Below are 57,671 nucleotides of genomic sequence, written 5' to 3'. Positions count from 1 at the left end.
TTTCTTTTAATGGTGTATATGTTTCATATAATGTCGCAACTTCCTTTTTCTTTTGGTCTACAATTTTGTCTAAAATCGTCCCCACTTTAATTCACCCTTTCTAATTTTTCATGACTTGCTGCAATTAATAAGTTTAGTTTGGCTAATGCTTTTCCAGAGTCAATACTATGTGCCGCTAGTATAATTCCTTCTTCAATCGTTTCTGCTTTTCCATTTGCGAAAAGAGCTAGACCTGCATTTAATAAAACAGTATCGCGGTAAACACTCTTTTCTCCGCTTAATACTCCGAGCGTAATCTTTGCATTTTCTTTCGAATCTCCACCTCTAATCTCTTCGTTTTTCACTACTGAGAAACCATATTTCTCAGGTTCAATACTCGTTTCTACTATTTCATTATCTTTTAAAATGACAACACGATTTTCTCCTTGCAATGATGCTTCATCTAAAAAACCACTTCCGTTTACGACAAGCGCTTGTTTTCTGCCTAATTTCTGCAATACTTGCGCAACTGGTAGCAACATATCTCGTTTATAAATGCCGACAAATTGTGTTTCTAAATTCACTGGATTTGTTAAAGGACCAATTAAGTTAAAGATCGTTGGCACATTTAATTCTTTTCTTATTTTCATAATGCGCCTTAATGCTGGATGCATCGCTGGTGCAAATAAAAATGCAATGCCGACATGCTCTAATAAATAATCAATTTCGTTTGGCGTACTGCTAATATTTACACCGAGTTCTTCTAATAAATCTGCACTTCCTGTTTTACTAGAAACAGCTCGGTTACCGTGTTTTGCAACCTTTACACCAGCTCCTGCCAGTACAAATGCCGATGTTGTACTAATATTAAACGTTTGGGCACCGTCACCACCTGTCCCGCAATTGTCCATTGCTCCTTGTATATGGTTCGAAAACGGTAATGCCTTTTCACGAAGAGCTCGAACGAGGCCGTATATTTCTTCTGCCGTTTCACCTTTCGCTTTCAGTAAGACTAAGAAGGCTGCAATTTCACTTTCCAATATGTTTTCATTTAATAAAAGAAGCCCGGCTCTATACATTTCCTCTTCTGTTAAATGTTGTCCCTCCACTAATTTACGAAGATAGTTATTCATACTCTTTCCTCCTCCTTCACTTCGCCTAAAAAAGCACGTATTAACTTTCCGCCTTCTTCTGTTGCGATTGATTCCGGATGAAACTGTAATCCGAATAGCGGATAATAATTGTGACGAACTGCCATAATTTCTCCATCGTCCATCGCAGTCGCTAGTATGTCAAAACACTCTGGCAAACTCGTTTGCGCTGCAACAAGGGAATGGTAGCGCATCGCCGTTAATGGCTGGGTAACGTATGAAAAAATTGACGTTCCGTTATGTTTCACACGGGATGTTTTTCCGTGTTTAATACGTTCTGCTCTTACAATGTCTCCTCCAAATGCTGATATAATCGCCTGATGGCCAAGACAAATACCTAATATGGGAACGTTCTTATAAAAATGACGAATCACTTCGATACAAATACCAGCATCCTCTGGTTTTCCTGGTCCTGGTGAAAGCACAATTCCTGTTGGATTCATCCCTTCTAACTGTTCTATCGTTATTTGATCATTCCTTACGACAACAATATCTTCTTCGTATTCACCTAATAATTGATACAAGTTATATGTGAATGAATCATAATTATCAATCAGTACAATCATTTCATTACCTCCAATAGTGCTCTCGCTTTATTTAACGTTTCTTCATATTCAGCTACTGGGTCTGAATCATAAACAATTCCCGCTCCTGCCTGAACGTATGCTTTTTCATCCTTGACGACCATCGTTCGAATCGCAAGCGCCATATCAAGATTCCCTGAAAAACTAACGTATCCAACTGCACCCGCGTATACATTTCTTTTTTCATTCTCTAGCTCATTTATAATTTCCATTGCTCTAATTTTCGGAGCGCCTGACACTGTTCCTGCTGGCAGGCAATACGCTAATGCATCAAATCCGTTCATTTGTTTTCGCAATGTTCCGTAAACTTCAGATACAATGTGCATAACGTGAGAGTATTTTTCTACTTTCATATATTTATCTATCGTAACTGAGCCAATTTCACTCACTCTACCTATATCATTTCTTCCAAGATCCACAAGCATCATATGCTCCGCTCGTTCTTTCTCATCTTCTAACAATTCTTTTTCAATTTCCGCATCTTCCTGCTTCGTTTTCCCTCTCGGCCTCGTACCAGCAATTGGATTCGTCATCACTTTACCCTCTCTTACCGATAACAAACTTTCTGGCGAAGAACCGAGTACAACATAATCTTGAAAATCGATATAGAACATATATGGTGACGGATTTGCAATTCGAAGTTTTCGATATAAAGCGAATGGATCACCAATACATTCACTTTGCAAACGCTGGGATAATACGACTTGGAATATGTCCCCGGCCCGAGTGTATTCTTTCGCCGTTTCTACCATCGCACAAAATTCTTTTTCTGTTATAGAAGAAGTGAATGATAATGTTGATTTTATTTCAGTTACTTCCACTTCTTCTCCCCTCAGCACTTCCTCTTTGTATACTTGCAATCTTTCATATACTTCTTCATAAGAAGCTGCATCTTCTTCCCTGCATACATATACAAAAGATAATTTTTGGCGTAAGTGGTCATACACGATAAACTCACGGTACAGTAAAAGGTGTACTTCTGGAATATTTAATGGATCGTGTAAATCTACGCCAATGTTTTCATATTGCCGGATGACGTCATAGCCAATATAACCAACTGCTCCTCCGCAAAACGGGAATGGACTGTCTACTTGAGCTGACGCGATTTCTTCCTCTAACACTTGTAGTACGTTACCTTGCAGCTTTTCTGTTTGGCCGTAAATCGTTCGTTCCACTTCCGTACCAACGCTTTTCACTTCGCCATATGGATTACATCCTAAGTAAGAATAGCGTCCTTTATCTTGATGAAGCTGTGAGCTTTCTAATAAAAACTTTTTCTTTCCCTTCATACGTCTATATAAAGAAATTGGCGTAATGCTATCTCCTTCTTCTTCGGTAATTACTAAAAATGTTTTTTCTTCTCTTTTTCGTTTCATAAATTCTTCTTTCGTCATCATGTCCTTCACCTCACCCTGAAAAATAAAAAAGTCCTCTACATATCGAAAATATGTAGAGGACGATAAATTTACCGTGGTACCACCTCATGTTGGACGCAAAAGCATCCCGCTTTGTTCAGGTACAAAATATATACCTTATCCTTGTAACGGCGGAACCCGGGTTGCCTACTGAAAATAATTGTTCAGCATACCTCTCGTAAGCCCATTCCGTATATGGCACCGCACCGGGCTCCCACCTATCCCCGGCTCTCTGTAACGTCTCCAATATACGTACTCTTCTTACTTCAACGATTTCATTTATTTAATTTTTTGTACACAAAAAGGGAGTACTCATCCTATAGAAAGGACGGGTACTCCCGTGGTGCCACCTTAATTCGTTACGAATGTAACGCACTTTACCGTATCAAAAATAATACGTGTCTCTTGTATCGATGAGATCATGTCGCCAAAGCCTACTTCTTTCGTTTCGGTTTGGAAGCTCCGAAGCCCATTCCACATCAATCCCATACTGATTCGCACCAACCATCAGCTCTCTGACATGTTCATCATGTGTACTCTTCTTCATCAACGCTTGCATTTTTTTTAAGTTGCACTCATTATAGACCTAACTTTTTTCATAAGTCAATACTTTTAAAAAAATTTTATTTTTCTCTCCTTTCAATATTATATTGACAAAACAACCTCTTTTTATGTAAATATAATAAATACTCTATTAAAAATAAGGTTTTTTGCATGAATATTATATATTAAAAAAGTAAAACGATGTCAAAAAACGCTTACATTTCTGAAAATTCGTATTTCTGTATGGATTTTTCAGAATAATCATGATAGATTATAAATATGCATAACGCATCAAAAGACATGACAAAAGGAAGGGGAACTACATGAGTACGCAGATGTTAACTTTAACTTCTATCTCTATTTACATGCTCGGGATGTTAGTAATTGGCTATTTCGCCTATAAACGAACGTCCAACTTAACAGATTATATGCTTGGCGGGCGTACACTAGGCCCCGCAGTAACAGCATTAAGTGCTGGAGCAGCTGATATGAGTGGTTGGCTTTTAATGGGCTTACCCGGTGCAATGTTTAGCGTTGGATTAAGTAGTAGTTGGATTGCGATCGGCCTAACATTAGGCGCATACGCAAACTGGATCTATGTCGCTCCTCGCTTACGTACCTACTCTGAAATTGCAAACAACTCTATTACTATCCCAGAATTTTTGGAACATCGTTTCCACGACAAATCCCATATGCTACGCCTAGTATCTGGACTTGTTATTATGATATTTTTCACGTTTTATGTAGCTTCAGGATTTGTCTCTGGCGCTGTATTATTTGAAAATTCATTTGGACTCAATTACCATGTTGGTCTTCTTATCGTTGGTGGAGTTGTCGTAGCTTACACATTATTTGGTGGATTTTTAGCTGTAAGTTGGACAGACTTCGTGCAAGGAATCATTATGGTAGTCGCTCTTATTCTTGTTCCAGTCGTAACAATTATGCACGTAAATGGACTGGGTCCAGCATTTGAAACAATTAGATCTATCGATCCGGCCTTATTAGATATTTTTAAAGGTACTTCTGTATTAGGAATTATTTCATTATTCGCATGGGGCCTTGGTTATGTTGGACAACCACATATTATCGTACGCTTTATGGCGATTTCTTCTGTAAAAGAAATTAAAAGCGCACGACGTATTGGTATGAGCTGGATGATTTTCTCTGTTGTCGGAGCTATGTTTACTGGCCTTATCGGTATTGCATACTATTCAAAAGCAGGTTTAAAACTTTCTGATCCAGAAACGATTTTCGTTGAACTTGGCACTATTTTATTCCATCCACTTATTACTGGATTTTTATTAGCAGCTATTTTAGCAGCGGTTATGAGTACAATTTCATCTCAGTTACTCGTTACTTCTAGTGCTATAACAGAAGATTTATATCGTACCTTCTTTAAACGTTCTGCTTCTGATAAAGAACTTGTATTTGTCGGTCGTATGGCTGTACTTGTTATCGCATTAGTTGGGGGCGCATTAGCATTTAAACAAAATGATACGATTTTAGCTCTTGTTGGATACGCTTGGGCTGGGTTCGGTTCTTCATTCGGACCTGCTATTTTATTAAGCTTATATTGGAAACGTATGACGAAATGGGGCGCGCTTGCTGGTATGATTTCTGGTGCCGCTACTGTTATTATATGGACTCAATTCAAATTCTTAAAAGAATTCTTATATGAAATGATTCCAGGTTTCACTATTAGTTTACTAGTAATCGTAATTGTTAGTTTACTAACGCAGCCTTCAAAAAAAGTTGAAGAGCAATTTGAGAATTTTGAAAAACAACATAACCATAATCTATAAAGGAAAAGCTCTGCTGTTACGATAACAGCAGAGCTTTTCTTTTTATCAAGTTTCGACAATCTTCTGCTCGAATTTAACAAATTCTTTATGTTGCGTTAAATTAAACATAACACTACTCCTTTATAGTAGTACTATCAGCACTTATACAGAAAGGGGACTCCAACATGTTAGCAGCTTTCCAGCAACAACAAACACGAAAATTTTCACCTATCACAAATACTTCTGCGTCTTGTTTGAACATACAACCTAATCCACCCAAAATTACAATTGCTCCTTCTGTTATTTCAGTCATTGGTGTTCATATGGAAAAAAATAAGTTAAAAGTAAGAACTGGACAAAGCACTGAGTTATCAGCTTCTGTTTTGCCAGTGCAAGCAACGAATACAGAACTTATTTGGACAAATATGAATGCTGATGTTATCACAATGTATCCAAAAGGTGATACGGTAACGATTACTGGAAAAAGTGCCGGAAGAGCAGTCGTAATTGTCACAACTGCTGAAGGAAAGTTCCGTGACCTATGCATGATTCATGTACAACCTTATATGACAAATCCAAAGTAAAAGAGTGGCTTCGTAGCCACTCTTTTACTTTGTTTCAATATGTGAATTTTTACTTGTAACGAGATTGATGGATTGCTCTTTATCTTTAGGAGAAATAATTTCTGTTTGATGTGATCCATAAATAATTTCAAGTCGATCAAATGATAAGGCATGAGCTGCTACTGGATTTTTCGTATTTGAAATTTGTTTTATATCTCGTATAAATATGCGCTTTTTAACGAAACCAGATTTAATAGTAATTGTTTCTTCTCCGACGATATATTTTGTCGAAAACCAACTCCAAATAAATAATATCGCTAATGGAATTGTAAAAAATAAAAGAAAATACTCTCTCCCTGCAAACAAGGGAGCAAAACACGCTCCAATGACAACGAAAAAAATCGGATATAACCATATATCTTTTTTTGATGGAAATTCCATTAAACTTCCCCCTTCCACACCCGTATTTCTATAAAACAAAAAGAGAAGTATCACAACTTCTCTTTTCTCCTCTAATATTATAATTCCTGTGTATACGCCGGCTCGTTTACTACATTTTTTGCTGTTCGTTTTTGTTGCTGTAGTAAGAAAACAGATACACCAAACAATACGAGCATGCTACCGATAATTTGCATTACATTTAGTCTTTCACCGAGTAAGAAGAAGGCTAGTATAGATGCTCCAACGGGTTCTCCTAAAATACTCATTGAAATTGTTGTTGCATTTACGTAGTTTAATAACCAATTATTAATGACGTGTGACACTGTCGGGACAACCGCAAGTAAAAGAAAAACGGTCCAATCCCACTTCGTATAACCTGTAAAAGGCACTTGCAACACTATATTATAAATCCCCATAAAAATACCTGCGAATGCAAAAACTGTAAAGCTGTAAATCCAGTGTGATACTTTCTTTACTGTCGTTTGCCCGATAAATAAATAACCGACAACCGCAATTACACTTAAAAAGGATAATATATCTCCATAAATGGCTTGTTCACTTAGCCCTAAATCTCCCCACCCAATACACATTACGCCTAATATCGCAATTCCCATTGTCGCAATGGCTGAGTATGTAGTTCTTTCTTTAAATAAGAAAAAACCTCCAACTAAAGATACGATTGGTTGAAGCGCTAAAATAATTGTCGAACTAGCAACTGTCGTATGCTTTAAAGATTCAAACCATAAAAGAAAATGAAGTGCTAAAAAGAAACCAGATCCAATTAAAAATCCCCAATCTTTTATTTGAATCTTACTAAACTCTTCCCTCTTTTTCCAAACGATAGGCAGCATAATAAGTACGATAATCCATAATCGATACATACTTAATATGGAAGATGGTGCTGAGGACATCTTTACAAAAACTGCTGCGAATGAAATGGCTATAATGGAAATGGCTAATGGTAGTGCGATTGATCTTTCTTGTTTCAAATTCCGTCTCCCCTCTCACCTGTCAAAAATCCCACTTCATTATATCCGTTTTCTTTCATAACTTAAATACTAATTTTTTAGATTCTTCGTACCATTATGGTAAAATAGAAATGAAGGCACCTATTAGTGGATATTTCTTTCTTTTTCACTACAAGCGTCGCTCTTACAATCATCACAGTAAATTTTTTATTTAGGGGGATCTACATGAATCAAACAATCGGGAGAATTGAAGAGATTTCATTTTATAGCGCATCACTTCAGGAAGATGTTACACTTCTCGTTTACTTACCAGTAAATTACACACCACTGCACAAACATACAGTTGTAATTGCACAAGATGGTAGAGATTATTTTCAGCTTGGTAAAGCGCACCGTGTAATTGAGCGCCTTCGTGAAACTGAAGAAATTGACCGTACAATTATTGTCGGTATTCCATATAAAAATGTACACGATCGTAAAGAAAAATATTTCCCAAATGAAGTAAAAAACGCTGCTTATATTCGTTTCCTTGCTCATGAACTTGCACCATATATCGATGAAAATTATCCAACGTACCAAATGGGAAAAGGTCGTGTGTTAATTGGTGATTCTCTTGGCGGAACAGTTTCCTTCATGACTGCACTTATGTATCCGCATACATTCGGTAAAGTCGTTATGCAATCACCATTTGTGGATGAAACAGTGATGAACTTAGCAAAAGACTTCAAAAATCCGGAGGCGCTAGACCTTTATCACGTCATTGGGACAGAAGAAACAGCTGTAAAGCGTACGGATGGACAAGTATCCGATTTCGTAGGGCCGAACCGTGAGCTCAATACGCTTCTGACAGATAGAAATTTCATCACGCATTACGAGGAGTTTGAAGGTAACCATACGTGGAAATATTGGCAAACTGATTTACCAAAAGCTTTCTCTCATATTCTATCAATGAAATAATAGGGAGCAGTATTCAGAATAATTTGATATAATAGATTAAGAGAGTTATTTTCTCAAAATCTAACTAGACTTACAAAGGGAGGAATTGGAACATGAAATTAGGCATTGTAATTTTTCCATCTAAAATGATTCAAGATAAAGCGAACGGATTGCGTAAACGTTATGATCCGCACTACGCATTAGTTCCGCCACACATTACATTGAAAACACCCTTTGAGACGCAAGATGAACAATTAGAATCGATTGTAAACGAGTTACATACAATCGCAAGTAAAACGAACCCTTTCACCCTTCATGTCGGAAAAGTTGGTTCATTCGCACCTGTTAATAATGTTCTTTATTTTAAAGTAGAAAAAACACCTGAACTTACTTTCTTAAATGAAGAAATGCATAGTGAATTCTTTACACAAGAACGCGAATATGCTTTCGTACCTCATTTAACAATCGGACAAGGCTTATCAGATGCAGAGCATGCTGATGTATTAGGTCGATTACGTATGAAAGATTTCTATTATGAACAACCAATTGATCGCTTCCATCTTCTATATCAATTAGAAAATGGAACATGGACTGTACACGAAACATTCCACCTTGGAAAGGGGCACAACTAATTTGCACGCACAGATCGTACAAACGGACGAACAACTAAGAGACGCATTCTCTGTACGTAAGCAAGTATTTGTGAATGAACAACAAGTTTCTGCTGAAGAAGAGTATGATGAATTTGAAGAAACTTCAACACACGTTGTTATATATGATAATGATGTTCCAGTTGGTGCTGGTCGTTTTCGCATACTGGATGGAATAGGAAAAATGGAACGCATTTGCGTACTAGCTTCCCATCGGAAAAAAGGAATCGGAAAAATCGTTATGGATGCACTTGAAGCGTATGCAAAGGAAAACTCGCTACCAAAATTAAAGCTGCATGCCCAAACACATGCTGAAGATTTCTATAAGAAACTTGGATATGTAACGAATTCTAATGTATTCATGGAAGCAAATATTCCTCACATCGTTATGATAAAAGAATTGTAATTTGAAAACAGGAGGTATCCCCTCCTGTTTTTTACATTGCTATTTTCTTTTTCTTCCGCTAAAGTTAAATGTTGATGCTATAGTTTTGAAGGTGAATATATGACACAAGAAAAATTTTCACAAAAATCATTAACGCACGCTGATATTCCGCGTGCAACATACCATATTCCGAAAACATCTACCCATTTAATTATGGAAGAAGATGCGGATGCAGCGTATTTCCGCGCTCTCGAGCAACAAAATGTATTTTTAAATGAAAAACAATTAGAAGCCGTGCGAACGACAGAAGGCCCTGTCCTTACATTAGCTGGTGCTGGAAGCGGGAAAACGTCTGTTTTAACAACTCGCGTAGGTTATTTAGTAAATGTAAAACAAGTTCATCCGCGCAATATTTTATTACTTACATTTACACAAAAAGCAGCTGAAGAAATCCGAAACCGTGTAGCAAATTTACCAGGTATGAATCGTGCAGCAAGTAGCTACGTTGTTGCTGGTACGTTCCACTCTGTCTTTTTAAAATTGCTTCGTAGTCAAGGATATAATCAGCAAATTTTAGCAAATGAAAAACATAAACAAATTATGATAAAGAAAATTTTAAAAGAGTTACGCTTAAAAGACGATTATGATGCTGAAACGATGCTCGCTATGATTTCACTTGAGAAAAACAAATTGAATCGTCCGAAAGATGTAAAAGCAAAAACACCCGTTGAACAAGAGTTTAAAGAAGTATACGAGCGTTTTGAAGAAGTGAAACAACGATATAATTATATTGATTTCGATGACATCCTATTAGAAACATATTATATGTTAGAAAATAACGCTCCTTTGCTTACCCAATTACAACAACGTTTCCACTATATTGAAGTAGATGAGTTCCAAGATACATCGTATGCACAATATGAAATCGTAAAATTGTTAGCCACGCCAAGAAATAATTTATTTATCGCAGGTGATGATGACCAAGCGATATACGGCTGGCGAGGAGCAAGTCACCAAATTATTTTATCTTTTCCAAAAGAATTTGATAACACTACGATTATCGCACTGAATACGAATTATCGATCCAATCCTTTTATCGTCGGGCTTGGAAATGAAGTTATCAAACTAAATCAAGAACGTTTTGATAAAGAGCTATATTCTGTGCGCGAAGAAGGTGTACAACCTTTTTACGCAAGACCTGCTACAACTCTTGATGAAGCAAATCAAATTTTGCAGCTCATTCAAGAAAAAGTAGATAGCGGCGAACGTAACTTTAAAGATTTTTGTTTATTGTATCGCACACATTCTGTAAGCCGTTCGTTACTTGATCAGCTTACCATTCACAAAATCCCGTTTATTAAGCACGGGGCGAGTCAATCATTTTATGAACATTCTTTAATTAAGCCTGTATTAGATCATTTAAGGCTGGTGATTGAACCGTTTCGACTAGAATCACTTTCAAATATATTACCAACGATGTATATTGGGCGTGATGATTGTATTTCATTTATTGAACGTGAACAATGGAAATATGGTGAGGGCCGCTTCCCTTCTCTTCTTCATTTCTTATTATTAAATCCGAGCTTAAAACCTTTTCAAGTGAAAAAGGTAAATGAGCGTATCGATTTTATTAAATTTATAAAAGAATTAGAACCGAAAAAAGCATTAAAAGAAATTATTCATGGTAAAGGAAAGTATTTAGAGTACTTACAAAGTAATGATCGCTCTTCCTTTACGATGCATAAAGATATACAAGAAGAAATGTTAGAAGAATTAATGGAGTCTGCAACTCGTTTCACCGACATTCCAGCATATTTACAATTTATTGATGAAGCAATTCAAGGCCAAAAAGAAATGGAAGCATTAAAAACAATGCCTGAAAAAAATGCTGTTTCGCTTATGTCTATTCATAACGCAAAAGGTCTTGAATTTCCATGCGTCTTTTTACTTGGAGCAAGCGATGGTATTCTTCCCCATACTTCTTCTTTAAAAGATGCAAATGATCGTGTTACAGAGACTTCTGAAGCTTTAGAAGAAGAACGTCGACTACTTTATGTCGCCATTACACGTGCGAAAGAAGAACTTTATATTTCCTCTCCGCAATTTTTTAGAGGAAAAAAATTAGATATCTCTCGTTTTTTATATACTGCGCGAAAAAATTTACCTGAAAAGACATCCACTAAATAAGGATGTCTTTTTTTCATATTGCATTATGTACATCCCTACTATATAAATTCCTTGTTTTTATCATACGAATTAACGTAATATCAACCATATCCCGTTCATATTGTAATAGTGTATGTCAGAACTCACGATAAGGAGTGAACATAATGAGCTGCAATTGTAACGAAGACCATCATCATCATCATCATCACGATTGTGATTTCAACTGTGTATCAAATGTCGTTCGTTTTATACATGAATTACAAGAATGTGCAACCACAACCTGTGGATCTGGTTGCGAAGTTCCATTTTTAGGAGCACATAATAGTGCATCTGTAGCAAATACACGCCCGTTTATTTTATACACAAAAAGTGGAGAACCTTTTGAAGCATTTGCACCAACTGCAAGCCTTTCTAGCTGCCGATCTCCAATTTTCCGTGTCGAGAGCATAGATGATGATGATTGCGCTGTATTGCGTGTATTAACTGTAGTATTAGGTGATACTTCTCCTGTACCACCTGATAATGATCCAATTTGTACGTTTTTAGCTGTACCAAATGCAAGATTAATATCGACCAATACTTGTCTTACTGTTGATTTAAGTTGCTTCTGCGCGATTCAATGCTTACGTGATGTTACGATTTAAAACTAAATAATGAGTTAAGCATGGATTGGGTGGCAGAATTTTCTGCCACCCAATCCATGCTTAAAAGGTATTATTATGTATTTTTTATAAAATTGGGAACTTGTCTAGAACATAGAACCTGTCCTTTTCATTAACTGAAAGTAGAAACAGATAAAGGAGTGAAAAACATGTTCTCTTCTGATTGCGAATTTACTAAAATCGATTGTGAGGCGAAACCAGCTAGTACACTACCTGCCTTCGGTTTTGCTTTCAACGCTTCTGCCCCTCAGTTCGCTTCATTATTCACACCATTACTATTACCTAGCGTAAGTCCAAACCCAAATATTACTGTTCCTGTAATAAATGATACAGTAAGTGTCGGAGATGGCATTCGAATTCTACGAGCTGGTATTTATCAAATCAGTTATACATTAACAATTAGTCTTGATAACGCACCTGTTGCACCAGAAGCTGGTCGTTTCTTCTTATCATTAGGTACGCCGGCTAACATTATTCCTGGATCAGGTACAGCGGTTCGATCTAACGTTATTGGTACTGGTGAAGTAGATGTATCCAGTGGTGTTATTCTGATTAACTTAAATCCTGGCGACTTAATTCAAATTGTACCAGTTGAGTTAATTGGAACTGTAGACGTCCGTGCTGCAGCATTAACAGTTGCACAAATTAGCTAGTAAAAAGCGGTATTTCTTCACTAGAAATACCGCTTTTTATATGTATAATAAAAAACACTCACAGTACTATGAGTGTTTCATTCTTCATAATGTTTTATTGTATTCTTCTTTTTCCCACAATTACATCCTTTTTTCTTTACAAATCCTTGTTGTTGTAACTGTTCTTGATATGCCTGTTGTTGTGCTTGGTGCTGTTGCTGCATGTAATACCATTGCTGCAGGTCATATGAATTTTGCCTTGGATTATTGCTCACAGCAAACATCTCCTCTACTATCAATTCTGTCTATTTACTATATGAACAACTCTTTATTTCCGTTCCCTCATTCTTTTAAACTCCGCTTTCTCTCATATTATAAAAATATATTATTCTCCCATAAAATATCCTGTAATCGTTTCAATAATTGCTGCTGCACCTGCAATAGCTAATAATGCAAGTAACGGCTCTGCAACGATAGGGATCCAATTATATAAAACTAATAAAAAAGCACTAACCCATACACCTGTACACCAATAACAGCTTAATAATTCGCCAATCCACTTTCTCAATCCTTTACCTTTGACTTTTGTAAAAGTTGATATACTTCCATCCGGCTCTGCAATCTCTAATTCGTCAATAAACGGTCTTCGCAAAAAAGCTGTAATTTTATCATATACAATTAAACGGGTGAGCCTAAAAGCAGCTAAAGCGAAAATAAAAAATAAAAGCCAACTTGTAAACAGCATGATTCCACCTTCCCTTATCTTCTTTCGCCTATTTAAAAAAAAAGCTCTTGAGATTGTGACCAAATCTCCTCGACTCCAATATCTTATTAATGTAAATACAAACAAGAAGATAAGGAGTGACATTAATGAGTTGTAACGAAAATAAACACCATGGCTCTTCTCATTGTGTAGTTGACGTTGTAAAATTCATCAATGAATTACAAGATTGTTCTACAACAACGTGTGGATCTGGTTGTGAAATCCCATTTTTAGGAGCACACAATAGTGCTTCAGTAGCAAATACACGCCCTTTTATTTTATACACAAAAACTGGAGAACCTTTTGAAGCATTTGCACCAACTGCAAGCCTTTCAAGCTGCCGATCTCCAATTTTCCGTGTGGAAAGTGTAGATGATGATAGCTGTGCTGTATTACGTGTATTAACTGTAGTATTAGGTGATACTTCTCCTGTACCACCTGATAATGATCCAATTTGTACGTTTTTAGCTGTACCAAATGCAAGATTAGTATCGACTAACACTTGTCTTACTGTTGATTTAAGCTGCTTCTGTGCGATTCAGTGCTTACGCGACGTTTCTATCTAATAAGTGAAGTAAACTAAAAAACTATTGGGGTGGTAGAAGATTTTCTACCACCTTTACATATTTAAAAGCCGGCCATACTAATTGATTGGATATCATCTATAGACAACCTAATATCTCTCATACTATTTTGCGGCATAATGGATACAATGCCATTACGATACGATATGATTGATCCAATATAAGAAACTGTAGCCGTTTTTATTCTGCACCTTACTTTCGGAATGTAATGAGGGCGATTTAATAAAAAATGAATTTTCTCATCATTATTCATATCCTTAAATGATTTATTATACGGAACAGTTCTCACTGGCTCTTGCTGTTCTTGTACTTGTTCCTCTTCTTCTATTTCTTCTATTTGCTGCTCTTGTTGTTCTTGCTGTTCTATTACCTCTTCCACAGCACTACTTACAGCATTTTCATTTTCATTTTCATTTCTATTACTTTCTTCTCTTCGATCCTCATTTTCAAAGTTTGTTAAGATAATCCTTTTTATTTTTGGTGCAGCAAGTTCCAAACTTACTTGCGCAATATATAACAACGGTTTTCCAACTGTTGAACTTTTATTTTTATTCTTCACACTCGTCCCTCCCACTTCCATACGTAGCTGAATAAATCGTGTACTATTATAGTTATATTCATAACGTGGTAAGAACTTTCGTTAAAATCGTTCTTTCTAAGAACAAATAAAAAGGACAATCTCAACATATAGAGATTGTCCTTTAAAAATTACCATTATATTTATCCTAGGATATGATATCCTGAATCAACGTGAATGTTTTCTCCTGTTACGCCGCGTGCCAAATCACTGAATAAGAATACTGCTGTATCCCCTACTTCTTCTGGAGTTGTTGTACGACGAAGTGGTGCGCGCTCCTCAATTTCTCTTAAGATTGAGTTAAAGTCGCCTACACCTTTTGCAGATAACGTACGAATTGGTCCTGCAGAAATAGCGTTAACGCGAATGCCGTGTTGGCCTAAATCGTTAGCTAAATATTTCACGCTCGCTTCTAATGAAGCTTTCGCAACACCCATAACGTTATAGTTTTTCACAACGCGCTCGCCGCCAAGGTATGTTAACGTTAAAATATTTCCGCCTTCTGTCATTACTTTCTTCGCTTCTCTTGCTACAGCTGTTAAAGAGAATGCACTAATATTTTGTGCAAGTAAAAATCCATCGCGAGAAGTATCTACAAATTCACCTTTTAAATCATCACGATTTGCAAAAGCAATACAGTGTGCAACGCCGTGAATTGTACCAACCTCTTGCTTGATTGTTTCAAAGCAAGCTGTAAGTTCTTCATCATTTGTTACATCACAAGGTAGTACAAGTGATTCTTGACCTTCTAATGTGTCCGCTAATTCACGAACGTTTCTCTCTAAACGTTCTCCTGCATATGTGAATATTAATTTTGCACCTGCATTATGCAAAGAGCGAGCAATTCCCCACGCAATACTTCTTTGGTTCGCAACGCCCATAACAACAAATGTTTTCCCTTGTAATAGTTCCATGATATATCCTCCCAGAATTACTTATACTTGTTATTAGTACCTGATACTATAATTATAGTACCATAAAACCTCTTAAAGGCAAACAAAAAAGTCATTAACTTAAATTTTGTTAATGACTTTTTGTTTCTATAAAAAAACGCTCTAATCCTTCTTCCCAAGAAGGCATTTGTGAAAAACCATTTAGTCGTAGCATGTTATGTTGGAAAATAGAATATTGCGGTCTCGCTGCCGCTGATCCGAATTCTTCGGTTGAAACAGGTAATACATTCACTTGCATATTTGCATCCAAAAATATTTTTTTTGCAAATTCAAACCAAGAACATGAACCTCTATTTGACACATGATACGTACCGTATAAAGAAGTATGAATGAGCTTATTAATCATTACATTTAAATCCGCCACATAAGTAGGAGAACCGATTTGATCTGCTACAACAGATACTTCTTCTCTTTCTTTACCTAATCGCATCATCGTTTTCACAAAATTATTTCCATACTTACCATATAGCCACGATGTACGAACGATAAAATATTTATTATGTAACTCTTTGACAAACTGTTCTCCCGCATACTTAGAAGCTCCGTATATATTTATCGGCACCGGATTATGAAATTCATCGTACCCCTCCGGTCTGTCGCCCTGAAATACATAATCGGTACTAATATAAACTAATTTCGCCCCTACTATTTGTGAAGCAACCGCTACATTTCGAGCTCCTATTGCATTTATTACATAAGCAAGATCTTGTTCTTTCTCAGCATGATCAACTTTCGTATACGCTGCACAATGAATAATGATATGTGGCCTAATTTCTTGTACCACTTGCTGCACTTGCGCTATATTTGTAATATCTAGTAACTTTTTATCAAATGGATATATGTCATATTCTTCAGGATTTAACTCTTCTTGTAGTTGCTTTCCCAATTGACCATTTGCTCCTGTTATGATAATCCGTTCTTTCATTTATATACCCCTTACTTTTCCTTTAGTGGTTTCCACCATTCTATATGATGTTCATACCATTCCACTGTTTCTTTCAACCCCTGTTCAAACGTATATTGCGGTTCCCACCCGAGCTCATTCTTCATCTTTTGTGCATCAATTGCATAACGACGATCATGACCTAAACGATCTGTAACATACGCAATATCTTTTTTTGTTTTTCCTAAGAGAGTCATGATTTGTTCCACAACATCTATATTGGTTTTTTCATTATTTCCACCTATGTTATATACTTCACCTATACGCCCCTTATGCAAAATAACGTCAATCGCACTACAATGATCCGTTACATGTAACCAATCTCTTACATTTAATCCATCGCCGTATAACGGTAGCTTTTTTCCTTCTAGCGCATTCGTAACCATTAATGGAATTAACTTTTCAGGATATTGATACGGCCCATAGTTATTGGAGCAACGCGTTACTATAACTGGTAATTGATATGTTTTATAATAAGATAAAGCTATCATGTCGGCGCTCGCCTTACTTGAAGAATATGGGCTATTTGGAGCTAACGGGGTTACCTCGGTAAATCGCCCTGTTTTCCCTAAAGAGCCGTACACCTCATCTGTTGATACCTGCACGAGTTTAATATGTGGATATTTTTTTACTAATTCTAATAAGGTGACTGTCCCAATTACATTTGTATCATAAAAAGGAATCGGATTTTCAATGCTACGGTCCACATGTGATTCAGCTGCGAAATTGACAATTACTTGTACGTCACGCTCCTTAATAACATGATCCAGCAGCTCTCCATTTTGAATTTCCCCTTTTACAAAAGAGTAATTCGGATGATTTTGAATAGACTTTACATTATTTAAATTCCCACTATATGTTAATGCATCGAAATTAATAATTCTATATGTTTCATAGCTTTGTAACATGTAATGAACAAAATTACTTCCAATAAATCCGGCCCCACCTGTTACTAATATATTCATATAACAACTCTCCTACTCAAAAGCTATCTTCACATTCCTTAAGTAACGGTAACATTCGATCTTTATCAGACAAAATAGGACTTGTTACCGGCCATGGAATTGCTAATTCTTTATCTTCCCAAAGTAACCCTGAGTCATGCTCGGCGCTATAATACTCATCTACTTTATACATAACAATCGTATGCGGGACAAGTGTACAAAAACCATGTGCAAATCCTTTTGGCACTAATAATTGCCGGTGATTATCCGCGCTTAAAATATATCCTCTCCACTGTTTAAACGTTGGTGAATCTTTTCGCAAATCAACGATAACGTCATAGATTGCCCCTTGCATCACTTGAATAAGTTTCGTTTGTGCTTTCGGATTTTTTTGAAAGTGTAATCCTCGAATCGTTCCGGCTTCTGCTGAATAAGAAACATTATCCTGTACAAATGAATACGTAACCCCTAATGTTTCTAGCACCTTCTTATTATAACTTTCTGTAAAAAAGCCACGATCATCTCCAAATAACCTCGGTTCTAACAATTTTGCGTCGGTAAAGTTTGTTTCTACAACTTTCATATTCTCACCTATTCTCCGTTAAACTGTTTACCAAAGTTTATATCCTGTGCTAACGTATTCGCCCTTTGAAGAGAAACATGAGTTCCCGCATCAGTCCACCAACCGCTCATTTCATTATAAGTAAGTACCTCTCGTTTTAAATACCAATTATTGATATCTGTAATTTCAAGTTCTCCCCTTGCGGAAGGTTTTAATTCTTTTATATAAGAAAAGACTTTCGAATCATACAAATAAATTCCTGTAACTGCATAGGAGCTTTTCGGCTCTTTCGGCTTTTCTTCAATTTCAATTATTTTTCTGTTTTGAATGTGTGCTACGCCAAATCTCTCCGGATCATCTACAGATTGCAGCAGTACTTTCGCGCCTTCTTTTTGATTTGCAAACTCTTCAACGTACGGACGAATGTCATCTGAAAAGATATTATCCCCTAATATAACTACCATGCGATCGTTCCCGACGAAATCCTCACAAAGCCCTAATGCTTGTGCAATTCCGCCAGCCTTATCTTGCACACGATACGTGAAGGACACGCCAAATTCTTGACCGCTTCCTAAGAAACTAACAACATCTCCCATATGCTCTTTCCCTGTAATAATCATAATATCTGTAATATCGCATTGTTTCAGCTTATATACCGCATGATAAATCATTGGGTAACGTCCAACAGGAAGCAAATGCTTATTCGTTACTTTCGTTATTGGATATAATCTCGATCCAGTTCCACCTGCTAAAATAATTCCTTTCACCCTGCATCTCTCCCTTATGATGGAGATAGTATATCTTTGTAATGCTCTACAAACACTTTCCGATACTTCTCATATGTATCCGCATCAAACTCATCCCCGTTGTAGTGAATACACCATAAATTTGCTTGATTAGGGATACCAATTAAATAACCAGCCTTTTGAAACTCTAAAGACTGCGACACATCATAAAAGTGGAACCCTTGAAACAAGTCTTCTCGCCACGGAATATCATACTGTGTGGCCATTAATAATCCATCAATTGCCTGAACTGAAATAAATGATTGATTCCCATAAAACAGCTGATCTAAATTTAATAATTGATAATTCTGTCTTCTATACTCAATCACTTTCCCTACTAAATTTTTCCCTTCCCACCATATCCCGTTGCTCGGTAAAAACTGAGCACCAGCTACTCCAATTAAACCAAGTTTTTCATTATCTTTAAAAAGAGAAATGAGTGTATAAAACATCTCACGATTAATAAGATAAGTATCTTGATGTATATAAACCTTATACTTCGCGGGATAAGAAAGCGCTCGGTTATATGCACTTGCCATACTTTTCGCATCTCGTATCGGAAAAATTTGTACAACATAACCAGGGGGAACAAAAAGGTTTCTTATTTGTCTCTCGCATTGTTCAAATAGCTCTTCATTATTTATACAAACAACGACTAATATTGTATGATCTTTCATTTTGTAGCCCCTCTATTCGTCTTGATTTACATCTGACATATAGTGCTCCACAAATATTTTTCTATACTTTTCATAGTTGGTCATATCCACATCGATATGATAGTGAATGCACCACGCATCACGCTGTACAGGAACCCCAACTGTATAGCCTGCTTTTCTAAATTCAAATGATTGAGACACATCATAATAGTCAAATCCATCAAACAAGTCTTCCCGCCACGGAATATCGTATTGCGTTGCCATTAATAATCCGTCAATACATTCAACTGGCATAAATGTTTTTGAGTCATGATACGGCTTTTCCTGACTGGCCATATAAAATAAATCATTCATATAACCAATGACTTTTCCAACAACTCCTCTACCTACATTCCATACTCCATTTGGAGGAACATATTGGGCTCCAACCATACCAATCATTCCAAGATGTTCATGTTCCTGAAACAATTGAAGTAATCCATATAAAAATCCTACATTTACAATAAAAACATCTTGATGTATATACACTTTATATTTTGCTGGATGCGAAATTGCTTGATTATATCCGCTCGTCATACTTTTCGCATTTCGAATCGGCATAAACTGTATCGTATATCCTGGAGGAACTGGCAATTGTAATATATGTCGCGCACATTGTGCATACATTTTCCGATCATTTATACACGTAACAAATAATATTGTTTTATCTGCCGCACTCATAATTGTGATTTTTCTGCTTCAATAATGTATTGAAATACAACCGTCTCAGCCATGAAGCCACTTCCAAGACGATATTTTTTACAAATTCCATATAATTCCTCAATAAGCGGTTCATACATTTTATGGTCAACATATACACGATCTACTTTACTAATTGAATAGCCTGCTTTTAAAAACATTCGTAGCATTTCATTAAATGTAAAGAAGCGAATATGTGTTTTATCTAATAAACCATATTCTGTATACGTCCAATTTCCAGCAAGTAAAGGAGCTAATACTGAAATGTGTGAAACGTTCGGTATACTAGCCAAAATTACACCATTTTGCTTTATATATGGTTTTACCTTTTCTATTACAGCCCACGGATCAAATAAATGCTCTAATACGTCTCCAAATATAACGCAATCAAATTGCTCTTCCTCATACGGCATATCCATTGTTTCTATATCACCTAAAACAACATGATCTAGTTTTTCTTTTGCTTGTTCTGCCGCCTCTGGGAATGCCTCAATTCCTGATACACGTGTGCCATTTTCTTTTATGGCAGCTCCCAGTGCACCACTCGAGCAACCGATATCAAGAACTTCTTTCCATTCCTTTTTTATATGCTTTAATAAATTCGGATTCACTGCATTGTAATAATGCCCGGACTTTTCTTCATATAAAGAATTTTTTGGGGAATTCATTTTACACACTCCTTATGCAAATTAAATTTGAAATATAAACCTCATATGAAGTCTATACGTGTAACCAGTACAGCGATACTTTACTATATAGCCAATCTATTAGAGTTAGAATCGTAATAAGGCCATTTCTAAAAAACGCAACCTATAACGATTTATATTGTTCATCAAAAACACTCCGAAAATATTTGCGGTTATATTCAATTGCAGCATTATTTGGAACATAAGAAGCTGCTAATTCATTGTAATAATAAGCTTTATCTTGCTCGCCTAACTTGCTATAACAAATACACATTTGTAAATAAGGAATCCACGTGTAGCTAGCTGGACTGTGAAAAGGACTGTCTGTTGCCATTGTCACTTCTGTTGCAAGTTTAAACCAAAAAATTGCTTCATTATATTTTTGTTGATCCATATATATATATCCTATTCTTGTACAATTCTCTCCTCTAGGAACATCATACCGAAATGACTTTACACAAGATTCAACTGCCTTCTCCCACATTCCAAGCTTTGCATAGCAATCTCCTAATTTACCACATGCATAAATTTTCTCTTCATACCAACCTTCGTCTTGACTAAGAAATGTTTCATATAGCAACACTGCATCATCATATTTTTGATTATCCATAGATTCATTCGCGTAATAAAACAAATCTCTTGAACTTAATTCTTCTCCTGCTGCTACAGTATCTTGAAAAATTTTCAAATTACGGTTCGTTACTTTCTTTTCTTTTTTATGTGTAATCGCAACATTACTATTAAAAATCTCACCAAAAATAGCTAAATACTCATGCACCTTTCCAAACCATTGAAATTCTTTTTCACGCTTTACAAGTCGATATCTTTTTGTACAATATAAAGGTTTCCCATTAGAATCCATTACAAGATGATACGGCATCGAAACAGCATCAACATTAGGATCTAACTCTCTTTTTAATAGCCTCAATGCCTCTTGAGCATCTTCTAATAACACATCATCAGCATCTAGCCATAATATATATTCTTGCGTTGCTTTCGAAAAAGAAAAATTTCTAGCTGCCGCAAAATCATTAATCCATGGAAAGTCATATATGTTAGAGGTATATTGAGCTACAATTTCTTTCGTTCGATCAATGGAACCTGTATCAACTATAATAATTTCATCAACGATTTTTTCTACTGCGTCTAAACATCGACCTATTGTATCTTCCTCATCTCGAACAATCATACATAAACTAATTGTAATTCCTTGCTTGTTCAACATAATCACCCTCTTCCAAATCAATCATATGTTATACATACAATAAACTTTCCACTTTTTTAACTTGCACAAGCAGTTTAAGATTTCTTTTCAATAATTCAAATGTCCGTGTCATTTTCTTCCGGTTTTGCATCTACTATATAATGAACGCTTTATGGAGGTGAATTTATGTCAAATAATAATTATTCAGATGGATTAAATCCCGATGAATCTTTATCAGCTAGTGCATTTGACCCTAATCTTGTAGGACCAACATTACCACCAATACCACCGTTTACCCTTCCTACCGGGCCGACTGGACCGACTGGACCAACTGGGCCGACTGGGCCAACTGTACCAACTGGACCTTCTGGACCAACTGGACCGACTGGACCGACTGGACCAACTGGACCAACTGGACCGACTGGACCGACTGGACCGACTGGACCGACTGGGCCGACTGGGCCAACTGGACCAACTGGACCTTCTGGACTGACTGGACCGACTGGACCGACTGGACCGACTGGACCGACTGGGCCGACTGGACCGACTGGGCCGACTGGGCTAACTGGTGCTACTGGACCGACTGGGCCAACTGGTGCTACTGGTGCTACTGGACCGACTGGCGCTACTGGCGCTACCGGACCGACTGGACCAACTGGGCCGACTGGACCAACTGGGCCGACTGGACCAACTGGGCCAACTGGACCTTCTGGCTTAGGACTTCCAGCAGGATTGTATGCCTTTAACTCAGCTACAGTTTCTTTGGCTCTTGGGATTAATGATCCAGTACCATTTAATACCGTTGGATCTCAGTTTGGTACGGCAATTTCTCAAATGGATGCCGATACTTTCGTAATTAGTGAAACTGGTTTCTATAAAATTACTGTTATTGCTTATACAGCGGCAGTAAGTTTATTAGGAAGTCTTGGGATTCAAGTTAATGGAATTCCAGTACCAGGTGCAGGCACAAGCTTAATTTCACTTGGAGCTCCTATCGTTATCCAAGCCATTACACAAATTACTACAACACCATCACTCGTTGAAGCAGTTGTTACAGGAATTGGATTATCACTAGCTCTTGGTACAAGTGCATCCATTATTATTGAAAAAATCGCTTAATTTTGTACTTAGCAGTAAGACTGATATCAGTTTTACTGCTTTTTCATTTGTAAATTCAATCATTAAATCTTTCTTTTCTACATAGTCATAATGTTGTATGACATTCCGCAGGAGGCACTTATATGGAAAATAAATCAGCTGTCCAGCTTTATCTCGAGTTATTAAAGAAAACAATTTTATTTGAAATATGGTTAGAATACGAACCATACTTACCTGCTTCGCTACATATATCTAAAGAGCTATCATATGAACCAGTTACAGTTCCACTTCCTTTATTTCTTAAGCAATACGTAGAAAATCACAATTTAAAAATCGTTGATCCTAACGTTTCAAAAAATGAGCGTCAAGGTGGCAAGGATTGGCCAAGAGCAGCACACAGTATGGTTGGTCGAAAACGTATGAATCAATTGCATGAGGCGATGGAAACTGTTGTAAAGGAAAATATAGAAGGTGATTTTATTGAAACCGGTGTATGGCGCGGAGGATCATGCATTTTTATGAATGGTTTTTTACAAGCAAACAACATTACAGATCGCACTGTGTGGGTTGCTGATTCGTTTGAAGGTTTACCAGCACCTAACTTAGAACAATACCCGAAAGATTACGGTGATTATTTGCACACATTCGATTACTTACGAGTTTCTTTAGAAACAGTGCAAGAAAACTTTAGAAAATACGATTTATTAAATGATCAGGTGAAATTTTTAAAGGGTTGGTTTAAAGATACTTTGCCTTCAGCACCGATAGAAAAAATTGCAATTGCCCGCCTTGATGGCGATATGTATGAATCAACGATGGATAGTCTTGTAAACTTATACGACAAAGTTACAACAGGTGGCTTTATTATTATTGATGACTACGGATTAGTAACATGCGCCGAGGCTGTAACAGATTTCAGAAATGAAAGAAACTTAAAAGCTCCTATTACTACAATTGATGATTTCGGTATTTATTGGCGAAAAGAATAGAATATAATTTTATTTTTTGAGGGGTTCTATTACACTACTTATTCATAAGAACCAATTGTGTAAAGTTCCCCTCACTATAAATGGACAATAGAAATCCCCTACTTTACTACAAGGACGGAGTGAATGTATGAACGAAAATGAGAAAAAAATCACATTAATTCCACCCCCGGAACTCGTTCAATATGTAGGTGGTAACTTTGAAGAAGTTGGAAAAGAGTTTATGCAATATTTTATTGAAATTGGTAACTTAAAATCAAATGAAACAGTATTAGATGTAGGCTGCGGCATTGGCCGAATGGCAGTTCCATTAATGAATTATTTAAGCGATGATGGTACTTATTATGGATTTGACTTATTCAATGCGGGGATTACATGGTGCAAAAATAACATTTCAACACGCCGTAACAATTTTCATTTTGAACATGTCGATATATATAATCAATTCTACAATCCCGATGGAAAAGAAGATGCTTCCCAATACAAGTTTCCATATGAAGATGAATCATTTGATTTTATTTTTTTAACGTCTGTCTTTACCCATCTCCTTCCGAAAGAATTAGAACATTACGTATGTGAGATTTCACGAGTTTTGAAAAAAGATGGGAGATGTTTTATTACTTTCTTTTTAATTAATCCTGAATCTTCCTATTACTTAAATGCAGGACTAAGTACGTTAGGTTTTTATCATCAAATTGACAATTGTTATGTTCTAAATAAAGACATCCCCAATTTCGCAGTTGCCTATCCTGAGGAAGATATTCGTACCCTATTAAATAAGTATGGACTAGAAGTACAGACTCCCCCCCGTTACGGTTCATGGTGTAGCAGAACTGAACATACAAGTTATCAAGATATTATTCTTACACAAAAAATTTCTGAAAGGTAGTTGTATATGAATAATATAAAAAATCCGCCTCTCGTTTCCATCCTTATTCCCACCTATAATCGACCACATTATTTTAAGCTTGCTCTAGAAAGCGCATTAGCACAAACATATTCAAATATCGAAATTATTGTAGGAGACGATAGTACAAATAATGAAACAGAAAAACTAATATACAGACATTATTTACATAAGCATAAACATATAACGTACATTCGAAATAGCTCTACTCTAGGGCAATTTAATAACGCCCTTATGCTCTTAGAGCGGTCAAGTGGAGAATACATAAATTTCTTAATGGACGATGATATATTTTATAATAATAAAATTGAAAAAATGATGTTTCATTTCCAACAAGACTTAAATAAAAATCTCGCACTTATCACATCCTATCGCACTTGGATTAATGATAATGGAGATATAATCGAACAACATCCCTCCATGAAAAAATTATATGATGAAGATACACTACTAAATGGGAAAGATTTTGGAAACCGTATGCTTATGGCAGGACAAAATATTATCGGTGAGCCTACAATCGTACTCTTTAGAAAGAGCCTATTAACGGAACCTTTCGGCACTTTAAATGGCAGAAAATATGGTTGTAGTGTTGATATGGCCTCTTGGATAAGTTTACTTTCAAAAGGTGATGCAATGTATATCACTGAGCCCTTAAGTTCATTCCGCCTTCATACTGGACAGCAAGTACGTCACAAATTCCTTGAGGGCTGTGAAGATTTTTCTCAGCTTGTTTTAACCTCGAAAAAGTATGGTTTCTTACAAAACACTAAACATTATAAAAAAGGTTTGATAAGAGCTTACGGATGGTATAAAAATGCGGTCAAATTTTACGATTTATTTCCAAACCTCATTCCAGATATAAATACACATGCACGTCTTTCCTATTGTTTAAATATCATTACAAAAGAGCTCCATGCAATATAGTCCATCACAAGGGAGGAGCTATTCCTTCCTCGTGATGTATGACTTCCCACAAATAGTGGAATAAATGTATGGTATGCATAGTCTGCTTGTATATTATTTTTATCATGACATGATTCATATACTTACTAGGCGATAGAAAGGAATACATACATTGAAAGATCCAAATTCTCAATATCAAATAGACTACGTATTACTATTCATCTTATTTGCCATTGGGACTGTTAGTTGCTTTGCAATTGCAAGTGCACAAGCTTCTTTACCACCATTTTTGCAAAGCGTAAATTTTGTATTAAAGCAAATTCAATGGTACTTCATTGGATTTATAGCCATTGGTGTCATTATGATTATTGATTTCGATCGTTATCAAAAAATTGCTTGGTATTTATATAGCTTTGCACTGGTACTACTCATTGGACTAGAACTTCAAGTACCAGGTGCCGTTACAATTAAAGGGGCTACCGCTTGGTACAGGCTCCCAGGCATCGGAAATTTCCAGCCTTCTGAAATTATGAAATTGTTTTTAATTCTCGTCACCGGACGAATTATAGCAAATCACAATGAGAAATATTTTTTTCGAACAATACACGACGATTTTTTATTACTTGGAAAAATATGTGCAACAAGTTTACCACCCCTGCTACTTATTGCAAAGGAACCTGATTTAGGAAACACGATGGTAATTTCAGCTATGCTCGCAGCAATGATATTAGTTTCTGGTATACGTTGGCGTTTTATTTTCGGATTAGTTTCTGGCATTTCTGCAGCTGGCGTTACATTAACTTATATTTTTTTTACTCATACAAAATTCTTTAAAGCACACATTTTACAAGAATATCAACTAAATCGCTTTTACGGCTGGCTAGCTCCATACAAATATGATGCGCAAGGCTATCAATTAAGACAAGCTTTCTTAGCTACTGGATCAGGAGAAATGCAAGGAAAAGGTTGGGAAAATGGACAAGTGTACTTTCCAGAACCACATACAGATTTTATTTTCACTAATGTCGCTGAACAATTCGGCTTTTTAGGCGCAAGTGTCATTATTGCACTTTTTTTCCTACTTATTTTCCGCATGATTCATATCGCTTTAGAAAGTAATGATCCTTTTGGTAGTTACATCTGCGCTGGTACAATCGGAATGTTTACTTTTCAAGTATTTCAAAATATCGGCATGACCATCGGGTTACTCCCGATTACAGGAATCACACTCCCCCTTATGAGCTACGGAGGAAGTTCCTTACTCACATACATGATAGCGATTGGATTTGTTTTAAACGTTCGTTCAAGGACGAAAATCTTTATGTTTAAATAAAGTAAAAAACGGTATATTTTTATCTCTATCCTTTTTTAGATATACTAATGGAAAATGTGATGGAGGTTTAAATATGAAATATGACATTATAGGGGATATTCATGGATGCTTCCAAGAGTTTCAAGATTTAACGACGAAACTCGGATATAAGTGGAATCGCGACCTGCCGATTCACCCTGATCAACGTAAGCTTGCATTTGTTGGTGATATTACAGATCGCGGTCCTCATTCATTACGTATGATTGAAATTGTATGGGAACTTGTCATAAATAAAAAAGTAGCTTATTATGCTCCGGGAAATCACTGTAATAAACTATACCGCTTTTTCCTTGGGCGTAACGTATCAATCGCTCACGGGCTCGAAACAACTGTTGCCGAATATGAAGCACTGCCTTCTCATAAACAAAATATTATAAAAGAAAAATTCATCACACTTTATGAACAATCCCCTTTATATCACGTACTCGATGAAAAAAGGTTAATTGTATGTCACGCCGGAATTCGGCAAGATTACATAGGAAGACAAGATAAAAAAGTACAAACCTTTGTATTATATGGCGATATTACAGGAGAAAAACATGCTGACGGCTCCCCTGTCCGTCGCGACTGGGCTAAGGAATATAAAGGAAAAGCTTGGATTATATATGGACATACACCTGTAAAAGAACCTCGCTTTGTAAATCATACAATTAATATTGACACTGGTGCTGTATTTGGCGGGAGTTTAACTGGATTACGTTATCCCGAAATGGAGACTGTTTCCGTCCCTTCCTCCCTACCTTTTGTCCCTGAGAAGTTTCGCCCAATTTCATAACTTACGAGGGATTTCCATATCATTTAGGCCGCTCTCCTATAAAAACTAGGTAAAGTAATTAAAAAAAGATGCAATAAAGTGCATCTTTTTTTAATTACACGGCATATACTGTCGCAGGAGGTGACGGAATGAAGAAAAAATCTTCTAAACAAAAAAGAAAATGCCCGCCTTTTTATCTGCCCATGTACGGAATTAACAACTGGTGCAGCATCCGAGCTGCAGCTTTAGAAGAACTGGAAGGACAAGAGGCATCCCCAAAAAACAAAGCCAGACCAAAATATGTCTCTTTAGAAAATGCTGTAATGAGCCGCATAATTGATAATAGAAAAACTAAGATGCAGCAAAAAAATAAACCTCTCTCTACTCATAATGAACAGATTGTGCCCTCTGAGCAAACAGAGAAAAATATAGAAGAAAATATACCTGTAGCAATAAATAAAAAAGCAGAAGTAGAAATTCCAGCTGCTATTATCAATCAAGTGAAGAAAATAAAAGAAGCATTAGCACCATCCAATGATATACAAACGGAAAAAACAATCATAATTCAAACCCCTACACCTGAAAATACAAAAGTAAAAAAAGGTGGGCGGTATGCATATGCAGAGGGGCTTCATTCTCATGCAGAGGGTACAGCTTCACATGCAGAAGGGCTTCTTACACACGCAAAAGCTTCTTTCTCTCATGCAGAAGGATCAAAAACGAAAGCAACTGGACATAGTTCCCATAGTGAAGGAAGTGAAACGACAGCAAGCGGATCTTATTCTCATGCGGAAGGTAAACATACAATTGCTTTAGGAGAAGCAGCACATGCAGAAGGAACTGCGACTATCGCTAACGGATTCTCTTCTCATGCGGAAGGTAATCATACATCAACGGCTCATTTTGCAGGTAGCCATATTATGGGGCGCTTCGGCACAGCAGAAGAATCTTATTCTTGGTTTATTGCTAACGGTACAAATGAAACCGACCATCATATTGGCGCAAAGTGGCTTGCTCATAATGGGGAAATGTATATTGATGGCGCTTCTTACAATGCAAGTGGCACTGATTTTGCACAAATGTTTGAAACAGCAGACAATAATCTTATTGATGTAGGTTATTTCGTTACATTTAGTAGCGAAGAAAAAATTCGGATCGCTACTTCAAACGATTCATTCATTTTAGGAATATCTAGCGCAACCCCCGCCCTTATAGGAAATAGCGGTGCTTTAAGTTGGCAAAAACGCTACAAAACAGATAGCTTTGGAAAACGTCAATATGTATGTACGGAATCGCAAGACATACAACCTCTTTTAAATACAGAATGGGATCCAGCTTGCAAATATATAGCAAGAAAAGATCGTGCCGAGTGGCTTCCTGTCGGATTAATTGGACAAATGCTAGTACGCGATGACGGCACTTGCGAAACGCATGGATATTGTCGTCCAAATAACGATGGCATTGCAACAAAATCCGAAAGTGGATTTTTCGTTATAAAGCGCACGGGTGAAAATCAAATTTTAATATTATTCCGCTAAGAAAAAAGGGAACAAAATTCTTCATTACATAAGAATTTTGTTCCCTTTTTAAGTATGCCTTACTACCTCTTCCATATCGCTTGGAATCGTTGTAGTGAAAAACATTTCCTTCTCTAAAATAGGATGATAAAACGTCAAAGATGTACTATGAAGGGCTTGACGTTGTATCACATCTCTTCGTCCTCCATATAAATCATCACCAAGTAACGGGTGGCCTATATGAGCCATATGTACACGAATTTGATGCGTTCTTCCTGTCTCAAGCTCAAGTGATACATGCGTCTTATGATTAGCGCTATCCATCACTCTAAAATGAGTAACTGCTCTTTGCCCATCTTCACAAACTATTCGCTCAATAATGCTATCCGATTTTCGTCCAATTGGTGCGTCAATTGTTCCTTCTCGTTCAACCATCTCACCATGAACGATTGCTTCATACGTTCTTTTCACAGCTTTTTGTTGATGCTGTTTCGATAAAAGATGATGCACGAAACGATTTTTTGCAATAAGCATAAGCCCTGAAGTATCACGATCCAATCTTGTTACGATGTGCACCGTACTTGCAAGATGCTGCTTATCATAATGAGATAAGAGCGCATTCGCAACACTCCCTGCCGGATGTTCTCTAGACGGAATCGTTGACATGTTCGCCTCTTTGTTTATGATAAGAACCGCATCATCTTCATATACAATACATAAAGGGATATCTTCTGCAATCATCCCTTCACTTCTTTCCTCCACTGGAAAAAAGACACGTAATTCTTCACCAGCTTGCAACTGATGACGAACGCTCGCATGTTGATTATTTACTTCAATAGCTCCGCCGTGAAATTTTATATCCGTTAATGCGGCTTTAGAAATCCCTTTTGTTTTTAAAAATTCTCTAACTAAAGTTCCCTCTTCAGCCGATTCTATATCCCATTTCAATGTAAATCTGTTCAAATATATAAACCCTTTCTATTTATCTGCAACAAACGAGTCACGAACTCGTTTCCAGAACGGGAATGGACGGAAACGAACAAATCGTACTTTCTCGTTTGCAACGCGATACTGGATTGATTTCACATCTTGATGCACCATCGTTAAATGGTCCACCGTAATTTGTAAGTTCATTCCTGCAGCCGGCTTCAACACACATGTATGATGCTTCGGCAGTACGAGTGGCGAGCCTACAGTACGAAACACACGATTATTAATAGATGCCATTTCTGCAATTTGAATCGCTTCAATAGAAGGGTGAATAATCGCTCCACCAAGCGCCTTATTATACGCAGTACTTCCAGAAGGAGTAGAAATACAAAGGCCATCCCCGCGGAACGTTTCAAAGTACTCTCCACGTATTTCCACTTCTGTTACTAATGTACCTTCCGCACTTTTCACAGTTGCTTCATTCATCGCCAAATACTGTGACTCTTTACTCCCATTCACATAGCGAATAATCACTTCTAAAAGCGGATATTCCACCACTTGGAATGGTGTTTTAGCAATTGCAATTACTAATTTCTCTACTTCTGTCGGTAACCAATCTGCATAGAAACCTAAATGCCCTGTATGTACACCAACAAATGCTGTTTCATCCAATCGATTATAATAACGATGAAACGCATATAAAAGCGTTCCATCTCCCCCAACAGAAATTACAATATCGGGTTCCTTTTCATCCATTATAAATCCAAAATCTAGCAAGTACTCTTTCATCGTGCCTGCCAATGTATCTGATGATTGATCTCCCTTTGACATAATTGTAAATTTCATCGCCCAACACCCTTTAGTTTATGATTCGGAATCTTTCGTTTCTTGTTTTCTTGAAAAAGCTTTCTGCGCTTCTTGAATCTCAAGACGAATAGAAGACATTTCTTCATCTAATAAAAATGCCGCTTCCGCTGCGCGTTGCAAGCGTATTTTAATATCCTCAGGAAAACGTCCACTATATTTATAATTTAAAGAATGCTCAATTGTTGCCCAAAAATTCATTGCTAACGTGCGTATTTGAATTTCTACCAATACTTTTTTTTCTCCCTGAATCGTTTGAACTGGGTAACTAATGACAACGTGATAAGAACGATAACCGCTATCTTTCTTTTGCGTGACATAATCACGTTCTTCCACGATTTCGAAGTCATTTCGTTTTCGAAGATATTCTACAACGGGCTTAATTTCATCAACAAATTGACACATCATTCGAAGGCCCGCGATGTCTTGCATATCTTCTCTTAGCCGATCTAGCGGTACATTTCTCTTCTCCGCTTTATCAATAATACTTGGAACCGACTTTACCCTTCCTGTTACAAACTCAATTGGAGAATGCTCTGTTAACATTGCAAATTGAGTACGCATTCCTTTTAGTTTCACTTTCAGCTCTGCCACCGCTTGATGGTAAGGTGCTAAAAATTCTTCCCAATTTCGTTTCATTTCAACCACCACCAAAATCAATCCATTTGCTTATAGAAATACTTTTTCTACAGCAGTTACTAGTTCTTCACCGTAATTTGCATTACCTTCAATATTTTCAACTAAATATTCTACTTCTTCTTTTAAACTTTCTAATTCCATTTCAACGTCATTCACACGAACGAACATTGCCATATCTTTATTCATCGCTTCATGCATTGCTTCCCAGCATGTGTGCGGAATACTTACATAAATGAAAGATGATTCGTTTTCTAAGATATATAAAAATGATAAATTGTCTGAGTCTACAAGTACGTGATTACGCGCCCTTAACTCCTTTACCTCTATTTCATTATTTTCCGCACAAAAAATAAGAGCATTCTCTCTCTTTTCTACGCTCTTAACTTGAATTTTATTTTGCATGCTCTAACTCCTCCATCTCAACTTCCTGTCTTACTTAACAGTATTATTGTATCATAACATGGACGCAAACAAATAAAACATTGAACCAAATTTATGAAAAAGCGATAATGTGTAAAGAATTATTTTTTAAAAGGAGCGCGCATACAATGACACAAGAAATTGAAATTGAATTTAAAAATATTGTTACAGAAGCAGAATTCGATACATTATGTAAATCATTCTCTATTGAGGTATTTACGAAACAGGTGAATCACTACTTTGAAACACCAGGCTTCTCATTAAAAGAAGCTGGCTCTGCACTTCGTATTCGTCATAAAGGAGAAACTTATACATTAACATTGAAACAACCTGCAGAAGTCGGCTTGCTGGAAACTCATCAAGTCGTAACAGAAGACGAAGCAAGAATGATGATGGAAACAAACGTAATCATTCCAGGGGCCGTAATGGATCAACTACACAAATTACAAATTCCTGTTTCCGCTTTAACTTATATGGGTAGTTTAACAACTGAAAGAGCCGAAACGCTATTTGAAGGCGGAACACTTGTCTTTGATCATAGTTTCTATTACAATCACGATGATTATGAAATTGAATTTGAAGTGCAAGATGAAGAAACAGGCAAAGCTGCATTTATTCATTTATTAAAGCAGCACGACATACCAATCCGTCATACAAATAATAAAGTAAAACGCTTTTTCCTTGCCAAACAAAACAAAGCACGCTAAAGTGAAAATTCCACTAGTGAATACGTTCTACTAGTGGATATATCTCACTTTTTAACAGTAAAAGATTCTTTTACATCTGTAGAATAAGCAAAGAACGTTATGAAGGCTATTTATTTGCCCTCTGGAACATTCCATTGCTACAATAGATATACATTTCATGGAAAAAGGAGTTTATAAAGGATGAGCAAGCAACCGATGACACCATTTGAAGCAATTGGCGGTGAACAATGCATTGCAATATTAGTAGATACATTTTATTCCTATGTCAGTAAACACCCTGACCTATCTCCCATCTTCCCGGATGATTTAACAGAAACCGCTAGGAAGCAGAAACAATTTTTAACGCAATATTTAGGTGGTCCTAATTTGTACACTGAAGAACATGGTCATCCTATGTTAAGAGCACGCCATCTTCCGTTTGAGATTACTCCAAAACGAGCAGAGGCTTGGCTATCATGTATGGAGCAAGCAATGGATGATACAGGAGTGCACGGTCATATAAGAGAGTTCGTTTTTGAACGTTTAGCATTAACTGCTCAGCATATGGTTAATACTCCAAATGAAACAGGTGAAGTGTAATGGATAAGCAGGAAGCAAAGCATATAAATATGCCATCTCCTTCCGCATGTGAGCATAAGTCTGTAGAAGCATATTTATTTATTGATCCACTTTGTAAAGATTGCTGGGAAATTGAGCCCTTTATTATTAAACTATGGCTTGAATACGGGAAATACTTCTCTATTCGTCATATCGTAACAGGAAAAGTGGACGGAACGAACGCTTCCTCACACAAATGGAATAAACCTGCTAATATTCGATTTGTGTGGGAAAAGACAACAAGTTTACAAGGTTTTTCATGTGATGGAAAGGTACATATGCAAGAGGCATCGTCAACACCATATTTAGTTTCGATGGCAATTAAGGCAGCGGAGCTGCAGGGCCGAAAAGCAGGTTCGAAGTTTTTGCGAAAACTCCAAGAATACATTTTCCTTGAAAATGTATCAAACCCTGACTGCGAATTATTACTTGCATGTGCAAGAGATAGCGGTATTGATGTAGAAGAATTTAAAAAAGACCTACATTCCACTAGCGCAAAAAAAGCTTTCCAATGTGACTTAAAATTCACAAATGAGATGCATATTACAGAAATACCTTCTCTCGTATTTTTTCATGCGAATTCAGATGAAGAAGGTATTAAAATCGCTGGAACTTATTCCTACGACGTATACGTACAATTATTGAAAGAACTGGTAAAATGTGAAATTGAGCCAGAACCATTACCACCTTTAGAAGTGTTATTAGAAGCAACGCAATTTATATCTTCAAAAGAAGTAGCATTTATATATGACTGCTCGCAACAAGAAATCGAGCGCGAACTGAAAAAATTACAACTGAAACGAAAAGTACAAATGATTGACGTAAAATGTGAACGCTATTGGAAATGGATAGCAAAAGAAAAAGACCTGGTGTAAAACACCAGGTCTTCTTCTTTACGGCTTATAAAAATATTAAAGGGGATGGGAGAAATTTTCACGTTCAAACAAAGGGGTATATGTTTGTATGTGAATTCGTTCACGCTTATTATATTACAAGATTCGACGTCAGATGACAACCCCTTTTGTCGAATTTCACACTTTTGTCACATTCTAAACGTTTTCATTTCTGAATAAGCTATAAAAAAGCTATTTTGGAGGTGTTCTGTATGAAAAAAACGTATATTTTACTTATCATTCTAGCTGTCATCGTTTCTTTTTTCTTGTACATCCTCTCTCTACTACAAGCTTTTCCTAAAATTATTGCCTTCCCTCTTTTATTTGGAGTCATTGTCATCGCTCTCTCTTATTTCAACCATAAAAAACGATTTAAAGGGTTTTAACTACAAAAAAAATCGTAAAACTGCCTTCTAATTTAGAAAAAAGAAGGCAATTCACTTTATTTTTTCGACAAATATCGACAAAAATATTTAAAATAGAAAAGACGAGGTAAATTCCTCGTCTTTTCTATTACTTCTCTTCAAATAATAATGCTTCTAATTCATTTAATTTCTCTTCAAATACTTGCAATGCTTCTTTTACTGGTTCTGGAGATGCCATATCTACTCCAGCTTTTTTCAGCACTTCAATTGGATAATCTGAGCTTCCTGCTTTTAAGAACTCATTAATGTAACGTTCTACTGCTGGTTGCCCCTCTTCTAAAATTTGTTTAGATAGAGCTGTTGCTGCACTAAATCCTGTTGCGTATTGGTATACGTAATAGTTGTAGTAGAAGTGCGGAATACGAGACCACTCTAAACCAATTTCTTCATCGATTACTAAAGCATCACCGAAATATTTCTTATTTAAATCATAGTAGATCTCCGTTAACATGTCTGGCGTAACCGCATGTCCCTCTTGTACTTTCTTATGAATAATATGCTCAAACTCTGCGAACATCGTTTGACGGAATACAGTACCACGGAATCCTTCTAAATAATGATTTAATAGGTATAGACGCTCTTTCTTATCTTCTGTCGTTTTTAATAAATAATCGTTTAGAAGCGCTTCATTACAAGTTGATGCTACTTCTGCAACGAAGATTGAATAATCACCGTATACGTGCGGCTGCGTTTTTCTTGTGTAGTAACTATGCACGGAATGACCGAACTCATGAGCAAGTGTATATAAATTATTTACATTATCATGCCAGTTCATTAAAATATACGGATTTGTTCCATATGCACCAGATGAATATGCTCCGCTTCGTTTTCCTTTATTCTCATACACATCTACCCAGCGATTTTCATATGCTTCTTTTAAAATTTCAACATACTCATCACCAAGTACATTTAAAGACTTTAATAACATGTCTTGTGCTTCTTCATACTTCACGTTCATTTTCACTTCTGGTACAAGTGGTGTATATAAATCATACATATGAAGCTCATCAAGCCCTAGTGCACGCTTACGAATATCAATGTAACGATGTAGCAAGTGTAAATTATCATTTACAGATTCAACAAGTTGATCATACACAGCTTCAGGAATATTATTATTACTTAATGCCGCTTGACGTGCAGAATCGTATTTACGAACACGTGCATTGAAATTATTACGTTTCACAGCCCCGCTTAACGTACTTGCAAATGTATTCTTATATTTTCCGTACGTTTCATATACAGCTTTGAATGCGTCTTCACGCACACGGCGATCATCACTTTCTAAAAACTGAATGTAACGACCATGTGTAATTTCTACTTCTTCTCCATCCTCACCTTTAATAGATGGGAATTTCAAATCCGCATTATTCAACATACCAAATGTATTACTTGATGCACTCATTACTTCAGATGCTTCTGCTAATAGAGCCTCTTCCGCTTCAGATAATACGTGCGGGCGTTGACGCGTAATTTCTTCTAATGCATGTTCATATACACTTAGGTCTCTATTTTCTTTCAAGAATGTTTGCAGTGTATCTTCTGAAATCGATAAAATTTCAGGCACAATATATGCTGTGCTACTAGATACTTGTGAATATAAATTTGTCGCGCGATCGTTTAACGCTTGATACACAGAGTTTGTTGTATCTTGATCGTAACGCATATGTGCATATGTATATAGCTTACCTAATCGCATTGAAATTTCATCTTCATATTGTAATGCTTCAAGTAAATTGTTCGCAGAGTCACCAAGTTTCCCTTTAAATTCAGTTAACTTCGGTAATAGCTCTTTAATGGCTTGGAATTCTTTTTCCCATTCTGCATCTGTTTGGAAAATATCTTCTAATCGCCACGTACTTGATTCTTCAATCTCTTTGCGATCTGGTAATGTTTTTGCTGTGTTTTGTTCAGACATCCTTTAAGCCCTCCTTTAAATATCTCTACTTACATACAATTCGATTTTTCTTATGTAATTCCTTCACGATCAGTCTTTATTATATCCCCTTTTCCTTCTCTCATGTTGTACTTTGCCTCAAATAAAGATAAGGCATACGCTAAGCAAATTTCATCATATTTCATAAATTCCTCCTCTGTTTTCAGTATGACTACACCCCTTTTTTTCCGGTACTTATAAGTCCCCACTTTCTGCAATACACCTGCATAACATAGAAATGCCATATATTCAGTAACTGCTACTTTCCATATATGCTGAGAAAAGTACGGGAGCATACGCCTTTTCGTATACTTTTTCACATAACTACACGCATATTGAAGGGAAATATAATCGCCTACCGCAAGCTCGCCTATACACTTCATATATAGAAAAGCTTGCCATATAAATGGATTTGTTTGAAAAGCAAATGAGGACGGGAGCGGCACACCAATTTCAGAAGGAAAATTTGTTGGGGTACTAAGAGGCGTAATAGTGACTTATGATTGTAATTCCAAATCGATAGAGCATTTTGCCGAAAGTAGCTCTTTCGCTTTTTCCATTCCTCACCTAATGTTTCTTTTCGGAAAGAGACGGGAGAAAAGAGCATTTCAAAAGTAGTTGTATCAGTTGGCAAATGAAGAGTATGTGAGAAAGAGACGCTTGTAGAAAATAAAGTAATAAACGCGCATTTCATAAATGATTTTTGTTCCGGACAGAAAAAAATAAGAAATGGCTGAGGATAAGATTGTAAGGAGAAAGCCATAAGGGAGGAGAATTTTATCCAATATGCTGATTGCTTTTTCAATTGATTTCCACCAATAATCCAAATGACCTGTATACCAACTCGCCAATACGAATAGGTTCGTTTGTACAGCTGCTCTATAGAGAGATTGGCGCATTGGTACTCAATCGCGATTTTTCTCCCTGCTCTCTCTATGAAAATATCTGGTCTTTGCTGAATCTTTGGCAGATAGTGCTCTATATTTACATGAAAGTTTTGACGTTTGAACCACCTATATAACAATTCTTTACCGTGCATATGATACATAGATTCCGCTTCATAAAAGGCAAGACACGCGTCCATTTTCTTATGAGCAAAATGCCAACTTTTTTGTTTCCCTAATTTCATTTGCACTTCCTTCCCGCAAGCTATGCAAAAGAAGCTTTCTCTTTTACGCATACAATGTAAAAGCTCTTCATCATGATGATAGAGTAGATGGATTTTTTCTCCGTTTTCTCTTTTAGCAATAAACATCGGAATCACACCCTTTCAGCTCCTTATATTCTACAATTTATTACAAATTCCTTTTAAAAAAGAGATGTCCCAATTTCGGACATCTCTTTTTATAATAAAGGTGATAATAATCGATACGTCGATTCCACAATTCTTCTATGAAGACGCCTTTTATGAAAACGATCGACATGAATTTCACTTGATTCTTCTATATCCTCTTTAAAATCTTGAACGAGTTTTCGAATGCTGTCTGTATCATATAAAAAGGCATTTACTTCAAAGTTCAAATGAAAACTTCTCATATCCATATTAGCGGTTCCAATTGAAGCTAAATCAGAATCGACAATGACAACTTTACTATGAAGAAAACCTTTTTCGTATTCATATATCTTTACCCCTGCATCTAAAAGCTCCGGGAAGTACGATCTCGATGCGTAAAAGACGGTGCGCTTATCGGGCTTACTCGGCATTAATAAACGAACATCAATACCAGCAAGTGCAGCTACCTTTAATGCCGATAAAATATCATCATCTGGAATGAAATACGGCGTCGCAATCCAAATTGATTTCCGTGCAGAAGAAATCATGGCAAAATATAAATGTTTAATTGTTTCCCATTTATTATCGGGTCCACCTGCAACGAGCTGCACGCCTCCCCAATGATCCCCCTCAACTGCTTTCGCTTGTAAATATTCAGGGGCTAGCACAGCCTCACCAGTCATATAAAACCAATCTTGAAGGAAAATAAGTTGCAAGCTTTGAACAGCTTCACCACGCAAATATAAATGCGTGTCTCGCCAAAAGCCGAAGTACTTATCCTTCCCTAAATATTCATCACCGATATTCAATCCACCTACAAATCCTTCATTCCCATCAATAATAACGATTTTTCGGTGATTTCGATAATTAATCTTATCGTTTAAAATCGGAAAACGCACAGGGAAAAACGGAATCATTTCAACACCTGCGTCGTTTAATTCTTCAATATACGAATTGGATAATCTAAAACTTCCAACCGCATCATATAAAAAACGAACAACTACGCCTTCTTTTGATTTTTGTATTAAAATATCTTTAATTTCTGTTCCAAGCTTATCATCACGCACAATGTAATATTCCATATGAATGTGATGTTTCGCTCGTTTTAATCCATCTAAAATGGCCTGAAACGTTTCATCTCCATTTGTTAATGTTCTCGTTTCAGTTTGAAATGAAATATTTAAAGCGCCTAGACGATCCGCTAAACGAAATAAAAGCTCTTGATGCTTATGATTGCGCAAAATTTGTTCTTCGTAATCTTCATGCCCCTTATATTGTAAAAACGCTTGTTCATCGAGCAACGCTTTCTTTTGGAACATTCTCTTCCTCCGAAAGTTCTGTCCGAATAATAAATAAGCGAAGAATCCAAATACCGGAAAAATACCTAACACAATGAGCCATGTAAGTGTTTTTGACGGATGACGGTTCTCTAAGAAAATCACGCAGCCAATTAAAAATGCAGATACTGTAAATAAAATACTAATAATACCTAGAATCGACACATCTTTTATCCCAATTACATCCGAATAAAATGCTACATCAATAAACATACGTAACGAAACAAATAATGCGAACAATAGTAAAACAAAGAAAATCAACTTTAACGTATTCTTCATCTCTTACCTCCTTACTAAGAAAGCTTTCCTATTCTTCATATAAAAAGCCGATTTCATACTACAGAAATCGGCCTACGTTTTAGCAGGAAAATTATTGCGAATTGTTTCAAGCGCATGCTCTTTCACAATTTGTTTCCCATACTCACTTACACGATGAATTGTTAAAGTTGATTCTTCTCCGTACTCTAAAACAATACTTAAAATACGATCAATTTCTTCTTCATCATGTAGCACTTCATCGAATTCCACATATACATAATAGCGGTTCTCAAATGAATACAGCTCATCTTTTATATCTTCAAAGATAAGACGGTGGCTTAATGAAATGACATCTTCAAAATCATTAAACTTAATTAAAAAGCCAAACGTACCATCTTCGTTAAAGTTTGTTCCTGCTTGCTCTTCTACCTCTTCCACTAATTCTTGCTGGAATAATGATTCAATGCCTTCATCTAGAGGAATGTCTATAATTTTATCTACACCTATTGGTAGTTCTAACTTTTGTCCATCCTTTGAAAGTTCTGCTTTCGTTACAAGTACTTCAATCCCTTTATCGACTGCTTGCACTTGAATCCATAACGGCCCATCAATAAAGAAATCGTCATGATCACGAGCTTCGTCCATCATCTCCCAAAAGAGCTCTTCACTTCGTTCGCGATCGTACCAAATCTCTTCACGATTAAACCCTCTGTCCTCTATATCAATGTACGTAATAAAAAATTTCATCGTATGGTCATTAATTCTTTCAATATCCAAAATACAACTCTCCCTTCCTGTTTGGAATTGTTATGAAGGGATTCCCCACTCATATGACAAATCAATAGATTCTTGTACTCTCATTTTATGATAAGATTCTCCAGAATGGAAATAAAATCGATTTATTTTACAAAAATAGTTATATGCCTATCTTTATTCGATTGTCTACACAAATATATCATTATAGCGATTTCTTACTCACAAAAAATTTGGACATACATTTCCACCTTCCCCCGTACACTGTAATAAAGTGAAACTTTTATTAGAGAAGATGATTTAGTCTCTCTCTTCACCACATACATATAGTTCGCTTATTAAAACATCATAAATGGAGGCAGACGAATGGACTTAGAGTTTTTAACATCTGTACTAATGATTGTCGGTATCGATGTTGTATTAGGTGGTGACAATGCAATCGTTATCGCACTAGCTAGTCGAAATTTACCTGAACCGAAACGAAATAAAGCCATTTTGATTGGTACTCTTTTAGCAATCGTACTAAGAATTATCCTTACTATACTAGCTGTCTATTTACTCGACATTCCATTTCTGCAACTTATCGGAGGCGTTTTACTTACATTAATTGCAGTAAATTTACTAACTGATAATAGCAACGATCTTTCTGCTATTCAGGGGAAAACAACTTTATTTCAAGCTGTGCGTACCATTGTATTCGCGGATCTCGTTATGGGGTTTGACAATGTTATTGCTATTGCAGGTGCAGCTCACGGAAGATTTTTACTCGTAATAATCGGATTACTCATTTCTATCCCGATTATTATTTGGGGCAGCAAACTCATTTTAATACTTATGGAACGCTTTCCATTCCTCATTTATTGCGGGGCAGCGATTCTCGCCTATACAGCCGGAAAAATGGTCACTCATGAAGACCGACTTGCAACCTTTTTTCATAACAACCCAAGTTTCACTGCAAGTATTCCTTACTTATTTATTTTCACCATTTTATGCATCGGTATTATCGTGCAACAAGTTCGATTACGGAATGTGAAACATTAAAAAAAACCTTCTACTATATAATAAGTAGAAGGTTTTCATATTATTATAATTAATTTACAAGACGCTGTGCTTCACGTAATTGGAACGTTCTTACTGTACGTGGTAAGAAACGGCGGATTTCGTCTTCATTGTAACCTACTTGAAGGCGTTTCTCGTCAATCATAATTGGACGACGTAAAATCCCTGGATAGTCACGAATCATCTTATATAAATCTTGAAGTGGTAAAGACTCTAAGTTTACATTTAATTCTTGGAAAACTTTCGAACGAGTAGAAATAATCTCATCCGTTCCGCTTTCTGTCATACGTAAAATCTCTTTAATTTCCTCAATCGTTAATGGATCTGAGAAAATATTACGTTCTGTATAAGGAATATGATTTTCCTCTAGCCATAATTTCGCCTTTCTACAAGACGTACAGCTTGGAGAACTATATAATGTTACCATACAAAGCTCACTCTCCTTAAAGAGTACAAATTCTGTACTAATTACAGTTTAAATTTCTAAATTCAGCAATTTTTTTGCGATACCTTGTCTTAAAACAAAGTGCAAAAATCGCATTTCATGTAAGCAACAACTTTTAGTAAACAACAATTACTTTTAATAAGTAACTTCTATAATCATTATACAATAGATTTTGCAAGAAATATACAGTAAATTTCCTTCTAATTGAGAAAACTCTTCCGTGTATTCCACTGCTATGTAACATGACCACACTCGCTTCAGCTGTACTTTAACAATACCTCCAACCCTCTTAACGCTTGCTTTTCATAAATTATTCATATGATATATAGTTATTTTCCCAGAATCTTTCCTATAAAAAAGAGAACGTTTTCTTACCTTTTCTTGATAAATCAATTAAGAAATGTAAGACTATACAATTGAGAACGAAAAGGAACGTTTGTTCTTATTTTAACAAACATTCTCCTTCATGTCTATACGATTTCTAAAATAAATCAATGATTTTTCTGACATTTCTTTCTTTTTTACCTTTTATCTCATACAATAAAAATACAGACAGGCAAAGGGGGAATTTGCAAATGATTGCTTTTTTTATTGATTTTGTCACGGTTGCTGCCCTCATCATCGGAATAACAGCATTGATTGGTGTCATTACAAATAGCATTGGTGAAAAACTCTTTGGTGGAAAAGAAAAGATGAAGTTTGTTAATAAAAGTTTGGATGTGCAATCCGGCTGGAATCAAGTTGGTGGGAAAGGTATTTATAAGAAACGTACGTATTAAAAAAAAGCAGGCAATCACCTGCTTTTTTCTTATTTCTCTACTGACGCCCATTTAAAGCTTAAATCGCCGCCATATTTATGGTTGTACATATTTTTAATTGATTCTCTTTGTATATATGCTCTACCACGTTGATATACTGGAACAATCGCAGCGTCATCAAGTAACATTTTCTCTGCTTCTAGCAATTTTTTCCAACGAGCATTTACATCGCTTCCATCTTTTTTCGCTTTCATGATGATCTCATCATATTTCGGATTAGAATATTTCATTTTATTTTGTGATCCGTCAGTTACAAACATATCAAGATATGTAATTGGATCTGGGAAGTCCGCACTCCATCCAGAGAATGACATGACAAAATCGCCCGCATCTTCTAGTTTTAGTTTTTGCGCAAATGGTTGTTGTTTAATTTTCACTGTTAAACCTGGTAAATTCTTTTCTAATTCACCTTTTAAATATTCACCTGTTTTCTTCGATAATTCAACATCTTCATTTAATAACTCTAATTCGATTTCATTTTTACCAAGCTCTTTTTTACCAGCTTCCCAATATTTCTTCGCTTCTTTCACGTTTGGTTTTACAATATCTCCATTTACAGCACGGAAGTCTTTCTTATCTGGCCCTTTAATGAAGTTATCAGGAATTAATCCTGTTGCTGGCTTAGAACCGTTATTTAATAATGTATCAACGAACGGCTTACGTTCAAAAGCAAGTGAAATTGCTTTACGAATATTTTTATTCGCTAAAGCTGGGTCTTTTTGATTTAAACGAAGGAAGAATACAGATGTATCTTCTACTGTTTGGAAATCTGGTTTTCCTTTATATTTATCGATGAACTCTGCTAATAACGTCGCTCGATCGACTGCGTTTGTTTCATATAAATTAATTGGCGTAGACGTATCTTTTACAATATTAAAGTTTACTTCCTCAATCTTCACTTCTTTATTGTCCCAATATGACGCGCTCTTTGTCATTTTAAAGCTACGTTCATGTTGCCAATCACTTAATGTAAATGGTCCGTTATAAAGTGTTGTATTCGCTTCCAAACCAAACTTCGTACCTTGCTCTTTCACAAACTTTTCATTCATAGGATAGAAGATTGGATATACCATTAAATCTACAAGGTATGGAATTGAATTGTCTAATTCCACTTCTAATGTATGATCATCAATCGCTTTTACACCTAATTGATCCGGACTCATCTCTTTTTTATTAATTTTCTCTGCATTTTTTATATCATACATAATGTACGCTGATTTCGCAGCTGTATCTGGGTTAATTGCTCTTTGCCATGCGTATACGAAATCTTTCGCCGTCACAGGCTCACCATTTGACCATTTTGCGTCTTCACGTAATGTAAATGTATATTTTTTACCGTCTTCTGACTTTTTAAATTCCTTCGCTACACCAGGAACTAGCTTATCATCTTTTCCTAAACTGTATAAGCCTTCCATCGTATTAGTCATTACTCTTGAAGAAACCGCATCAGCTGATAACGCTGGATCCATCGTTGGAATTTCTTGCGTTTCAATTAAATTAATAACTTGCTTTGCACCGCTTTTCCCGCTATCCCCTTTTGCGTTCGCTTGCGGTTCATCTTTTTGGTAGCTACATGCCCCTAACATCATGCTCATCGCTACTGTTGATACTACAAAAACTGGCATCTTTTTTTTCATATTTCCACCCTCCACAAAAATGTTAGCCCTTTCATTTTCAAACAAATAGAAATATATATATGTTCTAATAATTCATATTATACACACAAATATATTTTTTGTATATTTATATTTCTATTTCATTAAAATTTTCTGTTAAAAAATAAACCTTTGTAAACGTTTCATATTGCTGATTATCCTTACTGAAGTGTTGAAAATAAGTGTTTTTATATTTTTCTAAATTATCAGAGAAAAATGAAATTTATATTTTATAATACTTTACGTATAATTATCCTTCTCTTTTGATCATAAAATAGCGCTCCCTTCATAATAAAAATATGTAGGCTAAAATGAGTGCAAAGGATAAGAAAGTATGTTACGATACACTTTGCTAAAAATAGATATCGGTAAAGAGGGGACGGACATGACAGCAATTCAAGCAAAAAACGGGCCGACAGAGAAATTAAGTTTATTCTTATTAACATGGCCTATTTTTCTAGAAGTTTTTCTATTTATGTTAATGGGGATCGCTGATACTTTCATGTTAAGTGCATTATCAGACGATGCTGTATCTGGGGTTGGTGCAGCGAATCAATACCTCCATATCGCTATTTTGGTACTAGAAGTCATCGGGAACGGCGCAGCTATCGTCGTATCTCAATACCTCGGTTCCAAACGTTTTATGGAAGCATCTAAAATATCAGCTTTAGCCGTCACATTAAATTTAGTGGTCGGACTCATTATAAGCGCTGGTTTTCTTTTATTTTCAAAACATATGATGATGGCAATGAACTTACAAGGCGATGTACTCATGTATGCGCAAAACTATTTATCCATCGTCGGAGGCGCTATTTTCCTTCAAGCTATTATTAATTCATTAGCTGCAATTATCCGCGTACACGGCTTCACAAAGCAAGCGATGTTTATTTCACTTGGAATGAATATTATTCATATCGCTGGAAACTACGTACTCATTTTTGGGAAATTTGGTTTCCCAGAGCTCGGTGTACAAGGGGCTGCCATTTCTTCTGCTGTCAGCAGATTAATCGCACTTATCGTTTTCTTCTGGTTACTGTACCGCGTTATGGAATACCGTGTGAAATTACAATATTACTTCACCTTATCAAAAGAATACATCGGGAAAATTTTAAAGATCGGGATTCCCTCTGCATTTGAGCAGGTTATGTATCAAGCTTGCCAAATTGTCTTCTTATACTATGCAACATACTTAGGAACGGAATCATTAGCGGCGAGACAATACGCTACGAATATTTCTATGTTCACTTATTTATTCGCGATTGCAATCGGTATGGGAACAGCCATTATTATCGGACGTCTCGTTGGTGGTGGTGAAAAAGACGAAGCGTATGAACGCGTATGGAAAAGTGTAAAGTGGGCAATTGGAGTCACTTTATGTATGGTCGCTCTCGTTATTACATTCCGTACACAATTAATGGGACTATTTACAGATAATCCGCACATTATTACCTTAGGTGCATCAGTTCTTTTACTAAGTGTACTACTTGAAACGGGACGTACGATGAACATCGTCATTATCAATTCACTTCGCGCAGCTGGTGATGCAAAGTACCCCGTTTTAATCGGCGCATTCTCTATGGTGTTAATGAGTTTACCACTCGGTTACTTCTTCGCCTTCCATTTAGATATGGGGCTCGTTGGTATTTGGCTAGCGATTGCTATTGATGAATGGACACGTGCCATCATTATGTTCTTCCGCTGGAAAAGTAGAGCGTGGGAACGTTATGCACTCGTTAAACCGGAAGAACAAGAAGAGAATGTTTCTGTTCAGGCACAGTAATACTCATTTAATCAAAATGCATGTATTCACTTACAAACAAATAGTAACAATAAAACTGTTTATATAGTAGAAAAAAGCCAATCTTCCATAACGGAAGATTGGCTTTTTATTATTGATAAATCTCTTTATATTTCTTATACTCTGCTTCAGAACATAATACGAAATGTCCTGGGCGAATTTCACGCATTGTTGGTGCTTCACTAGCATAATCATGCTGAGATGGATCGTATACGATACGTTTACGATTGCGCTCATAATCTGGATCTGGAAGCGGAATTGCTGATAATAGTGATTTCGTATATGGATGAATTGGATTCGCATATAACTCTTCACTTGTTGTTAGCTCAACGATTTGACCACGGTACATTACGCCGATTCGGTCACTAATGTATTTTACCATTGATAAATCATGGGCAATGAATAAGTATGTTAAACCTTTTTCTTTTTGTAACTTTTTCAGTAAGTTTACAACTTGCGCCTGGATTGAAACATCAAGTGCTGAGATTGGCTCATCGGCAATGATAAATTCCGGTTCTACAGCAAGTGCGCGAGCGATACCGATACGTTGACGTTGTCCACCTGAGAATTCATGCGGGAAACGGTTTGCGTGCTCTTTATTTAAACCAACTGTGATTAATAATTCATGAACACGGTCCATACGCTCTTTTTTGCCTTTTGCTAGTCCGTGAATATCAATACCTTCTGCAATAATATCCCCTACTGTCATACGAGGGTTTAATGATGCATATGGATCTTGGAAAATCATTTGCATTTTACGGTTGAACTTCTTCAGTTGTGCGCGTGATTTTTTACCATGTACATTTTCACCATCGAACAATACTTCACCAGCAGTTGCATCATATAAACGAATAATCGTTCTTCCAGTTGTCGATTTACCACAACCTGATTCTCCTACAAGACCAAATGTCTCTCCGCGGTAAATATCAAATGAAATATCATTAACCGCTTTGACAACACCACCACTCACGTCGAAGTGCTGCTTTACATTTTTTACTTCAATTAATTTCTCACGTTGTTTAGTCATGTTGTTCACCTGCTTTCATTTGAAGAATGCGTTTTTCAACAACTGCCGGCGGTCTTACTTCTGGAGCTTGCTCGTGAAGTAACCAAGTTGCCGCGTAGTGTGTATCACTTACTTTAAATAAAGGTGGGTCCATTTCAAAATCAATTTTCAGCGCCTGCGGGTTACGTGGTGCAAAAGCATCTCCCTTTGGCGGCTTTAATAAATCTGGAGGCGTTCCAGGGATTGCATATAACTCTTCTTCTGAACCATCTAAACTTGGCATAGATGCGATTAGGCCCCAAGTATACGGATGTTTTGGGTTGTAGAAAATTTCATCTACAGTTCCGATTTCAACAACTTTACCAGCGTACATAACTGCTACGCGGTCCGCAACGTTTGCCACTACACCTAAGTCATGCGTAATGAAAATGATTGCCGCTTCTGTTTTTTGCTGAATGTCTTTCATAAGCTCTAAAATTTGCGCCTGAATTGTAACATCTAGCGCTGTTGTCGGCTCATCGGCAATTAATAATTTCGGGTTACAAGCTAACGCCATCGCAATAACTACACGCTGTCTCATACCACCTGAGAATTGGTGAGGATATTGTTTTAAGCGCGCTTCTGGATTCGGAATACCTACAAGGTCGATTAATTCTAACGCAACTTTACGTGCATCTGCTTTACTCATCCCTTGGTGTTTAATAAGGCCTTCCATAATTTGATTTCCAATTGTCATCGTTGGGTTTAATGATGTCATTGGATCTTGGAAAATCATCGCGATATCTTTACCGCGCACTTGTTGCATTTCTTTTTCTGTTAATTTCGTTAAGTCACGACCTTCAAATACGATTTCACCGTTTTTAATACGTCCTGGAGGATTCGGAATTAATCCCATTAACGCTTTAGAAGTAACTGATTTACCAGAACCAGATTCTCCTACAATCGCTAATGTTTCTCCTTTTTTCAAATCAAAAGTAACACCGCGTACAGCTTGTACTTCACCTGCATGTGTATCAAAGGAGACTTGCAAATCTTTTACCTCTAGCAATGTTTTCATTTTTACTTCTCCCCTCTTTTACTTACGCATTTTTGGATCTAACGCGTCGCGTAATCCGTCTGCCATTAAGTTGAATGCTAAGATTAACATACTGATGACAACCGCAGGGATGAACATCATATGTGGATACGTTTGAATTGATTTATAACCATCATTTACAAGAGAACCAAGTGACGCAAATGGTGGCTGAATTCCTAAACCAATGAAACTTAAGAACGCTTCACCAAACACCGCTGATGGAATTGTAAACATTGTCATTACGATGATAGGTCCCATTACGTTTGGAATTAAATGTTTCACAATTAATTGTGTATTTGTTGCACCTAATGTACGAGATGCTAATACATATTCTTGGTTTTTTAACTTTAAGATTTGTCCACGAACAATCCGCGACATCCCTATCCAGCCTGTAATCGCCATTGCAAGTGTAATTGACCATATACCAGATCCCATAATGATTACCATTAAAATAACGATGATTAAGTATGGAATACCGTTAATAATCTCCATAACACGTTGCATAATATTATCTACTCTACCGCCATAGAACGCTGAAATACCTCCGTATGCAACCCCAATTACTAAGTCAATCGCCGCTGCTAAAAGAGCGATATATAACGATACACGCGTACCTTCCCATGTTCTTGTCCATAAATCGCGTCCAAGATCATCTGTACCAAACCAGAAATACTCTTTAATATCACGTTTTTCATATTGGTCAACACCATATTGATCTGTACCGTCAAATGGTAGCCAATGAACATTTTCAATAACAGGAATTTTCGGTGGTAATTTCGCACGACCTAAGTCTTGCTCTTTATACGAGTGTTTACTTACCATCGGCCCAAAAATTGCTAGTAATACAATAAGCGCTAATAAAACGAAACCTAACATTGCTCCTTTATGTTGGAACAAACGTCTTCTTACATCTTGCCAAAACGTTAAGCTTGGACGGGCAATGACTTCATTATCCACATTATTTTGATTGGCTTGTTGAAATAAATCTGGAGATAATTTTTGTACATCTTTCATCATTTTTTCCCTCCCGCTAAACGAATTCGAGGATCAATAATTCCGTATAAAATATCAACAATGAAAATAACTAAGATGAAAATCGCACTATAGAAAATTGTAGTTCCCATAATAACTGTATAGTCATTCACTGTAATAGATTTAACGAACTGTTCCCCTAGTCCTGGTACTGCATAAATTTGCTCGATAACGAGTGTTCCTGTAATTAATGCCGCAACCATTGGTCCTAAAATTGTTACAACTGGAATTAGCGCATTACGAAGTGCGTGTTTTACAATGATAACGCCTTGACTAATCCCTTTTGCTTTCGCTGTTAAAATGTAGTCAGCTTGCATAACTTCAATTAACTCTGCACGAGAGAAACGTGCGATTGTTGCGATAACTGCCATCGATAAAGCGATCGTAGGCATCACTGTAAACTCTGGCCCTTTCCAGAAGGCTACTGGGAACCAACCAAGTTTTACCCCTACGAAATATTGTAGTAATGCGGCGAATACGAACGATGGTACCGACATCCCGAGTACGGAAATAATTGTCGCCCCATAATCGACCCACGTATTGTTACGAAGTGCCGCAACGATTCCTAAAAGTAAACCGATAAATGTTCCTAATATAATCGCTTGTAAACCAAGTTGTGCTGATGGTCCAATGCGATCCACAATCATATCTGTTACTGGACGGTTATCATATTGGAATGATACCCCTAAATCACCTTTTGCTAAGTTACCTAAGTAACGTGCATATTGAACTGGTACTGGATCATTTAAACCATATTTTTCAAGAATGATTTCTTTTTGTGCCGGTGATAGTTTCTCCTGGTTTTTAAGCGGAGAACCCGGAAGTAATTTCATCAAAAAGAAAGTCAGTGTAGTAATTAAAAATAATGTCAAAGCCATGTACACGAAACGTTTTAATACATAACGTCCCATAGTCAAGCACCTCCCCGTTTTTCTCAAAAGCAATAAGATAGTTTAAAATATTCTTACTTTTATTTTTTTAAAATAAGAGCATATGCCCATCATAGGCATATACCCTTATTCATGATGGAAACCATTTTTAGTTTTTGAGTTCAACCCACTTATAGCTAAATTCTCCGCCATATTTATGTTCTAATAGGCCAGTAATTGAGCCACGTTGTAAATAAGCTTTTCCTGGTTGATATACTGGAGCAATCGCTGCATCTTCAAGCAGTTGTTTTTCCGCTTGTAATAATGCATCCCAACGAGCTTGTACATCAACTTCTGTTTTCGCTTTTTTAATTAAATCATCATACGCTGGGTTTGCATAATTTACTTTGTTTTGTGCATTACCTGTCGTATACATTTCAAGGAATGACATTGGATCCATATAATCTGGACTCCATCCCGCATATGACATTGCATAATCTCCACTTGCTTCAAGTTTTAATTTTTGTGCAAATGGCTGCATTTTTGTTGAAACTGTTAAACCTGGTAAGTTCTTTTCAAATTGACCTTTTAAATACTCTCCGATTTTTTTAGCATCATCAGTATCAAAGTTTAATAGCTCTAACTCTACTTTGTCTACACCAAGTTCTTTTTTACCAGCTTCCCAATATTTTTGAGCTTCTTTCATATCCTCTTTTATAAGCTTTCCGTTCTCTTCACGGAAGTCTTTTCCATTCGGACCTTTTGCTAAGCCTTTCGGAACAAAACCATATATCCCCTCTGAACCATCGTTTAAGATAACTTTTCCGATATTTTCACGTTCAAAGGACATTGCAATTGCTTTTCGGATATTTTTATTTGCTAAAAATTTATTCTTTTCATTTAAGCGAATAAATTGTGTAGATGGTCTCTTAATCGTTTTAAAGTCAGCATCTGATTTGTATTTGTCTACAAACTCTGATGTTAAGACTACACGATCAATTGCTTTCGTTTCATATAAATTTATAGCAGTTGAACGATCCTTAACAATATTGAAGTTTATTTCCTCAAGTTTTACTTCTTTATTTTCCCAATACGTTGGATTCTTCTTAAGTTGGAAACTTTGTTCATGCTTCCATTCATTTAATACGAATGGACCATTATAAAGTGTCGTATTGGATTCTAATCCGAATTTTGCTCCTTGTTCTGTTACAAACTTCTCATTCAAAGGATACAACGTCGGATAGACTGTTAAACTTACAAAATAAGGAACAGGGTTATCTAATTCCACTTCAAGTGTATGATCATCAATTGCCTTTACACCAAGCTCTTCAACTGGCAATTCTTTTTTGTTAACTTTCTCCGCATTTTTAACATCAAATAGTATGTAAGCAAACTTGGCACCTGTGTTTGAATCTACAGCTCTTCGCCAAGAATAAACGAAGTCTTTTGCTGTTACAGGTTCACCATTAGACCATTTCGCATCTTCACGTAACTTAAACACATACTTTTTGCCATCTTCTGATTTCTCATAAGATTTAGCGACACCCGGAACAAGTTTATCGTCTTTCCCCAGACGATATAATCCCTCCATTGTGTTATTCATGATGTTAGAAGATGCTGCATCTGTTGATAACGTCGTATCCATAGTGGGAATTTCAGCTGTCTCGGTTAGATTTAACACTTGCTTGTTTGAGGATTTTTCTTTTGCGCCTGCTTTATTATCCTCTTTTTGGTAACTACAAGCTCCTAACATACTGACCGTCAACGTCGATGCAAGTAATAACGGTATCTTTTTCTTCATGTTGTGTTGCCTCCCCTAATTGCACTTCCTGTACCCTCACTTGTAAAAAAGTAGAATTGAAAGAATAATCTCCAAGTTTCTACAATTTTCATTATACATATAATATAACAATTGTGAATATAGTTTTTTGTTTTTTTGTTAAAATTTTTAATAAAATGTTTATTTTTTTATTTTTTTGTAAAGGGATACGTTAACATTGCTACCATCATCTTAAAATCAGACCTTTAATTGCGTATAATTTTCAAAAAATTAATTCTAGTACATATTATAGCTTTTATAGTATAATAATTCTAGTAATATTTTGACGGAGGGGAACATTTTGAATAAAGTTTTTTTTCATACTTGTATACTAATTTTCATAGCGATAATCGCTTCTAGTATTGGCGCAATCCTCGTTTCATCGCAATTTTTGTTGAATTTTGTCAATATATCGTTTTATGCCGCACTATTTTTTATTCTTGTCGGCGGTTTTTTATTCATATTTCAAAATGGATTTTTTAACGTAACAATTTACGCCTTTCAAAGAGTGTTTGGTACAAACAAAAAAATTGACTCTTTAATTGAAGAAGCAGAGGAACCTGTCGATAAGAAAGAACGTATTTATAAAACATATTCATTCAAATGGACGTATCCAATTTGTATTACAGGTATCGTTCTTGGGTTGTTCTCAACCCTCATTAGCTTTACTATTTTGATGTAGTTTGCAAACACTATCCCATATGATATAATAATCAGCAAAACATTTTGTTATAAAACTTTAGTTCTTTCATATTAAAAGAGCTCAGGTAACAATAAATAAATTTATATGTATGCGATGATAAAGAAGAGTACATATTGAGGCAATTTCAGAGAGCTTGTGGCTGGTGTGAACAAGTAATTGCGCAGTGTGGAATGGGCTTTTGAGCACCAAACCGAACCGAAAGTAGTAGGCTTTGGCGTTATATCCAAACGTTATTATGGATTAGAGAGATTTCACAGTAGTGAAATAATTAGGGTGGTACCGCGGTCCATTCGTCCCTATAGTTTTTTGGGATGAATGGGCTTTTTTGTTTGCCTTCTCTTCCCTATCACACATTCAAATTTAGGAGGAATTACTTATGTCAGTTATCTTTTCTGGTATTCAGCCGAGTGGAACGATTACACTTGGAAACTATTTAGGAGCTATGAAGCAATTTACAGAGCTTCAAAATGAACACGACTGTTATTTCTGTATTGTAAACCAACATGCGATTACAGTACCTCAAGATCCCGTACAACTTCGTAAAAACATCCGCAGTCTTGCTGCACTTTATGTAGCATGCGGCATTGATCCTGAAAAAGCTACTTTATTTGTACAGTCAGAAGTACCAGCACACGCTCAACTAGGATGGATTATGCAATCAGTTGCTTATGTTGGAGAATTAGAGCGTATGACGCAATATAAAGATAAAGCTTCTGGTAGAGATTCAGTTCCAGCTGGATTACTAACGTATCCACCATTAATGGCTGCTGATATTTTACTTTACAACACTGAAATCGTACCTGTTGGTGATGATCAAAAACAACATATGGAATTAACACGTGACCTAGCAGAGCGTTTCAACAAACGCTTCCGTGAAGTGTTCACTGTTCCTGAAATTCGTATTCCAAAAGTAGGAGCTCGCGTTATGTCATTAACAGAACCTACGAAAAAAATGAGTAAATCTGATCCGAATCCAAAATCAATGATCAGTATGCTTGATGAACCGAAAACAATTGAGAAGAAAATTAAAAGTGCTGTAACAGACTCTGAAGGTATTGTGAAATTTGATAAAGAAAACAAACCTGGCATCTCTAACTTGTTAACAATCTACTCTTCATTCTCTGGAAAAACAGTAGAAGAAATCGAAGCAATGTACGAAGGAAAAGGATACGGAGACTTCAAAGGCGACCTAGCACAAGTAGTCGTAGATGCAATTCGTCCAATCCAAGACAAATATAACGAACTAATCAGCTCACCAGAACTAGACGAAATTCTAGACAAAGGCGCCGAAAAAGCAAACCGCGTTGCATTCAAACAACTACGCAAAGTAGAAAACGCGATGGGGTTAAGTAGAAAACGTAGGTAACTTATAAAGCGGCGGCTCGTTCAGAATGTGAGGGGGATGGAGCTCCTGACGTAGAGGCGCTTTTTGCCTCGCAGGAAGGCGCGAAGCCATCGAACATTCTTGCCGCTGGAGCTAGATTTCTTATAAAGCGGAGGCAGCTCGTTCAGCTCTGACTGGCTAAGGTTCTTTCGCATAGAAGACGCTTTTTGTCTTCTTATGCGGAAGGTTCTTAGACACGAAGAGCTCGCTGCAGAAGCTGCTCGCTGAAGCCAAGTTAAAACAAATTAAAAAACCGCCAATTGGCGGTTTTTCAATTTACCTTTTGCTCGTTTTCCATTTCCCATAACTTTTCAAAAAATGGCTGTCCTTTTACGAGACGCTCGCATAATTGTTCGTGCTTCTCAGACCAGCCTGTTTTCGCTTCATCATACAGTTTAGCCCAAATATCTTCAAATTCCATATGTTGAACCATTCCGTATGCTGATGGATCCCACTCTGTGAACCAATAGCGAATTTCTGCTGTGTTTTTCGTTGTATGTAATTGATCTAACGCCATAAATAATAATTGTTTAAGCTGTCGTTCTTTACGAGTTAAGCCATTCATAATGAAAGGCGATGGTGATAAAATATGATGTTCTTTTTCCATTTCTTCTACTTGGAACTCATACTTTTCTGCTTGTACGTTTTCTACCATCTCATATACCATCTGCTCTTGGCGCGGTATAAGTCTGCTCTTTCGAATTGGCACATTGTAACCAATTGTGTCAATCGCAATAATTCCTTTTCCATCTGTAACTACAAAGCAATACTCTTGCTGCAAACGTTCATGATTTTTACGAATATAAGCCTTATGATGTACGTCTTCCAACAATTTTTGCGGAAGCTCTAACAATTCGTCTTCGATGTAATGATATAATGTGGCATCTACTTTTAATAATGGCACTTGATCTAATAGCTCAATCGTATCATCTTTTCGCCATTCGTAAAAATGACAAACGTTATACCCATTTTCTTCACCTTCAAACCAATTTACCCATACATCATGTAGATATAACATTCACTACCCCTCACTTCACTACTGTTTGTATCAATCATTATGTTCAATTTTGCTAAACTTTATTCCACCTTAGGAAATATATTCTAATTATTATTTTTTCTTCTATTGATACTAAAAAAACAGGAAATAGAGCTCCTGTTTTTTTATATATGAAATGTATTTGCTTTATTCAATATTTCTTTCGCATCTATAGATAACAAAGAAAGTGTATCCATAGATGTGGAAGTTACACAATCTTTGACAATATGAAATCCAAGTGCATAGCCAAGCATCTTCGGATAAGAATGAAATCCATTTAATAAGATGTCGTGCTCCCTTGTTCCTCGTTTTATACTTATTCTTTCATGTACAACGTTTTTCCAATAATAAATAGCTTCTTCTTTTGAAAGATACGTCGTCCACGGTGCATTGTTTTTTTCTGAATATCTTTCCGTTACTGCTTGCTCAGCTAGCCCTTCCATAACCATCGTATCAAGTAATGTATACTCTGTTTCTTTCGTCTCAATTTGATGTAACCTGCATATGTGATGATATTCATGCGCCAATAACACTTTTAACTCTTCCACCGAATTCCGCCCACATACGAATAAGAAAATAACGTGACGCATAGATAATCCGGCCCTGCCGTTATACTCTTCTTGCACAGTTCGATTATAGGAATCTGATAATAAAATAAAGACAGGGACATCCGGACCTTTTAACCAAGTTTTCAGCTTCTCATACTCCGTACGTAATTCTTTCCAAACTTCCTTTTTCTCTAACTCTTCAATTTCTTGTTCTCCGCGCATAACCGGGCGATACATACCTTTAGAAATTAAAAAGCGATACAATCTTTCTTTTGGTAGCGGGATATACTTCGTAAACTTCTCACATAGCTTTTCTGGCCGTCCATAATATAGATGTAACCACTCGGCAGTTTCAACAATCCCCATCTTTATCCCTCCTTTTTCTTATGTATATGCAAAAGGAGGAAAAGGCGTAAAAATAAATAAGGAGTTTTTTCGCAATATATTGCGAAAAAACTCCTTATTTCATCTATTATTTATACGATTTAAATACTAATACTGCGTTATGACCACCGAATCCTAGTGAATTACTTAAAACCGCGTTTACTTCTTGATGTCTCGCATTATTCGGTACGTAATCTAAGTCACATTCTGGATCTGGTGTTTCATAGTTAATTGTTGGAGGAATTACTCCGTCTGTAATTGATTTAATAGAGAAGATCGCTTCAACAGCACCAGCTGCTCCTAATAAGTGACCTGTCATTGATTTCGTTGAGCTAATTGCTACTTTATACGCGTGCTCACCGAACGTTTCTTTAATTGCCATCGTTTCATACTTTTCATTCGCATCCGTACTTGTACCGTGCGCATTAATGTAATCAATATCTTCTGGCTGTAGACCTGCATCTGCTAAAGCTTGACGCATTGCACGCACGCCGCCTTCACCGCCAGGAGCTGGCATTGTAATATGGAACGCATCACCAGTTGCACCGTAACCAGCGATTTCCGCGTAAATGTGAGCACCACGAGCTAATGCGTGCTCTAATTCTTCAAGAATTAAAATACCTGAACCTTCACCCATTACGAAACCACTACGGTTTTTATCGAATGGACGGCAAGCTGTTGCTGGATCTTCATTGAATGTTAATGCTTTCGCTGAGCTAAATCCTGCAAATGCCATACTTGTTAATGGCGCTTCTGCTCCGCCTGTAATCATTGCATCCGCATCACCGCGCTGAATTGCTTTAAATGCATCACCAATTGAGTTTGCACCAGATGCACAAGCTGTTACTGAACAAGTGTTAATTCCTTTTGCTCCTGTTGCGATCGATACTTGACCTGCTGCCATATCTGGGATCATCATTGGTACGAAGAATGGGCTCACGCGGCGCGGGCCTTTCTCAGTAAAAATCTTAAATTGTTCTTCGTATGTTTCCATACCGCCAATACCAGAACCAATCCATACACCAATTCGAGGTCCGTTTTCTTCTGTAATTTCAAGCTTTGCATCCGCAACTGCCATTTTCGCTGCTGCTACTGCATATTGTGTAAAGCGATCCATACGGCGCGCTTCTTTTTTATCAATATATTTCTCGACTTCAAAGTCGTTAATTTCTGCTGCTACTTTTGCTGGAAATAGTTCCGGATCAATTCTTGTAAGTCGTCCG

General features: G+C 36.5%; 60 protein-coding genes, 1 pseudogene and 3 other annotated features (2 of these 64 cut by a window edge). Of the genes and pseudogenes, 25 read left to right on the top strand and 36 right to left on the bottom strand.

Annotation, left to right across the window (positions count from 1 at the left end):
- The 4 genes in view from trpC to trpE are tightly spaced (at most 1 nt apart) and all read right to left on the bottom strand, a layout consistent with a single transcriptional unit that may run on beyond the window.
- Positions 1 to 85, bottom strand: the 5' end (the start) of a protein-coding gene (trpC, locus tag ACXVYO_RS04135; RefSeq protein WP_458466112.1) for an indole-3-glycerol phosphate synthase TrpC. 677 nt of this gene lie to the left of the window's left edge; only the first 85 of its 762 coding nucleotides appear in the window; it begins with the start codon at positions 83 to 85; its stop codon lies beyond the left edge, outside the window.
- 1 nt (position 86) lies between these two features.
- Entirely contained in the window at positions 87 to 1,112 is a 1,026-nt protein-coding gene (trpD, locus tag ACXVYO_RS04130) for an anthranilate phosphoribosyltransferase (protein WP_458466111.1), read from the bottom strand.
- On the bottom strand, positions 1,109 to 1,696 hold the full coding sequence (locus tag ACXVYO_RS04125; protein ID WP_000636338.1) for an aminodeoxychorismate/anthranilate synthase component II: 588 nt from the start codon (positions 1,694 to 1,696) through the stop codon (positions 1,109 to 1,111). Before ACXVYO_RS04125 ends, trpD begins: the two co-directional genes overlap by 4 nt.
- Positions 1,693 to 3,111 (bottom strand): anthranilate synthase component I, encoded by a 1,419-nt coding sequence (trpE, locus tag ACXVYO_RS04120; protein WP_458466110.1) that lies wholly within the window; start codon positions 3,109 to 3,111, stop codon positions 1,693 to 1,695. Before trpE ends, ACXVYO_RS04125 begins: the two co-directional genes overlap by 4 nt.
- 52 nt (positions 3,112 to 3,163) lie before the next feature.
- Positions 3,164 to 3,408, bottom strand: a binding site (T-box leader).
- A gap of 42 nt (positions 3,409 to 3,450) precedes the next feature.
- Positions 3,451 to 3,688, bottom strand: a binding site (T-box leader).
- 307 nt (positions 3,689 to 3,995) lie between these two features.
- Between trpE and putP the strand changes: the two genes are divergently transcribed.
- Both putP and ACXVYO_RS04110 read left to right on the top strand, forming a co-directional pair.
- Positions 3,996 to 5,474 (top strand): sodium/proline symporter PutP, encoded by a 1,479-nt coding sequence (gene putP / locus ACXVYO_RS04115; protein WP_458466109.1) that lies wholly within the window; start codon positions 3,996 to 3,998, stop codon positions 5,472 to 5,474.
- A 164-nt stretch (positions 5,475 to 5,638) separates the two neighbouring features.
- Positions 5,639 to 6,037, top strand: a complete 399-nt coding sequence (locus tag ACXVYO_RS04110) for an Ig-like domain-containing protein (protein ID WP_088029000.1) — start codon at positions 5,639 to 5,641, stop codon at positions 6,035 to 6,037.
- 24 nt (positions 6,038 to 6,061) lie between these two features.
- Here ACXVYO_RS04110 and ACXVYO_RS04105 read toward each other — a convergent pair whose 3' ends face one another.
- Together ACXVYO_RS04105 and ACXVYO_RS04100 are read right to left on the bottom strand one after the other, a co-directional pair.
- Positions 6,062 to 6,457, bottom strand: a complete 396-nt coding sequence (locus tag ACXVYO_RS04105; RefSeq protein ID WP_458466108.1) for a PH domain-containing protein — start codon at positions 6,455 to 6,457, stop codon at positions 6,062 to 6,064.
- A gap of 77 nt (positions 6,458 to 6,534) precedes the next feature.
- Positions 6,535 to 7,446 (bottom strand): DMT family transporter, encoded by a 912-nt coding sequence (locus tag ACXVYO_RS04100; protein WP_046957040.1) that lies wholly within the window; start codon positions 7,444 to 7,446, stop codon positions 6,535 to 6,537.
- 204 nt (positions 7,447 to 7,650) lie between these two features.
- On the opposite strand from ACXVYO_RS04100, the gene ACXVYO_RS04095 reads away from it, so the two are divergent.
- The 6 genes from ACXVYO_RS04095 (at position 7,651) to exsF (ending at position 12,877) form a co-directional block, all read left to right on the top strand.
- On the top strand, positions 7,651 to 8,382 hold the full coding sequence (locus ACXVYO_RS04095; RefSeq protein WP_001076844.1) for an alpha/beta hydrolase: 732 nt from the start codon (positions 7,651 to 7,653) through the stop codon (positions 8,380 to 8,382).
- Between the two features lie 92 nt (positions 8,383 to 8,474).
- Positions 8,475 to 8,993, top strand: a complete 519-nt coding sequence (locus ACXVYO_RS04090; protein WP_073517522.1) for a YjcG family protein — start codon at positions 8,475 to 8,477, stop codon at positions 8,991 to 8,993.
- Between the two features lies 1 nt (position 8,994).
- The gene (locus ACXVYO_RS04085) at positions 8,995 to 9,417 is read left to right on the top strand and encodes a GNAT family N-acetyltransferase (RefSeq protein WP_073517523.1); all 423 of its coding nucleotides are present in this window, start codon (positions 8,995 to 8,997) and stop codon (positions 9,415 to 9,417) included.
- Between the two features lie 99 nt (positions 9,418 to 9,516).
- A complete protein-coding gene (locus ACXVYO_RS04080) occupies positions 9,517 to 11,583 on the top strand; it encodes an ATP-dependent helicase (protein WP_097845356.1) in 2,067 nt (688 codons plus the stop codon).
- Between the two features lie 143 nt (positions 11,584 to 11,726).
- Entirely contained in the window at positions 11,727 to 12,206 is a 480-nt protein-coding gene (gene cotY, locus ACXVYO_RS04075; RefSeq protein ID WP_458466107.1) for a spore coat protein CotY, read from the top strand.
- A 167-nt stretch (positions 12,207 to 12,373) separates the two neighbouring features.
- Positions 12,374 to 12,877, top strand: a complete 504-nt coding sequence (gene exsF / locus ACXVYO_RS04070; RefSeq protein ID WP_098667940.1) for an exosporium protein ExsF — start codon at positions 12,374 to 12,376, stop codon at positions 12,875 to 12,877.
- Between the two features lie 77 nt (positions 12,878 to 12,954).
- On the opposite strand, the gene ACXVYO_RS04065 is transcribed toward exsF, so the two are convergent.
- Together ACXVYO_RS04065 and ACXVYO_RS04060 are read right to left on the bottom strand one after the other, a co-directional pair.
- Complete coding sequence (locus tag ACXVYO_RS04065; protein WP_458466106.1) at positions 12,955 to 13,140, bottom strand: cytochrome C oxidase subunit III; 186 nt, start codon at positions 13,138 to 13,140, stop codon at positions 12,955 to 12,957.
- Between the two features lie 101 nt (positions 13,141 to 13,241).
- Positions 13,242 to 13,601 (bottom strand): DUF1360 domain-containing protein, encoded by a 360-nt coding sequence (locus ACXVYO_RS04060; RefSeq protein ID WP_458466105.1) that lies wholly within the window; start codon positions 13,599 to 13,601, stop codon positions 13,242 to 13,244.
- 125 nt (positions 13,602 to 13,726) lie between these two features.
- Between ACXVYO_RS04060 and exsY the strand changes: the two genes are divergently transcribed.
- The gene (exsY, locus tag ACXVYO_RS04055) at positions 13,727 to 14,185 is read left to right on the top strand and encodes an exosporium assembly protein ExsY (RefSeq protein ID WP_001277728.1); all 459 of its coding nucleotides are present in this window, start codon (positions 13,727 to 13,729) and stop codon (positions 14,183 to 14,185) included.
- A gap of 61 nt (positions 14,186 to 14,246) precedes the next feature.
- Here exsY and ACXVYO_RS04050 read toward each other — a convergent pair whose 3' ends face one another.
- From ACXVYO_RS04050 to ACXVYO_RS04005, 10 genes are all read right to left on the bottom strand, one after another.
- Positions 14,247 to 14,783 (bottom strand): spore coat CotO family protein, encoded by a 537-nt coding sequence (locus ACXVYO_RS04050; protein WP_458466104.1) that lies wholly within the window; start codon positions 14,781 to 14,783, stop codon positions 14,247 to 14,249.
- Positions 14,784 to 14,923: 140 nt separating this feature from the next.
- Positions 14,924 to 15,694, bottom strand: coding sequence for an enoyl-ACP reductase FabI (gene fabI / locus ACXVYO_RS04045; protein ID WP_000421885.1), 771 nt, complete (start codon positions 15,692 to 15,694; stop codon positions 14,924 to 14,926).
- A gap of 109 nt (positions 15,695 to 15,803) precedes the next feature.
- Positions 15,804 to 16,658: a dTDP-4-dehydrorhamnose reductase gene (rfbD, locus tag ACXVYO_RS04040; protein WP_458466103.1), complete on the bottom strand. Its 855-nt coding sequence runs from the start codon at positions 16,656 to 16,658 to the stop codon at positions 15,804 to 15,806.
- 11 nt (positions 16,659 to 16,669) lie between these two features.
- On the bottom strand, positions 16,670 to 17,641 hold the full coding sequence (gene rfbB, locus ACXVYO_RS04035) for a dTDP-glucose 4,6-dehydratase (RefSeq protein WP_458466102.1): 972 nt from the start codon (positions 17,639 to 17,641) through the stop codon (positions 16,670 to 16,672).
- 16 nt (positions 17,642 to 17,657) lie between these two features.
- On the bottom strand, positions 17,658 to 18,203 hold the full coding sequence (rfbC, locus tag ACXVYO_RS04030) for a dTDP-4-dehydrorhamnose 3,5-epimerase (RefSeq protein WP_458466101.1): 546 nt from the start codon (positions 18,201 to 18,203) through the stop codon (positions 17,658 to 17,660).
- An 8-nt stretch (positions 18,204 to 18,211) separates the two neighbouring features.
- Positions 18,212 to 18,949 carry a sugar phosphate nucleotidyltransferase gene (locus tag ACXVYO_RS04025; protein ID WP_458466100.1) on the bottom strand — a complete coding sequence of 246 codons (738 nt, stop codon included), beginning with the start codon at positions 18,947 to 18,949 and terminating at the stop codon, positions 18,212 to 18,214.
- A 14-nt stretch (positions 18,950 to 18,963) separates the two neighbouring features.
- Positions 18,964 to 19,644 (bottom strand): glycosyltransferase family protein, encoded by a 681-nt coding sequence (locus ACXVYO_RS04020; RefSeq protein ID WP_458466099.1) that lies wholly within the window; start codon positions 19,642 to 19,644, stop codon positions 18,964 to 18,966.
- Between the two features lie 12 nt (positions 19,645 to 19,656).
- Positions 19,657 to 20,343 carry a glycosyltransferase family protein gene (locus tag ACXVYO_RS04015; RefSeq protein ID WP_458466098.1) on the bottom strand — a complete coding sequence of 229 codons (687 nt, stop codon included), beginning with the start codon at positions 20,341 to 20,343 and terminating at the stop codon, positions 19,657 to 19,659.
- Positions 20,340 to 21,029 carry a class I SAM-dependent methyltransferase gene (locus tag ACXVYO_RS04010; protein ID WP_001087864.1) on the bottom strand — a complete coding sequence of 230 codons (690 nt, stop codon included), beginning with the start codon at positions 21,027 to 21,029 and terminating at the stop codon, positions 20,340 to 20,342. The genes ACXVYO_RS04015 and ACXVYO_RS04010 overlap by 4 nt, the downstream gene beginning before the upstream one ends.
- A gap of 142 nt (positions 21,030 to 21,171) precedes the next feature.
- The gene (locus ACXVYO_RS04005; protein ID WP_458466097.1) at positions 21,172 to 22,272 is read right to left on the bottom strand and encodes a glycosyltransferase; all 1,101 of its coding nucleotides are present in this window, start codon (positions 22,270 to 22,272) and stop codon (positions 21,172 to 21,174) included.
- A gap of 165 nt (positions 22,273 to 22,437) precedes the next feature.
- Between ACXVYO_RS04005 and ACXVYO_RS04000 the strand changes: the two genes are divergently transcribed.
- The 7 genes from ACXVYO_RS04000 (at position 22,438) to ACXVYO_RS03970 (ending at position 29,809) form a co-directional block, all read left to right on the top strand.
- Entirely contained in the window at positions 22,438 to 23,370 is a 933-nt protein-coding gene (locus tag ACXVYO_RS04000) for a BclA C-terminal domain-containing protein (RefSeq protein WP_458466095.1), read from the top strand.
- Between the two features lie 122 nt (positions 23,371 to 23,492).
- Entirely contained in the window at positions 23,493 to 24,338 is an 846-nt protein-coding gene (locus ACXVYO_RS03995; RefSeq protein ID WP_458466094.1) for a TylF/MycF family methyltransferase, read from the top strand.
- Positions 24,339 to 24,465: 127 nt separating this feature from the next.
- Positions 24,466 to 25,224, top strand: coding sequence for a class I SAM-dependent methyltransferase (locus ACXVYO_RS03990; RefSeq protein ID WP_458466093.1), 759 nt, complete (start codon positions 24,466 to 24,468; stop codon positions 25,222 to 25,224).
- Positions 25,225 to 25,230: 6 nt separating this feature from the next.
- Positions 25,231 to 26,166: a glycosyltransferase family 2 protein gene (locus ACXVYO_RS03985; RefSeq protein ID WP_458466092.1), complete on the top strand. Its 936-nt coding sequence runs from the start codon at positions 25,231 to 25,233 to the stop codon at positions 26,164 to 26,166.
- Between the two features lie 151 nt (positions 26,167 to 26,317).
- Positions 26,318 to 27,478 (top strand): FtsW/RodA/SpoVE family cell cycle protein, encoded by a 1,161-nt coding sequence (locus ACXVYO_RS03980; RefSeq protein WP_458466091.1) that lies wholly within the window; start codon positions 26,318 to 26,320, stop codon positions 27,476 to 27,478.
- 73 nt (positions 27,479 to 27,551) lie between these two features.
- Positions 27,552 to 28,292 carry a bis(5'-nucleosyl)-tetraphosphatase PrpE gene (prpE, locus tag ACXVYO_RS03975; RefSeq protein ID WP_458466090.1) on the top strand — a complete coding sequence of 247 codons (741 nt, stop codon included), beginning with the start codon at positions 27,552 to 27,554 and terminating at the stop codon, positions 28,290 to 28,292.
- A gap of 128 nt (positions 28,293 to 28,420) precedes the next feature.
- Complete coding sequence (locus tag ACXVYO_RS03970; RefSeq protein WP_458466089.1) at positions 28,421 to 29,809, top strand: peptidase G2 autoproteolytic cleavage domain-containing protein; 1,389 nt, start codon at positions 28,421 to 28,423, stop codon at positions 29,807 to 29,809.
- Between the two features lie 48 nt (positions 29,810 to 29,857).
- Here ACXVYO_RS03970 and ACXVYO_RS03965 read toward each other — a convergent pair whose 3' ends face one another.
- From ACXVYO_RS03965 to ACXVYO_RS03950, 4 genes are read right to left on the bottom strand one after another with little or no spacing between them, the layout of a single operon-like run.
- Positions 29,858 to 30,751 carry an RluA family pseudouridine synthase gene (locus ACXVYO_RS03965; protein ID WP_458466088.1) on the bottom strand — a complete coding sequence of 298 codons (894 nt, stop codon included), beginning with the start codon at positions 30,749 to 30,751 and terminating at the stop codon, positions 29,858 to 29,860.
- Positions 30,752 to 30,766: 15 nt separating this feature from the next.
- Positions 30,767 to 31,564: an NAD kinase gene (locus tag ACXVYO_RS03960; protein ID WP_000673186.1), complete on the bottom strand. Its 798-nt coding sequence runs from the start codon at positions 31,562 to 31,564 to the stop codon at positions 30,767 to 30,769.
- Between the two features lie 18 nt (positions 31,565 to 31,582).
- On the bottom strand, positions 31,583 to 32,221 hold the full coding sequence (locus ACXVYO_RS03955) for a GTP pyrophosphokinase (RefSeq protein WP_458466087.1): 639 nt from the start codon (positions 32,219 to 32,221) through the stop codon (positions 31,583 to 31,585).
- Between the two features lie 30 nt (positions 32,222 to 32,251).
- Complete coding sequence (locus ACXVYO_RS03950) at positions 32,252 to 32,623, bottom strand: UPF0738 family protein (protein ID WP_088095553.1); 372 nt, start codon at positions 32,621 to 32,623, stop codon at positions 32,252 to 32,254.
- A 146-nt stretch (positions 32,624 to 32,769) separates the two neighbouring features.
- Here ACXVYO_RS03950 and ACXVYO_RS03945 point away from each other — a divergent pair, with 146 nt between their 5' ends.
- The 4 genes from ACXVYO_RS03945 (at position 32,770) to ACXVYO_RS03930 (ending at position 35,224) form a co-directional block, all read left to right on the top strand.
- Complete coding sequence (locus ACXVYO_RS03945) at positions 32,770 to 33,348, top strand: CYTH domain-containing protein (protein ID WP_000191099.1); 579 nt, start codon at positions 32,770 to 32,772, stop codon at positions 33,346 to 33,348.
- A gap of 180 nt (positions 33,349 to 33,528) precedes the next feature.
- On the top strand, positions 33,529 to 33,927 hold the full coding sequence (locus ACXVYO_RS03940) for a globin domain-containing protein (protein WP_000043382.1): 399 nt from the start codon (positions 33,529 to 33,531) through the stop codon (positions 33,925 to 33,927).
- A complete protein-coding gene (locus ACXVYO_RS03935; protein WP_000360655.1) occupies positions 33,927 to 34,820 on the top strand; it encodes a ClpXP adapter SpxH family protein in 894 nt (297 codons plus the stop codon). Before ACXVYO_RS03940 ends, ACXVYO_RS03935 begins: the two co-directional genes overlap by 1 nt.
- A 230-nt stretch (positions 34,821 to 35,050) precedes the next feature.
- On the top strand, positions 35,051 to 35,224 hold the full coding sequence (locus tag ACXVYO_RS03930; protein WP_002051510.1) for a hypothetical protein: 174 nt from the start codon (positions 35,051 to 35,053) through the stop codon (positions 35,222 to 35,224).
- Between the two features lie 127 nt (positions 35,225 to 35,351).
- Here the strand turns inward: ACXVYO_RS03930 and pepF are convergent, their stop codons facing one another.
- The 4 genes and pseudogenes from pepF to mecA all read right to left on the bottom strand — a co-directional run bounded on the left by pepF (position 35,352) and on the right by mecA (position 40,841).
- A complete protein-coding gene (pepF, locus tag ACXVYO_RS03925) occupies positions 35,352 to 37,178 on the bottom strand; it encodes an oligoendopeptidase F (protein WP_458466086.1) in 1,827 nt (608 codons plus the stop codon).
- 50 nt (positions 37,179 to 37,228) lie between these two features.
- Positions 37,229 to 38,460, bottom strand: a pseudogene (locus tag ACXVYO_RS03920) (competence protein CoiA).
- A gap of 80 nt (positions 38,461 to 38,540) precedes the next feature.
- Positions 38,541 to 40,085, bottom strand: a complete 1,545-nt coding sequence (locus ACXVYO_RS03915) for a cardiolipin synthase (protein WP_458466085.1) — start codon at positions 40,083 to 40,085, stop codon at positions 38,541 to 38,543.
- A gap of 72 nt (positions 40,086 to 40,157) precedes the next feature.
- Positions 40,158 to 40,841 (bottom strand): adaptor protein MecA, encoded by a 684-nt coding sequence (mecA, locus tag ACXVYO_RS03910; protein ID WP_000350711.1) that lies wholly within the window; start codon positions 40,839 to 40,841, stop codon positions 40,158 to 40,160.
- A gap of 342 nt (positions 40,842 to 41,183) precedes the next feature.
- On the opposite strand from mecA, the gene ACXVYO_RS03905 reads away from it, so the two are divergent.
- Positions 41,184 to 41,858 (top strand): TerC family protein, encoded by a 675-nt coding sequence (locus tag ACXVYO_RS03905; protein ID WP_458466084.1) that lies wholly within the window; start codon positions 41,184 to 41,186, stop codon positions 41,856 to 41,858.
- 49 nt (positions 41,859 to 41,907) lie between these two features.
- Here the strand turns inward: ACXVYO_RS03905 and spx are convergent, their stop codons facing one another.
- Entirely contained in the window at positions 41,908 to 42,303 is a 396-nt protein-coding gene (gene spx / locus ACXVYO_RS03900) for a transcriptional regulator Spx (RefSeq protein WP_000258267.1), read from the bottom strand.
- 593 nt (positions 42,304 to 42,896) lie between these two features.
- On the opposite strand from spx, the gene ACXVYO_RS03895 reads away from it, so the two are divergent.
- Positions 42,897 to 43,100, top strand: a complete 204-nt coding sequence (locus tag ACXVYO_RS03895; protein ID WP_000559978.1) for a hypothetical protein — start codon at positions 42,897 to 42,899, stop codon at positions 43,098 to 43,100.
- Positions 43,101 to 43,129: 29 nt separating this feature from the next.
- Here ACXVYO_RS03895 and ACXVYO_RS03890 read toward each other — a convergent pair whose 3' ends face one another.
- On the bottom strand, positions 43,130 to 44,776 hold the full coding sequence (locus ACXVYO_RS03890; RefSeq protein ID WP_458466083.1) for a peptide ABC transporter substrate-binding protein: 1,647 nt from the start codon (positions 44,774 to 44,776) through the stop codon (positions 43,130 to 43,132).
- A gap of 352 nt (positions 44,777 to 45,128) precedes the next feature.
- On the opposite strand from ACXVYO_RS03890, the gene ACXVYO_RS03885 reads away from it, so the two are divergent.
- The gene (locus ACXVYO_RS03885) at positions 45,129 to 46,574 is read left to right on the top strand and encodes an MATE family efflux transporter (protein ID WP_458466082.1); all 1,446 of its coding nucleotides are present in this window, start codon (positions 45,129 to 45,131) and stop codon (positions 46,572 to 46,574) included.
- 109 nt (positions 46,575 to 46,683) lie between these two features.
- Here ACXVYO_RS03885 and ACXVYO_RS03880 read toward each other — a convergent pair whose 3' ends face one another.
- The 5 genes from ACXVYO_RS03880 to ACXVYO_RS03860 all read right to left on the bottom strand — a co-directional run bounded on the left by ACXVYO_RS03880 (position 46,684) and on the right by ACXVYO_RS03860 (position 52,375).
- Positions 46,684 to 47,619: an ABC transporter ATP-binding protein gene (locus tag ACXVYO_RS03880; protein WP_000166352.1), complete on the bottom strand. Its 936-nt coding sequence runs from the start codon at positions 47,617 to 47,619 to the stop codon at positions 46,684 to 46,686.
- On the bottom strand, positions 47,612 to 48,655 hold the full coding sequence (locus tag ACXVYO_RS03875; RefSeq protein ID WP_000854348.1) for an ABC transporter ATP-binding protein: 1,044 nt from the start codon (positions 48,653 to 48,655) through the stop codon (positions 47,612 to 47,614). Before ACXVYO_RS03875 ends, ACXVYO_RS03880 begins: the two co-directional genes overlap by 8 nt.
- A gap of 18 nt (positions 48,656 to 48,673) precedes the next feature.
- Positions 48,674 to 49,690 carry an oligopeptide ABC transporter permease gene (opp3C, locus tag ACXVYO_RS03870; RefSeq protein ID WP_063260237.1) on the bottom strand — a complete coding sequence of 339 codons (1,017 nt, stop codon included), beginning with the start codon at positions 49,688 to 49,690 and terminating at the stop codon, positions 48,674 to 48,676.
- Positions 49,687 to 50,616: an oligopeptide ABC transporter permease gene (gene opp3b, locus ACXVYO_RS03865; RefSeq protein WP_063260236.1), complete on the bottom strand. Its 930-nt coding sequence runs from the start codon at positions 50,614 to 50,616 to the stop codon at positions 49,687 to 49,689. Before opp3b ends, opp3C begins: the two co-directional genes overlap by 4 nt.
- A gap of 127 nt (positions 50,617 to 50,743) precedes the next feature.
- Entirely contained in the window at positions 50,744 to 52,375 is a 1,632-nt protein-coding gene (locus ACXVYO_RS03860; protein ID WP_458466081.1) for a peptide ABC transporter substrate-binding protein, read from the bottom strand.
- 319 nt (positions 52,376 to 52,694) lie between these two features.
- On the opposite strand from ACXVYO_RS03860, the gene ACXVYO_RS03855 reads away from it, so the two are divergent.
- Both ACXVYO_RS03855 and trpS read left to right on the top strand, forming a co-directional pair.
- The gene (locus ACXVYO_RS03855; RefSeq protein ID WP_262743062.1) at positions 52,695 to 53,075 is read left to right on the top strand and encodes a DUF3899 domain-containing protein; all 381 of its coding nucleotides are present in this window, start codon (positions 52,695 to 52,697) and stop codon (positions 53,073 to 53,075) included.
- Between the two features lie 105 nt (positions 53,076 to 53,180).
- Positions 53,181 to 53,397: a binding site (T-box leader), on the top strand.
- A gap of 75 nt (positions 53,398 to 53,472) precedes the next feature.
- Positions 53,473 to 54,462 carry a tryptophan--tRNA ligase gene (gene trpS / locus ACXVYO_RS03850; RefSeq protein WP_061678727.1) on the top strand — a complete coding sequence of 330 codons (990 nt, stop codon included), beginning with the start codon at positions 53,473 to 53,475 and terminating at the stop codon, positions 54,460 to 54,462.
- A 289-nt stretch (positions 54,463 to 54,751) separates the two neighbouring features.
- Here the strand turns inward: trpS and ACXVYO_RS03845 are convergent, their stop codons facing one another.
- The 3 genes from ACXVYO_RS03845 to fabF form a co-directional block, all read right to left on the bottom strand.
- Positions 54,752 to 55,498: a YjbA family protein gene (locus tag ACXVYO_RS03845; protein ID WP_000966116.1), complete on the bottom strand. Its 747-nt coding sequence runs from the start codon at positions 55,496 to 55,498 to the stop codon at positions 54,752 to 54,754.
- Positions 55,499 to 55,641: 143 nt separating this feature from the next.
- On the bottom strand, positions 55,642 to 56,430 hold the full coding sequence (locus tag ACXVYO_RS03840) for a DUF2268 domain-containing protein (RefSeq protein ID WP_458466080.1): 789 nt from the start codon (positions 56,428 to 56,430) through the stop codon (positions 55,642 to 55,644).
- 106 nt (positions 56,431 to 56,536) lie between these two features.
- Positions 56,537 to 57,671, bottom strand: partial view of a beta-ketoacyl-ACP synthase II gene (fabF, locus tag ACXVYO_RS03835; protein ID WP_000412652.1) — the 3' portion only. The gene runs 104 nt beyond the window's last position; only the last 1,135 of its 1,239 coding nucleotides appear in the window; its start codon lies beyond the right edge, outside the window; the stop codon is at positions 56,537 to 56,539.

It is taken from the genome of Bacillus sp. BC08 (genome assembly GCF_054326875.1).
Note: the sequence above shows the minus strand (reverse complement) of the source record. Positions and strands in the feature narration are given on the sequence as shown.

Coding starts and splice junctions, on each gene's coding strand:
- trpS (WP_061678727.1), top strand. CDS start 53,473: ATGTCAGTTATCTTTTCTGGTATTCAGCCGAGTGGAACGATTACACTT.
- ACXVYO_RS04105 (WP_458466108.1), bottom strand. CDS start 6,457: ATGGAATTTCCATCAAAAAAAGATATATGGTTATATCCGATTTTTTTC.
- fabI (WP_000421885.1), bottom strand. CDS start 15,694: ATGGAACTATTACAAGGGAAAACATTTGTTGTTATGGGCGTTGCGAAC.
- ACXVYO_RS03885 (WP_458466082.1), top strand. CDS start 45,129: ATGTTACGATACACTTTGCTAAAAATAGATATCGGTAAAGAGGGGACG.
- ACXVYO_RS04080 (WP_097845356.1), top strand. CDS start 9,517: ATGACACAAGAAAAATTTTCACAAAAATCATTAACGCACGCTGATATT.
- ACXVYO_RS04060 (WP_458466105.1), bottom strand. CDS start 13,601: ATGCTGTTTACAAGTTGGCTTTTATTTTTTATTTTCGCTTTAGCTGCT.
- ACXVYO_RS04020 (WP_458466099.1), bottom strand. CDS start 19,644: ATGAAAGATCATACAATATTAGTCGTTGTTTGTATAAATAATGAAGAG.
- exsF (WP_098667940.1), top strand. CDS start 12,374: ATGTTCTCTTCTGATTGCGAATTTACTAAAATCGATTGTGAGGCGAAA.
- putP (WP_458466109.1), top strand. CDS start 3,996: ATGAGTACGCAGATGTTAACTTTAACTTCTATCTCTATTTACATGCTC.
- ACXVYO_RS03860 (WP_458466081.1), bottom strand. CDS start 52,375: ATGAAGAAAAAGATACCGTTATTACTTGCATCGACGTTGACGGTCAGT.
- ACXVYO_RS03940 (WP_000043382.1), top strand. CDS start 33,529: ATGAGCAAGCAACCGATGACACCATTTGAAGCAATTGGCGGTGAACAA.
- ACXVYO_RS03985 (WP_458466092.1), top strand. CDS start 25,231: ATGAATAATATAAAAAATCCGCCTCTCGTTTCCATCCTTATTCCCACC.
- ACXVYO_RS03950 (WP_088095553.1), bottom strand. CDS start 32,623: ATGCAAAATAAAATTCAAGTTAAGAGCGTAGAAAAGAGAGAGAATGCT.
- ACXVYO_RS03960 (WP_000673186.1), bottom strand. CDS start 31,564: ATGAAATTTACAATTATGTCAAAGGGAGATCAATCATCAGATACATTG.
- ACXVYO_RS04000 (WP_458466095.1), top strand. CDS start 22,438: ATGTCAAATAATAATTATTCAGATGGATTAAATCCCGATGAATCTTTA.
- ACXVYO_RS03990 (WP_458466093.1), top strand. CDS start 24,466: ATGAACGAAAATGAGAAAAAAATCACATTAATTCCACCCCCGGAACTC.
- ACXVYO_RS03935 (WP_000360655.1), top strand. CDS start 33,927: ATGGATAAGCAGGAAGCAAAGCATATAAATATGCCATCTCCTTCCGCA.
- ACXVYO_RS04065 (WP_458466106.1), bottom strand. CDS start 13,140: ATGTTTGCTGTGAGCAATAATCCAAGGCAAAATTCATATGACCTGCAG.
- ACXVYO_RS03995 (WP_458466094.1), top strand. CDS start 23,493: ATGGAAAATAAATCAGCTGTCCAGCTTTATCTCGAGTTATTAAAGAAA.
- ACXVYO_RS03915 (WP_458466085.1), bottom strand. CDS start 40,085: ATGAAGAATACGTTAAAGTTGATTTTCTTTGTTTTACTATTGTTCGCA.
- ACXVYO_RS03875 (WP_000854348.1), bottom strand. CDS start 48,655: ATGAAAACATTGCTAGAGGTAAAAGATTTGCAAGTCTCCTTTGATACA.
- ACXVYO_RS03930 (WP_002051510.1), top strand. CDS start 35,051: ATGAAAAAAACGTATATTTTACTTATCATTCTAGCTGTCATCGTTTCT.
- ACXVYO_RS04125 (WP_000636338.1), bottom strand. CDS start 1,696: ATGATTGTACTGATTGATAATTATGATTCATTCACATATAACTTGTAT.
- pepF (WP_458466086.1), bottom strand. CDS start 37,178: ATGTCTGAACAAAACACAGCAAAAACATTACCAGATCGCAAAGAGATT.
- rfbC (WP_458466101.1), bottom strand. CDS start 18,203: ATGAAAGTTGTAGAAACAAACTTTACCGACGCAAAATTGTTAGAACCG.
- ACXVYO_RS03970 (WP_458466089.1), top strand. CDS start 28,421: ATGAAGAAAAAATCTTCTAAACAAAAAAGAAAATGCCCGCCTTTTTAT.
- exsY (WP_001277728.1), top strand. CDS start 13,727: ATGAGTTGTAACGAAAATAAACACCATGGCTCTTCTCATTGTGTAGTT.
- ACXVYO_RS03880 (WP_000166352.1), bottom strand. CDS start 47,619: ATGACTAAACAACGTGAGAAATTAATTGAAGTAAAAAATGTAAAGCAG.
- ACXVYO_RS04015 (WP_458466098.1), bottom strand. CDS start 20,343: ATGAGTGCGGCAGATAAAACAATATTATTTGTTACGTGTATAAATGAT.
- ACXVYO_RS04050 (WP_458466104.1), bottom strand. CDS start 14,783: ATGGAAGTGGGAGGGACGAGTGTGAAGAATAAAAATAAAAGTTCAACA.
- ACXVYO_RS03955 (WP_458466087.1), bottom strand. CDS start 32,221: ATGAAACGAAATTGGGAAGAATTTTTAGCACCTTACCATCAAGCGGTG.
- ACXVYO_RS04110 (WP_088029000.1), top strand. CDS start 5,639: ATGTTAGCAGCTTTCCAGCAACAACAAACACGAAAATTTTCACCTATC.
- ACXVYO_RS03840 (WP_458466080.1), bottom strand. CDS start 56,430: ATGGGGATTGTTGAAACTGCCGAGTGGTTACATCTATATTATGGACGG.
- ACXVYO_RS04090 (WP_073517522.1), top strand. CDS start 8,475: ATGAAATTAGGCATTGTAATTTTTCCATCTAAAATGATTCAAGATAAA.
- trpD (WP_458466111.1), bottom strand. CDS start 1,112: ATGAATAACTATCTTCGTAAATTAGTGGAGGGACAACATTTAACAGAA.
- ACXVYO_RS03945 (WP_000191099.1), top strand. CDS start 32,770: ATGACACAAGAAATTGAAATTGAATTTAAAAATATTGTTACAGAAGCA.
- rfbB (WP_458466102.1), bottom strand. CDS start 17,641: ATGAATATATTAGTAACAGGTGGGGCCGGATTTATTGGAAGTAATTTT.
- rfbD (WP_458466103.1), bottom strand. CDS start 16,658: ATGAAAGAACGGATTATCATAACAGGAGCAAATGGTCAATTGGGAAAG.
- spx (WP_000258267.1), bottom strand. CDS start 42,303: ATGGTAACATTATATAGTTCTCCAAGCTGTACGTCTTGTAGAAAGGCG.
- opp3C (WP_063260237.1), bottom strand. CDS start 49,690: ATGATGAAAGATGTACAAAAATTATCTCCAGATTTATTTCAACAAGCC.
- ACXVYO_RS04005 (WP_458466097.1), bottom strand. CDS start 22,272: ATGTTGAACAAGCAAGGAATTACAATTAGTTTATGTATGATTGTTCGA.
- opp3b (WP_063260236.1), bottom strand. CDS start 50,616: ATGGGACGTTATGTATTAAAACGTTTCGTGTACATGGCTTTGACATTA.
- ACXVYO_RS04010 (WP_001087864.1), bottom strand. CDS start 21,029: ATGAATTCCCCAAAAAATTCTTTATATGAAGAAAAGTCCGGGCATTAT.
- ACXVYO_RS03890 (WP_458466083.1), bottom strand. CDS start 44,776: ATGAAAAAAAAGATGCCAGTTTTTGTAGTATCAACAGTAGCGATGAGC.
- ACXVYO_RS03845 (WP_000966116.1), bottom strand. CDS start 55,498: ATGTTATATCTACATGATGTATGGGTAAATTGGTTTGAAGGTGAAGAA.
- prpE (WP_458466090.1), top strand. CDS start 27,552: ATGAAATATGACATTATAGGGGATATTCATGGATGCTTCCAAGAGTTT.
- ACXVYO_RS03895 (WP_000559978.1), top strand. CDS start 42,897: ATGATTGCTTTTTTTATTGATTTTGTCACGGTTGCTGCCCTCATCATC.
- ACXVYO_RS04095 (WP_001076844.1), top strand. CDS start 7,651: ATGAATCAAACAATCGGGAGAATTGAAGAGATTTCATTTTATAGCGCA.
- trpE (WP_458466110.1), bottom strand. CDS start 3,111: ATGATGACGAAAGAAGAATTTATGAAACGAAAAAGAGAAGAAAAAACA.
- ACXVYO_RS03905 (WP_458466084.1), top strand. CDS start 41,184: ATGGACTTAGAGTTTTTAACATCTGTACTAATGATTGTCGGTATCGAT.
- cotY (WP_458466107.1), top strand. CDS start 11,727: ATGAGCTGCAATTGTAACGAAGACCATCATCATCATCATCATCACGAT.